This is a genomic window from Gulosibacter sp. 10 (assembly GCF_900163695.1).
Classification (GTDB): domain Bacteria; phylum Actinomycetota; class Actinomycetes; order Actinomycetales; family Microbacteriaceae; genus Gulosibacter.
Genome location: NZ_FUIC01000035.1, coordinates 1 through 56071 on the forward strand (window position 1 = coordinate 1; position 56071 = coordinate 56071).

General features: G+C 69.8%; 52 protein-coding genes and 1 riboswitch. Of the genes, 27 read left to right on the forward strand and 25 right to left on the reverse strand.

The window, feature by feature from the left end; translation table 11 throughout:
- Window positions 1-130: 130 nt before the first annotated feature.
- The 3 genes from FM112_RS12540 to FM112_RS12550 all read right to left on the reverse strand — a co-directional run bounded on the left by FM112_RS12540 (window position 131) and on the right by FM112_RS12550 (window position 2857).
- Complete coding sequence (locus FM112_RS12540; protein WP_087008081.1) at window positions 131-1051, reverse strand: ABC transporter permease; 921 nt, start codon at window positions 1049-1051, stop codon at window positions 131-133.
- A 3-nt stretch (window positions 1052-1054) separates the two neighbouring features.
- A complete protein-coding gene (locus FM112_RS12545; RefSeq protein ID WP_087008083.1) occupies window positions 1055-2068 on the reverse strand; it encodes an ABC transporter substrate-binding protein in 1014 nt (337 codons plus the stop codon).
- Window positions 2069-2137: 69 nt separating this feature from the next.
- Window positions 2138-2857, reverse strand: a complete 720-nt coding sequence (locus FM112_RS12550) for an ABC transporter ATP-binding protein (protein ID WP_254910486.1) — start codon at window positions 2855-2857, stop codon at window positions 2138-2140.
- 183 nt (window positions 2858-3040) lie between these two features.
- Between FM112_RS12550 and FM112_RS12555 the strand changes: the two genes are divergently transcribed.
- On the forward strand, window positions 3041-3829 hold the full coding sequence (locus FM112_RS12555; protein ID WP_087008088.1) for an IclR family transcriptional regulator: 789 nt from the start codon (window positions 3041-3043) through the stop codon (window positions 3827-3829).
- Window positions 3830-3938: 109 nt separating this feature from the next.
- Here FM112_RS12555 and FM112_RS12560 read toward each other — a convergent pair whose 3' ends face one another.
- The 3 genes from FM112_RS12560 to FM112_RS12570 are packed head-to-tail and all read right to left on the reverse strand — an operon-like array spanning window position 3939 to window position 8836.
- A complete protein-coding gene (locus FM112_RS12560) occupies window positions 3939-5537 on the reverse strand; it encodes a hydantoinase B/oxoprolinase family protein (RefSeq protein ID WP_087008090.1) in 1599 nt (532 codons plus the stop codon).
- A complete protein-coding gene (locus FM112_RS12565; RefSeq protein WP_087008092.1) occupies window positions 5534-7549 on the reverse strand; it encodes a hydantoinase/oxoprolinase family protein in 2016 nt (671 codons plus the stop codon). Before FM112_RS12565 ends, FM112_RS12560 begins: the two co-directional genes overlap by 4 nt.
- 9 nt (window positions 7550-7558) lie before the next feature.
- Window positions 7559-8836 carry an MFS transporter gene (locus FM112_RS12570; RefSeq protein ID WP_087008094.1) on the reverse strand — a complete coding sequence of 426 codons (1278 nt, stop codon included), beginning with the start codon at window positions 8834-8836 and terminating at the stop codon, window positions 7559-7561.
- A 124-nt stretch (window positions 8837-8960) separates the two neighbouring features.
- On the opposite strand from FM112_RS12570, the gene FM112_RS12575 reads away from it, so the two are divergent.
- Entirely contained in the window at window positions 8961-9680 is a 720-nt protein-coding gene (locus tag FM112_RS12575; RefSeq protein WP_087008096.1) for a GntR family transcriptional regulator, read from the forward strand.
- A 6-nt stretch (window positions 9681-9686) separates the two neighbouring features.
- Here FM112_RS12575 and FM112_RS12580 read toward each other — a convergent pair whose 3' ends face one another.
- Window positions 9687-10568, reverse strand: coding sequence for a LysR family transcriptional regulator (locus FM112_RS12580; RefSeq protein WP_087008098.1), 882 nt, complete (start codon window positions 10566-10568; stop codon window positions 9687-9689).
- A gap of 103 nt (window positions 10569-10671) precedes the next feature.
- Between FM112_RS12580 and FM112_RS12585 the strand changes: the two genes are divergently transcribed.
- Genes FM112_RS12585 through FM112_RS12595 form a run of 3 tightly spaced genes read left to right on the forward strand, consistent with a single transcriptional unit; the run spans window position 10672 to window position 13617 of the window.
- A complete protein-coding gene (locus tag FM112_RS12585; RefSeq protein ID WP_087008100.1) occupies window positions 10672-11826 on the forward strand; it encodes an FAD-dependent oxidoreductase in 1155 nt (384 codons plus the stop codon).
- The gene (locus FM112_RS12590; RefSeq protein WP_087008102.1) at window positions 11823-13067 is read left to right on the forward strand and encodes an allantoate amidohydrolase; all 1245 of its coding nucleotides are present in this window, start codon (window positions 11823-11825) and stop codon (window positions 13065-13067) included. Before FM112_RS12585 ends, FM112_RS12590 begins: the two co-directional genes overlap by 4 nt.
- A 13-nt stretch (window positions 13068-13080) precedes the next feature.
- On the forward strand, window positions 13081-13617 hold the full coding sequence (locus tag FM112_RS12595; RefSeq protein ID WP_176386817.1) for a HutD family protein: 537 nt from the start codon (window positions 13081-13083) through the stop codon (window positions 13615-13617).
- Window positions 13618-13750: 133 nt separating this feature from the next.
- Here the strand turns inward: FM112_RS12595 and FM112_RS12600 are convergent, their stop codons facing one another.
- On the reverse strand, window positions 13751-14662 hold the full coding sequence (locus tag FM112_RS12600) for a proline dehydrogenase family protein (protein WP_087008107.1): 912 nt from the start codon (window positions 14660-14662) through the stop codon (window positions 13751-13753).
- Between the two features lie 414 nt (window positions 14663-15076).
- Between FM112_RS12600 and FM112_RS12605 the strand changes: the two genes are divergently transcribed.
- The 6 genes from FM112_RS12605 to FM112_RS12630 all read left to right on the forward strand — a co-directional run bounded on the left by FM112_RS12605 (window position 15077) and on the right by FM112_RS12630 (window position 20346).
- Entirely contained in the window at window positions 15077-15901 is an 825-nt protein-coding gene (locus FM112_RS12605) for an amino acid ABC transporter ATP-binding protein (RefSeq protein WP_087008109.1), read from the forward strand.
- On the forward strand, window positions 15898-16536 hold the full coding sequence (locus tag FM112_RS12610) for an amino acid ABC transporter permease (protein ID WP_087008111.1): 639 nt from the start codon (window positions 15898-15900) through the stop codon (window positions 16534-16536). Before FM112_RS12605 ends, FM112_RS12610 begins: the two co-directional genes overlap by 4 nt.
- 1 nt (window position 16537) lies before the next feature.
- On the forward strand, window positions 16538-17182 hold the full coding sequence (locus tag FM112_RS12615) for an amino acid ABC transporter permease (protein ID WP_087008113.1): 645 nt from the start codon (window positions 16538-16540) through the stop codon (window positions 17180-17182).
- Window positions 17183-17204: 22 nt separating this feature from the next.
- Window positions 17205-18125, forward strand: coding sequence for an ABC transporter substrate-binding protein (locus tag FM112_RS12620; protein ID WP_176386818.1), 921 nt, complete (start codon window positions 17205-17207; stop codon window positions 18123-18125).
- A 100-nt stretch (window positions 18126-18225) separates the two neighbouring features.
- A complete protein-coding gene (locus FM112_RS12625; RefSeq protein WP_087008118.1) occupies window positions 18226-19200 on the forward strand; it encodes an Ldh family oxidoreductase in 975 nt (324 codons plus the stop codon).
- Between the two features lie 36 nt (window positions 19201-19236).
- Window positions 19237-20346: a proline racemase family protein gene (locus FM112_RS12630; protein WP_087008120.1), complete on the forward strand. Its 1110-nt coding sequence runs from the start codon at window positions 19237-19239 to the stop codon at window positions 20344-20346.
- A 67-nt stretch (window positions 20347-20413) separates the two neighbouring features.
- On the opposite strand, the gene FM112_RS12635 is transcribed toward FM112_RS12630, so the two are convergent.
- Complete coding sequence (locus tag FM112_RS12635; protein ID WP_087008123.1) at window positions 20414-21754, reverse strand: MFS transporter; 1341 nt, start codon at window positions 21752-21754, stop codon at window positions 20414-20416.
- A 479-nt stretch (window positions 21755-22233) separates the two neighbouring features.
- On the opposite strand from FM112_RS12635, the gene FM112_RS12640 reads away from it, so the two are divergent.
- The 4 genes from FM112_RS12640 (at window position 22234) to FM112_RS12655 (ending at window position 27776) form a co-directional block, all read left to right on the forward strand.
- On the forward strand, window positions 22234-22914 hold the full coding sequence (locus FM112_RS12640; protein ID WP_087008125.1) for a GntR family transcriptional regulator: 681 nt from the start codon (window positions 22234-22236) through the stop codon (window positions 22912-22914).
- A gap of 251 nt (window positions 22915-23165) precedes the next feature.
- Entirely contained in the window at window positions 23166-24818 is a 1653-nt protein-coding gene (gene pruA, locus FM112_RS12645) for an L-glutamate gamma-semialdehyde dehydrogenase (protein ID WP_217874556.1), read from the forward strand.
- Between the two features lie 200 nt (window positions 24819-25018).
- A complete protein-coding gene (locus tag FM112_RS12650; RefSeq protein ID WP_087008129.1) occupies window positions 25019-26317 on the forward strand; it encodes an NAD(P)/FAD-dependent oxidoreductase in 1299 nt (432 codons plus the stop codon).
- Window positions 26318-26462: 145 nt separating this feature from the next.
- Window positions 26463-27776: an anaerobic C4-dicarboxylate transporter gene (locus tag FM112_RS12655; RefSeq protein WP_087008131.1), complete on the forward strand. Its 1314-nt coding sequence runs from the start codon at window positions 26463-26465 to the stop codon at window positions 27774-27776.
- Window positions 27777-27802: 26 nt separating this feature from the next.
- Here the strand turns inward: FM112_RS12655 and FM112_RS12660 are convergent, their stop codons facing one another.
- The 9 genes from FM112_RS12660 to FM112_RS12700 form a co-directional block, all read right to left on the reverse strand.
- Entirely contained in the window at window positions 27803-30679 is a 2877-nt protein-coding gene (locus FM112_RS12660) for an FAD-binding and (Fe-S)-binding domain-containing protein (RefSeq protein ID WP_087008133.1), read from the reverse strand.
- A gap of 571 nt (window positions 30680-31250) precedes the next feature.
- Window positions 31251-32630 (reverse strand): D-arabinono-1,4-lactone oxidase, encoded by a 1380-nt coding sequence (locus FM112_RS12665; protein WP_087008135.1) that lies wholly within the window; start codon window positions 32628-32630, stop codon window positions 31251-31253.
- Entirely contained in the window at window positions 32627-32941 is a 315-nt protein-coding gene (locus tag FM112_RS12670; RefSeq protein ID WP_087008137.1) for a chorismate mutase, read from the reverse strand. Before FM112_RS12670 ends, FM112_RS12665 begins: the two co-directional genes overlap by 4 nt.
- Window positions 32942-32982: 41 nt before the next feature.
- On the reverse strand, window positions 32983-33696 hold the full coding sequence (gene deoC, locus FM112_RS12675; protein ID WP_087008140.1) for a deoxyribose-phosphate aldolase: 714 nt from the start codon (window positions 33694-33696) through the stop codon (window positions 32983-32985).
- A 52-nt stretch (window positions 33697-33748) separates the two neighbouring features.
- Entirely contained in the window at window positions 33749-34363 is a 615-nt protein-coding gene (locus tag FM112_RS12680; protein ID WP_176386819.1) for a GNAT family N-acetyltransferase, read from the reverse strand.
- On the reverse strand, window positions 34360-35163 hold the full coding sequence (locus FM112_RS12685; protein WP_087008144.1) for a PfkB family carbohydrate kinase: 804 nt from the start codon (window positions 35161-35163) through the stop codon (window positions 34360-34362). The genes FM112_RS12680 and FM112_RS12685 overlap by 4 nt, the downstream gene beginning before the upstream one ends.
- A gap of 174 nt (window positions 35164-35337) precedes the next feature.
- Window positions 35338-36891, reverse strand: a complete 1554-nt coding sequence (locus tag FM112_RS12690; protein ID WP_087008147.1) for a tripartite tricarboxylate transporter permease — start codon at window positions 36889-36891, stop codon at window positions 35338-35340.
- The gene (locus FM112_RS12695) at window positions 36891-37529 is read right to left on the reverse strand and encodes a tripartite tricarboxylate transporter TctB family protein (protein ID WP_176386820.1); all 639 of its coding nucleotides are present in this window, start codon (window positions 37527-37529) and stop codon (window positions 36891-36893) included. The genes FM112_RS12690 and FM112_RS12695 overlap by 1 nt, the downstream gene beginning before the upstream one ends.
- Window positions 37526-38506 carry a tripartite tricarboxylate transporter substrate binding protein gene (locus FM112_RS12700; protein WP_087008151.1) on the reverse strand — a complete coding sequence of 327 codons (981 nt, stop codon included), beginning with the start codon at window positions 38504-38506 and terminating at the stop codon, window positions 37526-37528. The genes FM112_RS12695 and FM112_RS12700 overlap by 4 nt, the downstream gene beginning before the upstream one ends.
- Before the next feature lie 172 nt (window positions 38507-38678).
- Here FM112_RS12700 and FM112_RS12705 point away from each other — a divergent pair, with 172 nt between their 5' ends.
- The 3 genes from FM112_RS12705 to FM112_RS12715 all read left to right on the forward strand — a co-directional run bounded on the left by FM112_RS12705 (window position 38679) and on the right by FM112_RS12715 (window position 42196).
- Window positions 38679-40304, forward strand: a complete 1626-nt coding sequence (locus FM112_RS12705; RefSeq protein ID WP_087008153.1) for an ATP-binding protein — start codon at window positions 38679-38681, stop codon at window positions 40302-40304.
- Window positions 40301-40999 (forward strand): response regulator, encoded by a 699-nt coding sequence (locus tag FM112_RS12710; RefSeq protein ID WP_087008156.1) that lies wholly within the window; start codon window positions 40301-40303, stop codon window positions 40997-40999. The genes FM112_RS12705 and FM112_RS12710 overlap by 4 nt, the downstream gene beginning before the upstream one ends.
- A gap of 264 nt (window positions 41000-41263) precedes the next feature.
- A complete protein-coding gene (locus tag FM112_RS12715) occupies window positions 41264-42196 on the forward strand; it encodes an ATP-binding protein (protein ID WP_254910487.1) in 933 nt (310 codons plus the stop codon).
- A 24-nt stretch (window positions 42197-42220) separates the two neighbouring features.
- On the opposite strand, the gene FM112_RS12720 is transcribed toward FM112_RS12715, so the two are convergent.
- Window positions 42221-43510, reverse strand: a complete 1290-nt coding sequence (locus FM112_RS12720; RefSeq protein ID WP_087008159.1) for an adenylosuccinate synthase — start codon at window positions 43508-43510, stop codon at window positions 42221-42223.
- A gap of 155 nt (window positions 43511-43665) precedes the next feature.
- Between FM112_RS12720 and FM112_RS12725 the strand changes: the two genes are divergently transcribed.
- Both FM112_RS12725 and FM112_RS12730 read left to right on the forward strand, forming a co-directional pair.
- The gene (locus tag FM112_RS12725) at window positions 43666-44733 is read left to right on the forward strand and encodes a sensor histidine kinase (protein WP_140400683.1); all 1068 of its coding nucleotides are present in this window, start codon (window positions 43666-43668) and stop codon (window positions 44731-44733) included.
- On the forward strand, window positions 44730-45323 hold the full coding sequence (locus FM112_RS12730; RefSeq protein ID WP_087008164.1) for a response regulator transcription factor: 594 nt from the start codon (window positions 44730-44732) through the stop codon (window positions 45321-45323). Before FM112_RS12725 ends, FM112_RS12730 begins: the two co-directional genes overlap by 4 nt.
- Window positions 45324-45391: 68 nt before the next feature.
- Here the strand turns inward: FM112_RS12730 and FM112_RS12735 are convergent, their stop codons facing one another.
- On the reverse strand, window positions 45392-45901 hold the full coding sequence (locus tag FM112_RS12735; protein ID WP_087008166.1) for a hypothetical protein: 510 nt from the start codon (window positions 45899-45901) through the stop codon (window positions 45392-45394).
- 407 nt (window positions 45902-46308) lie between these two features.
- Here FM112_RS12735 and FM112_RS12740 point away from each other — a divergent pair, with 407 nt between their 5' ends.
- Window positions 46309-46719, forward strand: a complete 411-nt coding sequence (locus FM112_RS12740) for a hypothetical protein (RefSeq protein WP_087008169.1) — start codon at window positions 46309-46311, stop codon at window positions 46717-46719.
- A 387-nt stretch (window positions 46720-47106) separates the two neighbouring features.
- On the opposite strand, the gene FM112_RS12745 is transcribed toward FM112_RS12740, so the two are convergent.
- Entirely contained in the window at window positions 47107-47538 is a 432-nt protein-coding gene (locus FM112_RS12745) for a DUF3151 domain-containing protein (RefSeq protein ID WP_087008171.1), read from the reverse strand.
- Between the two features lie 42 nt (window positions 47539-47580).
- Window positions 47581-47710, forward strand: a riboswitch (FMN riboswitch).
- Between the two features lie 87 nt (window positions 47711-47797).
- On the opposite strand from FM112_RS12745, the gene FM112_RS12750 reads away from it, so the two are divergent.
- From FM112_RS12750 to FM112_RS12765, 4 genes are all read left to right on the forward strand, one after another.
- The gene (locus tag FM112_RS12750) at window positions 47798-48583 is read left to right on the forward strand and encodes an ABC transporter permease (RefSeq protein ID WP_087008173.1); all 786 of its coding nucleotides are present in this window, start codon (window positions 47798-47800) and stop codon (window positions 48581-48583) included.
- A complete protein-coding gene (locus tag FM112_RS12755) occupies window positions 48580-49566 on the forward strand; it encodes an ABC transporter substrate-binding protein (RefSeq protein ID WP_087008175.1) in 987 nt (328 codons plus the stop codon). The genes FM112_RS12750 and FM112_RS12755 overlap by 4 nt, the downstream gene beginning before the upstream one ends.
- Window positions 49567-49575: 9 nt before the next feature.
- On the forward strand, window positions 49576-50241 hold the full coding sequence (locus tag FM112_RS12760) for a homing endonuclease associated repeat-containing protein (RefSeq protein ID WP_087008178.1): 666 nt from the start codon (window positions 49576-49578) through the stop codon (window positions 50239-50241).
- A 263-nt stretch (window positions 50242-50504) separates the two neighbouring features.
- Window positions 50505-51146 (forward strand): TrmH family RNA methyltransferase, encoded by a 642-nt coding sequence (locus FM112_RS12765; RefSeq protein WP_087008180.1) that lies wholly within the window; start codon window positions 50505-50507, stop codon window positions 51144-51146.
- 44 nt (window positions 51147-51190) lie between these two features.
- Here FM112_RS12765 and FM112_RS12770 read toward each other — a convergent pair whose 3' ends face one another.
- The 3 genes from FM112_RS12770 to pyrE are packed head-to-tail and all read right to left on the reverse strand — an operon-like array spanning window position 51191 to window position 53124.
- Window positions 51191-52063, reverse strand: a complete 873-nt coding sequence (locus FM112_RS12770; protein ID WP_254910488.1) for a site-specific DNA-methyltransferase — start codon at window positions 52061-52063, stop codon at window positions 51191-51193.
- Window positions 52064-52071: 8 nt separating this feature from the next.
- Entirely contained in the window at window positions 52072-52563 is a 492-nt protein-coding gene (locus tag FM112_RS12775; protein ID WP_087008185.1) for a septum formation family protein, read from the reverse strand.
- Window positions 52564-52569: 6 nt separating this feature from the next.
- Window positions 52570-53124, reverse strand: coding sequence for an orotate phosphoribosyltransferase (gene pyrE / locus FM112_RS12780; protein ID WP_087008188.1), 555 nt, complete (start codon window positions 53122-53124; stop codon window positions 52570-52572).
- Window positions 53125-53165: 41 nt separating this feature from the next.
- Between pyrE and FM112_RS12785 the strand changes: the two genes are divergently transcribed.
- Window positions 53166-54002, forward strand: a complete 837-nt coding sequence (locus FM112_RS12785; protein ID WP_087008190.1) for an exodeoxyribonuclease III — start codon at window positions 53166-53168, stop codon at window positions 54000-54002.
- An 11-nt stretch (window positions 54003-54013) separates the two neighbouring features.
- Here the strand turns inward: FM112_RS12785 and FM112_RS12790 are convergent, their stop codons facing one another.
- A complete protein-coding gene (locus FM112_RS12790) occupies window positions 54014-55387 on the reverse strand; it encodes a serine hydrolase (protein WP_176386822.1) in 1374 nt (457 codons plus the stop codon).
- A gap of 80 nt (window positions 55388-55467) precedes the next feature.
- Between FM112_RS12790 and FM112_RS12795 the strand changes: the two genes are divergently transcribed.
- Window positions 55468-56046 carry a nitroreductase family protein gene (locus FM112_RS12795; RefSeq protein WP_087008195.1) on the forward strand — a complete coding sequence of 193 codons (579 nt, stop codon included), beginning with the start codon at window positions 55468-55470 and terminating at the stop codon, window positions 56044-56046.
- Window positions 56047-56071: the final 25 nt, after the last annotated feature.

Genomic DNA, 56071 nt, shown 5'->3' on the forward strand with positions numbered 1-56071 from the left:
TCTGCTCGAAGCCGGCGGTTTCAGACCTCGACTACACCCTCGTTCGTGAAGAGCCAAGTATCCCTTCCAGTCCACTGCTAGATTTCGCATGCTTGTCCTTGTTCGTTCGTGGAATTCTGAGTGGCGACGGCTACGCCCGCGCCGCGGATTCGACCCAGCGCAGCGGCCGCTTGAAGAGCAGCGCGAGGATGCGGTCGCTGAGGAAGCCGAGCGCGCCGAGGCTGATCATGCAGGCCACGACGTAGTCGAAGCGGAACTGGTTGTAGGCGTCGATGAGCACGTAGCCGAGTCCCGACCGCGCGCCGAGGATCTCGGCCACCACGACCGTCGTCCAGGCGAGGGCGAGCCCCACCCGCATGCCGGTCGCGATGCTCGGCAGCGTCGCGGGCAGCGTCACCTTGACGAGCATCTGCCACTTGTTGGCGCCGAGCATCGCCGCGGCCCGCAGCAGCCGCCCCTCGGCGGACATCGCTCCGGCGAGCGTGTTCACGTACACGGGGAAGAACGTGGCGAGCGCGGTGAGGAAGATCGCGGGCGCGTTGCCGATGCCGAAGAAGATCAGCGCGAGCGGGATCCACGCGGTGATGGAGATCGGGCGGAGCGCGTCGATCATCGGGTTCGCCAGCTGCCGGATCACCTTCGAGTAGCCCGAGAGCAGGCCGAGGACCACGCCGAGCGCCGAGCCGATGAGGTAGCCGGAGAGGATGCGCTGGGACGAGTCGAACAGCGCCGTGACCCAGTCGCCCGAGTAGGGCGCCGAGCTCTCCGCCGTGGCGAAGATGAAGTCGCCGAGCGCCGCGACGGATGCGGTGAAGCTGGGGAACAGGCCGTCGGCGATCATGCGCTGGCTGCCCGTGTACTGCCAGATCGCGATGACGATCAGCGGCAGGATCAGGGGGAGGACGAAGGGCTGCACCGCCCTCCAGAACGATCCCTTCCTCGGCCTGCGCCGGGGCTGGTCCGACTCGACCGCGATCGAGCGGGTGGCCTCGCCGATGCCGCCGGTGGGGCCCGCCCCCTCGCCGGTGGGCTTCTTGACTGCTGCGCTCATCGGCTACTCCTCCTTCCCGAGCTCTTCCGGCGATTGCCCGGTGGCCTCGGAGAGGAAGTCGTAGTTCATCTTCTCGAGCAGGACATCGCTGACGTCCTCCGAGACGGTGCCGTACTCCGCCATGGCCGCGGCCATCTCGGCGTGCGTGCTCTGCTCCATGCGGTACCAGGGCACATCGTTCTCGATCGCCTCGAGCAGCAGGTCCTCCTCACCCGACTGGTACTTCAGCGCGGTCTCGACCCAGACGTCCTTGTCCTCGAACGTGTTCGTCTTCTCGACGAACGCGTCGACGACGGCCTGCACGGCCTCGGGGTTCTCCTCGATGATCTCGTCGGTCGCGAAGATGTCGGTGGGCACGCTCGCCCACTCGGTGAGCTCGGCGTTCATGTCCTCGGGGGCGTCCGCGATCCCCTGGCTCACGGCCTGGGCGGTGTAGGGCTGATAGGTCACGGCGGTGTCGATGTCGCCGTTGCGGAACGCGAGGAGGAGATCCGCGGATGCCTGCAGGGTGGTCACCTGCGTGTCGGTCTCCATGTCGATGTCGTTCTTCGCGAGGGCGATGTTGAAGATCAGCTCATCGGTCGAGCCGCGGATGACTCCGAGGTTGGCTCCCTCGAGATCGTCCCAGCTGTCGATGCCGGAGTCCTTGGCGACGAGCAGCTGCGATCGCCCGGGGGACAGACCCGCGACCATCGATACCGGCAGCTCGGGGTTCTCCGCGAGGCCCGCGGCCATGACGTTCATGCCCATCGAGGCCATGTCGATCTCGCCGCTGCGCAGCGCCACGAACACGTCGGCGGATGACTTGAAGGGGACCATCTCGACGTTGACGTCGGAGCCGGCCTCGGCCATCGCCTCGGCGGTGTCCGACCAGGCCGCCCAGTACAGCGCCGGCACGGTGCCGATCTTGATCGTCTCGCCCGAGCCGCCTCCCGGCGAAGCGCTGCACCCCGTGAGTGCGAGGACCGCCGTCGCCGCGATCGCCGTGACGGCGGTGACCAGTTTCTTGAGTTTCATGATGCTCTCCAGAGTTCTGCTGCGCCCGACGGGCCGACTGCGATGTCGGCGCGTCGAGGCGCGAAGGGGTTAGGGGGTCTTGAGGCCTTCGGCCTTCTCGGATTCGCTGTGGAGCTCCTCCATGAGGTGCTTGCGCATCTCGATGAACTGCGGCTCGTCGGTGACGTCGAACGAGCGCGGCCGCGGAAGGTCGACCTCGACGACCTCCTTGACCCGGCCGGGGCTGGCCGACATGACGACGACCCGGTCGCCGAGCAGGAGCGCCTCGTTGATGTCGTGGGTCACGAAGATCACCGTCTTGCGGTCGCGCTCCCACAGCTCGAGCAGGAGCTCCTGCATGAGGATGCGGGTCTGGGCGTCCAGCGCGCCGAACGGCTCGTCCATGAGCAGCACGGAGGGGTCGTTGATGAGCGTGCGGGCCAGCCCGACGCGCTGCCGCATGCCGCCCGACAGCTCGAGCGGGAGGTGCTGCTCGAACCCCTGCAGGCCGACCCGCTCGATCATCTCGCGAGCCCGATCCCGGAGCTTCGCGGATTTGCGCTCGCGCAGCAGCGGGCCGAACATCGCGTTCTCCTCGACGCTCAGCCACGGGAAGATGTTCGCGTCCTGGAACACCACCCCGCGGTCGGGGTTGGGGCCCTTGACCGGCTTGCCGCCGACGAGCATGGTGCCGCTGGTCGGCTGGAGGAAGCCGGCGACGACGTTCAGCGCGGTGGATTTGCCGCAGCCGCTGGGGCCCAGCAGGCAGACGAACTCCTGGTCCTTCACGCGCAGGTTCAGATCGCTCACCGCACGTCGAGGAGCCTGCCCCCTCGGTCCGGGGAACTCGACGCTCATGTCCTCAAATAGCACTTCAGGCATGCAAACTCCATCGTTCGACATTACCGAATCATGTTCGGCTCAAAGGAATGATAACGAGGTCCACCACCGCCAAGTCAACCCTCTGTGCGGAATTGCGTTATTCTGTTCGGTATGAACGAATCCGAGTCGTCGAAGGGCGCATCCCGCCCTTCGCAGGTGCAAAGCGTCGCGCGAGCGCTGACGATCGTGGAGATGCTCGGCAGCACCCGGTTCCCCGGCGGTGTCAGCCTCGCGCAGGTCGCCCAGGAGCTCGACGTCTCGAAGAGCACCGCGCACGCGCTGCTGCAGACGCTCAAGCAGTTCGGCTTCGTGACGCGGGTGCTCCCCGGCCCCCGATATCTGCTGGGCATGGCGCTCATGCGGCTCGGCGAGCAGGTCAAGCGGCGCATGCCCATCACCGAGGCCGCGCAGCCGCACCTCGAGTCCCTGGCCGCCGCCACCGGCTGCACCGCGCGCCTGGTCGTGGCCGACAACGGCTATCCGCTCTACGTCTCGCGCGTCGAGGGCGAGGGCGCCGTGCAGTTCACCGCCCAGGTGGGGCGGCGGGAGCGGCCGCACTCCACGGGCGTCGGCAAGATCATCCTCGCCTCGATGAGCGACGAGGACGTCATGGCGCTCATGCGCCGGCGGGGCATGGAGCGGATCACCCCGCACACCATCACCGACCCGGAGTCCCTGCTCCGCGAGCTCGAGCACATCCGCGAGGTGGGCTACGCCCTCGACCGCGGCGAGGAGGCGGAGGGCATCATGTGCGTGGCGGCCGGGCTCACCGATCCGTCGGGGCACTGCGTCGGGGCCATCAGCATCTCCGGCCTCTCGATCCGCATGAACGAGGACCGGATCGAGGAGCTGTCGGGCCTCGTCCGGGATCACGCGCGGCGCCTCTCCGACGACCTCTGAGGCATCCGACGGACGGCGCTCGCCGCCGCAAGCACGCCGCCGGGAACCCCGCGACCTGCGCACCATCCGTGCAGATCGCGGGGTTCCCGGCGGAGTCGCGGGCGTCGCCCTACTCGCGCGCCCCGTATCCGCCGCCGCCGGCGGTCTGGATGCGCACGCCCTCGCCGCCGCGCAGCTCGAAGCGGCTCATCGCCTCGAGCTCGTGCGAGCCGGACTCGTCGAAGCGGTGCACCGCGGCGGGCGTCCCCGGCTCTCCGCCGTCGAGGCCCCACGGCCCCGAGGCCACTCTCGAGGTGGCCGCGACCACCGTCGCGGCGCCGCCGGTGAGCGTGAGCGTCCGTCGCAGCCCGTCGCCGCCGCAGTGCCGCCCCCGCCCACCGGTGCCGCGGGCGATCTCGTACCCCTCGACGCGCAGCGGGTACTCGCGCTCGATCACCTCGCACGGGGTGTTGCGCGTGTTGGTCATGTGGGTGTGCACCGCCGAGGCGCCGTCGAGGTCGGGCATCGCGCCCTGGCCCCCGCCGTAGGTCTCCACGTACGAGTAGTACTCGCCGGTGCGGTGGTGCCTGCCGCCGATCGTGACGATGCTCATGCTGCCGCTCGAGGCCGCGGGCACGGTGCGCTCGGTGAACTGCTCGAACGCGCCGAACAGGGCGTCGACGATGCGCTGCGCGGTCTGCGTGTTGCCGTTGGCCACCGGCGCGGGGAACTCGGCGGAGATGAGGCTGCCGGGCCGGGTGCGCACCGTGATGGGGGCCATCAGCCCGGCGTTGGAGGGCAGGCTCGGGTCGGCGAGCACCTTCACGGCGTACGCGACGGCGGCCTCGGCCACCGCGTAGGAGCAGTTCACGGCGCCGCGCGCCTGGTCGTCGGTCTCCGTGAAGTCGACGTGCAGCTCGTCGCCCGCGACGCGCACCTCGGCCGCGATGCGGATGTCCTCGGGCTCGACCCCGTTGTGCTCGAGGATGTCCACGAACACGCCCGTGCCGTCCGGCAGGCGCTCGATCGCGGCCCGGGTGCGCCGCTCCGTGTACTCGACGAGCGCGTCGCAGGAGCGCCTGAACCCGTCTGCGCCCCATTCCTCGAGCAGCTCGCGGATGCGCCGCTCGCCGAGCCGGTTCGCCGCGACCTGCGCCATGAGGTCGCCGCGGGTCTTCTCGGCGGTGCGGATGTTCGTGAGCACGATCGAGAGCACCTCGTCCTGGATCTCGCCCCGGCTGAACAGGCGCAGGGGCGGGATGCGGATGCCCTCCTGGAAGACCTCGGTGGAGTGGGCGCCCATGGAGCCGGGGGTCATGCCGCCGACGTCCACGTGGTGGGCCATGTTGGCGACGAGCGCGACGAGCGCGTCCTCGGCGAAGATCGGCGTGATGACGCAGATGTCGGGCAGGTGGGAGCCGCCGAGGTAGGGGTTGTTCGTCATGAGCACGTCGCCGGGGCGCAGCCGGTCGGCCCCGTACCGGCGCAGCGCCTTGCCGATCATCGTGGGCATGAGCCCGAGGTGCAGCGGGATGTGCTCGGCCTGCGAGATGAGCTCGCCGTCGGGGCTGTAGAGCCCCGCGGAGCAGTCGCGGCGGTCCTTGATGTTCGGGGAGTAGGCGGTGCGGATGAGGGCCATCCCCACCTCCTCGGAGATCGACTCGAGCCGGTTGCGGGCGATCTCGATCTCGACGGGGTTGAGGGTTGCGGTGGTCGTGTCCTGGGTCATTGCTCGCTCTTCTCGACGAGGTGGAGGAACCCGAACTCGTCGGAGCTGCACTCCTGGTCCGGCCCCACGTAGGTGGTCGTGTCGAATTGGTTGATGATCAGCGGTCCGCGCAGCGCGATGCCGGGCGCGAAGTCCGCGCGCTCGTAGACGGGCGTCTCGGTCCACGCGCCGTCGATGTACACGCGGCGCACCTCCCCCGGCTCGGGGTCGTGCTCGCGCACGCCCGGGTCGCGGGCCACGGCGCCCTCGGCGCTGCCGTGCCGCGCGACCAGGCGCGCGACGACGATCTCCATGCGCGCGTCGGCGTCGCTGAAGCCGTAGCGCTCGGCGTGCGCGGCGTCGAAGATCGCCCGCTGCGCCTCCCAGTCCTCGGCGTAGGGGATGGTGAGCTCGTAGCTCTGCCCGGCGTAGCGCGCGTCGACGAAGCGGGCGTAGTCGGGCTCGCGCCCGTCCATGGCCTCGAGCGCCTGCTCGACGAGCTCCTCGTAGGCCGCCGCGATCGTGCCGTACGCCTCCGGCCCGGCCACGTCGAGGGGCGAGGAGAAGTCGTGGCGCTCGGGCGCATCGAGCATGCCCACGGCGGAGGCGATGCCCGGCATCGGCGGGATCACCGCCGACTTCATCCCGAGCTCCCGCAGCAGGTCGCTGCCGTGCAGCGGCCCCGCGCCGCCGAAGGCGATGAGGTCGCAGGCGCGGACGTCGACGCCGCGCTCGACGCTGACCTTGCGCACGCCGCGGGCCATCGTCGCGGTGATCACCTTGATGATGCCCTCGGCGGTGTCCTCGGCGCTGAGCCCGAGCTGCTCGCCCCAGGCCGCCATCTTCGCGCGAGCCGCGTCGACGTCGAGCGCGAAGCGGCCGCCGAGCAGGCTCGTCCCGAGGCGTCCGACCACCGCGTGCGCGTCGGTCACGGTGAGGTCGGCGCCGCCGCGGCCGTACGCGATGGGGCCGGGCACGGCCCCCGCGCTCTGCGGCCCCACCCGGAGCCCGCCGCCGGAGTCGAGCCACGCGATGGAGCCGCCGCCCGCGCCGATCGTGTGCACGTCCACCGAGGGCAGGCGCAGCGGCAGCTCGTCGACCTCGCCGGCCATGGTCTCGTCGGGCTCGCCGCCGCGGATGAGCGCGATATCGGTGCTGGTGCCGCCGATGTCGAAGCTCACGGCCTTGTCGAGACCGAGGTGGTCGGCCCACATCGCCGCGCCGACCACGCCGCCGGCGAGTCCGGAGAGCACGGTGCGGGCGCTCTGCTCGGCCGCGCGCCCGGGGCTGAGCAGCCCGCCGTTCGACTGCATGATCCACAGCGGCGCGGGGATGCCCTCCTCGCCGATCCGGCGCGCGAGCCGCCCCACGTAGCCCGAGATCCTGGGCTGCACGTAGGCGTTGATCGTGCCGGTGGAGGTGCGCTCGTACTCGCGCATCTCGGGCGAGATCGACGCGGCGCTGAACACGACGGGGGCGATGCCGAGCTCCTGCAGCTCGGCCGCGACGCGCAGCTCGTGCTCCGGGTTCGCGTAGGCGTTGAGGAAGGAGACGACGAGCACGTCGAGCTCCATCGCGCGGAGCTCCTCCGCGACGTCCCGCAGTTCCCGCTCGTCGATCGGCCGGATCTCCTCCCCCTCGGCGGAGAGCCGCTCGGAGAGCTCCGCGATGCGCTCGGCGGGCACGAGCGGCGCCGAGCGCCGCCGGTGCTGGTCGTAGAGCGAGGGGCGGGCCTGGTGGCCGATCTCGAGCAGATCCCGGAATCCGGCGGTCGTGAGCAGGCCGACGCGGGCGCCGGTGCGGGTGATGACGGTGTTGGTCGCGACGGTGGTGCCGTGGACGAATCGCGAGACGCCCTCGATCTCGACCCCCATCTCGGCCACGGCCCCGGTGATGCCGTCGATGACGGCCTGGTCGGGCGAGTCGGGGGTGGACGGCACCTTCCAGACGAACAGGCTGCCGTCCTCGCGGCGCACCGCGACGTCGGTGAAGGTGCCGCCGGTGTCGACGGCGGCGTGGAGTGCTTCGGTCATGGTCGCTCCTCAGTGCTTCTTGCCCGACGCCGGCGTCCGGATGGCGCTGGTGTCGAGGATGTCGATGTTCTTGGTCTCGGGCAGCATCGCCAGGGCGAAGCAGCCGATCACGGCGCCGATGATGGCGATCATCATGATCGAGTTGCCCCAGCCGATGGAGGCCGCGGCGATGCCCACCGTGAGCGGCCCGAAGGCGGCGATGCCGCGGCCGAAGTTGTAGGCGAAGGCCTGCCCGGTCGCCCGGATGCGGGTGGGGAACAGCTCGGAGAGGTAGGCCCCGGTGCCGCCCGCCTGGCCCGAGGCGAAGAAGCCGAGCAGGAAGATGATCGGGATGCCGAACTCGGGGCTCGCCGCGGGGGTGAGCACGAAGAGCGAGACGCTGCCGGCCGAGCCCACGAAGAACAGGAGGAAGGTGAGCCTGCGACCGATCCAGTCCAGCGCGAATCCTGCGGACAGGTAGCCGATGAACGAGCCGACGATCGCCACCCAGGTGTAGGCCGCGGTGTCGACGATGCTGAGCCCGCGCTCGTCCCGCAGGAACGTCGGCAGGAACACGAACACCGAGTAGTAGATGGCCTGCACGCCCACGCCGAGCACCGTGGCGAACACGGTGCGCTTGACCTGCCCGGCGGCGAAGAGCTCGCGCATGCTGGGCTTGGCGGCCTCCTGGATCTCCGCGACGCGCTCGACGTCCTTGGTCGTGCGGCGGATGACGAAGGCGAAGACGGCGGGCAGGATGCCGACGAGGAAGAGATAGCGCCAGGCGATCTCCGCGGGCGCGATCGAGAAGATCACGAGGTAGGCGACGGTCGACAGGGCCCAGCCGATCGCGTAGCAGCTCTGCACGAAGGCGAGCGCCTTGCCGCGCTTGGCCGGTTTGGCGTACTCGGCGACGAGCGCGGCGCCGACCGCCCACTCGCCGCCGAAGGTGAGGCCCTCGAGGATGCGCCAGATCATGAACTGGGCGCCGTCCTGCGCGGTGGCGGTGAGGGCGGTGAAGATGCTGTAGCCGAGGATCACCCACGTCAGCACCCGCACGCGCCCGAACCGGTCGGCCAGGTAGCCGAACAGCACGCCGCCGACGGCGGAGGCGACGATGCTGATCGCCGTCACCCACCCGGACATGCCGCTCGACATGCCCAGCACGGGCATCGCGGCGGTGAGCGCGAAGCCGTACATCGTCCAGGTGAAGCCGTCGAGGCCCCATCCGATTCCCGCGGCCCCGACGGCTTTGCGCCGGTTGCCGCGCTCTTCTCTGGTCTCCTCGACCTCGATCGCGCTCGTCATGAGCACACCTCCTTGTGTTGCATACGAGTGGAATACACAGTAGGCGCGGATCGGGATTCCCACAAGCGGATTCGGTAGATTGGCCGCGGACCCCGTCGAGAACCCAGGCAGCAGGAGGCCCGCCATGGCGGCACGCGACCGCAGCGCGCGCGATACCGCGTACCTCGCCCTCCGCTCGCAGATCATGACGATGCGGGTGGCGCCGGGAGAGAAGGTCAACGAGGTCGAGCTCGCCAAGGGCATCGGCGCCTCCCGCACCCCCGTCCGCGAGGCGCTCAGCCAGCTCGCGGCCGAGGGGCTCATCGTCATGGGCCGAGGCGGCGGCTACTACGTCGCCGGTATCGACATCGCGGAGTGCCGCAGCCTCTTCGAGGCCCTCCTGCTCGTCGCCCGCTCGACCGCCCGGCTGCTCATCGCGAACGCCCCCGACGAGAAGCTCCACCTGCTGCACGAGGCGACCGAGCGCTTCGACGAGGCCGTCGAGGCGTTCGACCCCGCGCTGATCTCGCAGCGCAACTACGAGCTGCACACGCTCGAATGCCGCCTCGGCGGCAACTCCTACATCACGATGCTCGGCGAGCGCGTGCACTCGCACGCCCAGCGGCTCGCGTTCATGAGCTTCAGCGCCGCCGGCAAGTTCGGCCACCCGGACCTGTCGACCTACTACGGCTCGGTCTGCGACGACCACTGGGACCAGCTGCAGGCCATCGAGCGCCGCGACCTCGAGACCGCCGAGCGCATCGCGGTGCGGCACGTGCAGCTCTTCCGGAGCCGGGTCATCGACTACTTCAGCACCGACGCCCTCGCGGACATCGACCTGGGCGGCTTCCCGACGGGCGGATAGCCCGCCCTACTCGTCGCGGAGCGCCTCGCGGGAGCACTCCACGAACGCCCGCACCGCGGCGCCCGGGCGCTCGCCGTGCACGACGAACAGCTCGGAGACGGGCCGCCCCTCGATGGGGCGGGTGACGACGCCCGGCATCTGGATGCGACGGATCGACTCGGGCACGAGCGAGACCCCGACGCCCGCGGCCACGAGCCCCATCACGGTCTCCTGATGGATGGCCTGCTGCACGACGCGGGGCGGATGCGCCAGCCCCTCGAACACCTCCATGAGCCGGGACACGTAGCCGGGCATGCGCCGGTAGGGGAAGAGCACCAGCGGCTCCCCGATGAGGTCGCCCGGGGACACCTCGTCCCGCTGCGCGAGGGGATGCTCCGAGGGCAGCACCGCGATCAGCTCCTCCTCCGACACGCGGGAGAGGCGCACGCCGGGCACGCCGCCCGGGTCGCGCAGGAAGCCGATGTCCAGGTCGCCCTCGAGCAGCGCATCCACCTGCTCCCCGCTCGTGAGCGGCTGGATGTCGAGCCGCACCGCCGGGAAGCGCGCCGAGAACGCGCGCAGCGCGTTGGGCAGCACCGAGTAGCTCGCCGAGCTGACGTAGCCGATCCTCAACCGCCCCCTCGTGCCCGCCGAGACCTCGGCGACCTCGGCCACGGCCGCGTCGAGATCCTCGAGCACCTCGGCCGCCCGGCTGCGGAACGCCTCCCCCTCCGGCGTGAGCGAGACCCGCCGCGTGGTGCGCTCGAAGAGCGCGACGCCGAGCTCCTGCTCGAGCTGCCGGATCGCGACCGTGAGGGGCGGCTGCGAGACGCGCAGGCGCTGCGCCGCGCGGCCGAAGTGCAGCTCCTGCGCGACCGCGAGGAAGTATTCGAGATGCCTCAGCTCCATGATTATTAGCGTAGACGGAATAATCATTCCAGGAACGATATTGGACACAAATAGTTCCGAGTGGCGTAATGGTGACAACCGCTTCACTACCGAAGGAACACTCGTGGAAACCTCCAAATACGTCGTCATCGGAGCCGGCCTCATGGGCGCAGCCACCGCCTGGCAGCTCGCCGACGCAGGGCACGAGGTCACGCTGCTCGAGCGCGATCTCCCCGCCAACGACGAGGGCAGCTCGCACGGCTCGGCCCGCATCTTCCGCTTCCCCTATCCCGAGCACCAGCACGTCTACGCACACCTCGTCAAGGAATCGGTCGCCTATTGGGAGGAGCTCTCCCGCCGCAGCAACCGGGAGCTCATCACGCGTTTCGGCTCGGTGGACTTCGGCGACGTGCGCAACCCCCGCGGCCTGGCCGCCGTGCTCGACTCCGAGGGCATCGAATACGAGCTGCTCGACGCCGACGAGGCGCGCAGCCGCTGGCCCCAGTTCGCATTCGACACCGACGTGCTCTGGCAGCCCGACGGCGGGGTCATCGATGCCCACAACACCGTCTACTCGATGATCGACCTCGCGATCCAGTCCGGAGCGCAGCTCCGCACCCGATGGGAGGCCGCCGACATCACCCGCACCGCCACCGGCTTCCTCATCACGGCGAAGGACGGCCGTCGGATCCGGGCCGAAGAGATCGTCGTCGCCGTCGGCGGCTGGATCCCCAAGCTCCTGAGCCGCCTCTCGCTCCCCCAGCGCTTCCTCGACGCGATGCCGGGGATCCAGGTACGGCAGGAGCAGGCCTACCACTTCCCGTATGCCGACTACGCCGAGCCCGACCGCGCGATCTGGCCCACCTTCATCCACAAGCACGGATTGTGGGAGGCGTACGGGCTGCCGGGCGGCCGAGACGCCGATTTCCGGGGGCAGAAGCTCGCGCAGTTCAACGGCGGTCCGGTACTTGCCTCTGCCGAGGACCAGGACGGCCGCATCGATCCGGCGAACCGCGAACGCGTGGTCGAGTACGTCCGGGAGTACCTGCCGGGGCTCGTGCCCGAGCCGTACGCCGAGACCACGTGCCTGTTCACGAATGCCCCCCACGAGGACTTCGTGCTCGACCGGGTCGATGGCGTCACCGTGGTGTCGCCCTGCTCGGGCCACGGCGGCAAGTTCGCGCCGCTCATCGGCGCACTTGCGGCGGGCCTCGCGACCGGCACCGGCACGGTGCCCGACAAGTTCCGGGTGCTCGCACAGCAGGAGCTCGCCCGATGACCGCCCCCGATATCGGTTCCCGGGCCACGGTCTCCGGGCTGCTGCGCGATATCGCGCATCTCGGCGTGGATAGCAGGCGCGGCGGGTACAGCCGGCCCGTGTACTCCACGGCGGAGCTCGATCTGCGCGGCTGGTTCATCGCCGAGGTCGAGCGGCGCGGCCTGACGGTCGAGACCGACCGCAACGGCGCCCTGTGGGCGTGGTGGGATCTGCCGAGCGGCGACCGCTCGGATGCGCTGATCACCGGCAGCCACCTCGACTCCGTGCCGGGCGGCGGCCAGTTCGACGGCCCGCTCGGCGTCGCCTCGGCGCTCGTCGCGCTCGACGAGCTGCGCCGCCGAGACCTGCCCCGCGAGCGCGCGCTCGCGCTGGTCGTCTTCCCCGAGGAGGAGGGCTCGCGCTTCGGCGTCGCCTGCCTCGGGTCGCGGCTCATGGCCGGGGCCATCGCACCCGACGCCGCCCGAGCGCTCAAGGATCCCGAGGGCAACACGTTCGCCGACGTCGCGAAGGCGAACGGGCTCGACCCGGAGGGCATCGGCCCCGAGCCCGAGCTGCTCGCCTCCCTCGGCGCGTTCGTCGAGCTGCACGTCGAGCAGGGTCTCGGCCTCATCGACCTCGGTCGGCCCATCGCGATCGGCGGCGCCATCCTCGGCCACGGGCGCTGGCGCATCTCCCTCTACGGCCAGGGCAACCACGCCGGCACGACGCTCATGGCGGACAGGCGGGATCCGATGATCGCCGCCGCTCGGGCGGTCGTGGCGATCCGCGACGCCGCGAAGCGCCGCCCGAACGCCCGCGCCACGGTCGGGCGCCTGCAGCCCGTGCCGGGCGGGACGAACGTGATCGCCTCGCGGGTGGACTTCTGGATCGACGTCCGCCACCCCGACGACGCCGTCACCGCCGACCTGGTCGAGGAGATCCGGCGCACGGCGGAGCTCATCGCCGCCGAGGAGGACTGCACGATGGAGTTCCGCGAGGAGTCGCTGAGCCCCACCGTGAGCTTCGACGCCGGGCTGTCGGCGCAGCTGGGCCGGTCGCTGCCGGGCGCGCCGGTGCTCGACACGGGCGCCGGCCACGACGCGGGCGTGCTCGCGGCGAAGCTGCCCTCGGCGATGCTGTTCGTGCGCAACCCGAACGGCGTCTCGCACTCCCCCGAGGAGTACGTGGAGGACGCGGATGCGGAGATCGGCGCCGCCGCGCTCGCCGACGCGCTCGCCGACCTGCTCGCGGGCGAGCGCTGAGGAGCGGATGGACATGTCATTGCTGCTTCGCCGATATTCGTCGACGGCGCCCGAGCCGTGGGGCAACGGCGCGGGGGCCACGACCGAGCTCGTCTCCTTCGAGGATTCCGCCAAGCTCAGCCCGTCCAGCGCGAAACCCTGGCGCCTGAGCGTCGCGCGCCTGCAACAACCCACCCCGTTCTCCGCCCTCTCGAACGTACGGCGCACATTCATGCCGATCGGCGGCAACACGGTGATGCTCACGATCAACGGCATCACCCATGTCGTACCCGAGACGCAGACCATCGACTTCCAGGGCGATGACCGGGTGAGCCTGTCCCACCTGGGAGCGCCGTGCTTCGCCGTCAACCTCATGGTCAAGCAGAACGCCCCGGGGCGCACGCCGATGCTCGTATTCACCGACGAGCCGCACGACCGCGCTATCGCCGCGGTGGCCCTGGCGAACGGATCGGGGTTCACCAGATTCGATCTCGTCAACCCTGCGCTGCTCCGCTCGGGCGCGAAGCGAAGCGGCCCGAACAGGTGGGCCGCGGTGCAGCTTCCGGGGTGAGCGCGCGGCGCCGGTCGATTCGCCCCGCCCGCGGATCCACCGGCGCCTACCGCTTCGTCGCACCATCATGCCGGGAATCGGCCGAGCCGCACGCTTTCCGTGCGGCTCGGCCGATTCCCGGCATGATGTTGGGCTACCCGGCGAAGAGCGAGCGGATGACCAGGATGAGGTTGGACGGCTTCTCGGCCATGCGGCGCATGAGGTAGGCGTACCAGTCGGTGCCGTAGGGAAGGTACACGCGGATGCGGTACCCCTCGTCGGCGAGTTTCTGCTGCACGTCGCGGCGCACGCCGTAGAGCATCTGGAACTCGTAGTCCTTGCGGTCGACGCCGAGCCGCACCGCGGTCTTCTTCACGAAGTCGATGCAGCGGTCGTCGTGCGTCCCGAAGGCGGGATCGGGCAGGTTCGCGAGCGCCCATTCCGAGAGGTAGAGATACTGCTCGGTGACGTCCGGGTGGTGCTTGAGCGCGACTCCCGGGTCCTCGAGGAACGCGCCCTTCACCAGGCGGATGCGCGGCTTCGGGTCGTCGAAGGACTCGAGGTCGTGCGGGGTCCGGCGGATCATGGCCTGGATCGCGACGCGGGTGGCCGGATAGTCGGCGAGCACCCGGCGATAGGCGTCGAGCGTGTCGCGGCCGACGGAGCTGTGCTCCATGTCGATCTCGAGCACCACCCCCGCGTCGCCGGCCGCCTCGGCGAGCACGTCGAGATGCTTCGCGCACGCCTCCGGGTCGAGGCCGATGCCGAGCTGCGTGAGCTTGACCGAGAGCGTGTTACCGGGGCAGTGCTCCGCGATCGCCCGCACGGCGTCCAGATAGCCCTCGAGCGCCGCGTCCGCCTCCTCGAGCCGCTCCACGGTCTCGCCGAGCAGGTCGAAGCTGACGTCGATGTTCCGCTCGTTCATGCGCTTCGTCGCCCGTACCGCCGACTCGAGGGTCGTGCCCGCGACGAAGCGCTGCACGAGCCTCTTCGTCCGCTTGTTCGTGCTGACGATCTTTTCCAGGCGCTTGCTGTCCGCAGCGAGCAGGAGGAGTCGCTTGATCATCCGTGGGACCTCCGGTCGATAGGGCACGTCGGCGTGCCGATCAGTGTTGGGATGGCGGAACCGCGCCGTCTTCGCGAGACGGGCGGCTCGGGGTCTGCCCGGTCGCCGACGGCGCGTCGGGATCAGGTGCTGGGCTGCGACTGCGGCCGGCGGCAATGCCGTTCCCCACTCCCCCAGAACCTCGGCCGGGACCGGCCTCGTGGGAGCGCCGGTGTGGTCAGCCTAAAGTGTGATCACATATCTCGCAAGCATTCGGCAACCCCGAATCCATCCGGGATGCACTTGACCGATATGTGATCACATGTCACAGTTGTGGCGGGATGAGAGTTCCCGCCGACGCACAACAGCGTGCGTCTCCGTGGAGAGGCACAAGGATGTCGCTCCTCCACGCATCGCCCACAGAAAGATCATGTGATGACGAACACCACCGATCCCAGTTCGAAGAAGAATCAAGAGGCGTTGTTCACGCGGCCCACGTCGATCAACCCCGACGCTCCACAGGTGGAGCTCCGAGATATCCGCAAGGACTTCCACGGCACCACGGTGCTGCACGAGACCTCCATCGAGATCAAGCAGGGGGAGGTGATCGCGTTCATCGGCCCCAGCGGCGCCGGCAAGAGCACCCTGCTCCGGTGCGTCAACTACCTCGAGACCCCCTCCGCGGGCGAGATCCTGCTCGGCGGCGAACCCGTGGTGGCCGTCGCCGACAAGCCGACCCGAGCCGAGCTCAACGCCCTGCGCCGCGAGGTGGGCATGGTGTTCCAGTCCTTCAACCTCTTCCCGCACCTGAGCGTGCTGCGCAATGTATCGCTGCCCCAGGAACGCGTGCTCGGCCGCTCCAAAGCGGAGGCCGATGCCCGTTCGATGGAGCTGCTCTCGCGCGTGGGCATGGAGCACAAGGCGGCCGCACGCCCTACGAACTGCTCCGGCGGCCAGCAGCAGCGCATCGCGATCGCCCGCGCCCTCGCGCTCGAGCCGAGCGTCATGCTCTTCGACGAGCCCACCTCGGCACTCGACCCCGAGCTCGGCGCGGAGGTGCTCAAGGTCATGCAGGAGCTCGCGAAGAGCGGCATGACCATGCTCGTCGTGACTCACGAGATGTCCTTCGCGCGGCGGATCTCCGACCGCACCGTGTTCATGGCCGAGGGACGCATCGTCGAGCAGGGGCCTCCCGAGCAGCTCTTCGGCGATCCGCAGCACGAGCGCACCCGCCGCTTCCTCGAAGTGGTCGACCGATGAGCGAGATCTTCGGCTTCCTCTTCACGGGGCTCGTCACCACGGTCGTCATCACCCTGTCGGCGTTCCTCGTCGGCGCGATCCTCGGCGTGCCCATCGCGCTCGCGCGGCTCTCGAAGTTCGCGGTGCTGCGCTGGCTCGGCACGACGTACGTCGAGATCGCCCGCGGCATCCCGCCGATCGCCTGGATGCTCATCTTCTACTTCGGCCTGAGCCGGTTCGTCCAGATGCCGCCGCTCCTGGCGGCCTGCGTCGCGCTCGGCATCGTGGCGGCCGCCTACATGGCCGAGTACTACCGCGCCGGCATCCGTTCGGTGGCGAAGGGGCAGTGGGAGGCCGCGCAGGCCCTCGGACTCGGCGGCAACGACACCTTCTGGCGCATCATCGCGCCGCAGGGCGTGGGCGTCGCCCTCCCACCCTCCGCGACGTTCCTCATCGGCCTGCTCAAGGATTCGGCGGTCGCCTCAGTCATCGGCGTCGCAGATATCGCCTTTCAGGCCCTCGTACTCACGCAGCAGGGCAACCCCGGCCTGCCGATCTTCCTCTCCGCAGGCCTCGTCTATCTGCTCCTCGGCATCCCGCTCGCGATTCTCGCGCGCACCGTAGAGCAGGCCATCCGATCACGAATTGCGGTGTGACATGGAAGACATCATCACCAACTGGATGCCCCAGCTTCTCAGCGGCTTCGGGGTCACGCTCGCCGTCACCGGCCTGTCCCTCCTGTTCGGCCTGCCGCTCGGCATCGTCTTCGCCTTCGGGATGCTGAACAAGATCAAGGTCGTGCAGTACCTCTTCATCGGCATCGTCGAATTCGGACGCGGGGTGCCCCTGCTCGTGCTCCTCTACCTGATCTACTTCGGCTTCCCCACCGTCGGGGTCGTGTGGAGTTCCTTCGTCGTCGCGGTGGTGGCGATCACCTTCAACACCGCCGCCTACACGAGCGAGATCTTCAGGGCCGGCATCCTCAACGTGCCCCGAGGACATATCGAGGCCGCCCACGCACTCGGACTGAGCAGCGGAGACGAGCGACGATTCGTCGTCCTGCCCCAGGCGATCCGTCTCGTCATCGGCCCGATCGTCGCCTACAGCATCATCATCTTCCAGGGCACGAGCCTCGGCTACGCGATCTCGCTGCCGGAGGTGCTGAACCAGGCCTACCAGATCGGTTCGGTCAACTTCCAATATCTCGCGGTCTTCACCATCGCGGGCCTCATGTACGCGGTGGTCTCGATCATCGTGTCCCGACTCGTCCATGTCATCGAAACCAAGACAGCGCTGTCTTAGTGCGCAAGGAAAAGGAAACACCATGAAGAAGAAGTCCCTATTCGCCATCGGCGCCGCTGCCACGCTGCTCGTGCTCTCCGGCTGCTCCGGCAACGGCTCCTCCTCCGTCGAGATCGCCGAGGACTGCGTTCCCATCGTCGAGGGCGTCTCCACGGTCAGCGAAGGCGAGCTGACCGCCGCCATCGCAGAATACCCGCCGTACGTCTCCCTCGCAGGCGGCGAGCTGCAGGGCGTCGATGGAGAGCTGATCAAGCGCATCTCGCAGGAGCTGTGCCTCCAGCCGAATGCGAACACCCAGACCACCACGGCCATCTACGAATCCGTGAAGAACGGCACCGTCGACCTCACCTCGGGCAACCACTACCTGAATGAGGAGCGCCAACGCGTCTACGAAGTCAGCGATCCCGTCTATTACGACCAGATGGTCGTCGTGAGCGAGGACGGCCTCAGCAGCATCGAGGAGCTCGAGGGACTTACGGTGGGCACCACGCAAGGCTATCTGTGGGTGGGAGACTTCCAGAACGCGCTCGGCACGAACAACGTGCAGCTCTACGGGTCGGAGGACGCGACCTACCAGGACGTACGCAACGGTCGCATCGAAGCCGGCATCTTCACGCACGGCGCCGCGCAGCAGCTGCTCGAATCGAACAACGATACGACGCTGAAGATCGAGCCGTTCGAGCCGACCGAACTGGTCGAGGCATCGGTCGATAATCCGACTTCCGTCGTCCTCATCACCAAGGGCAATACCGAACTGCTCGAAGCGGTGAACGCCGTGCTCGCAGAGATGCGGGCGGACGGATCGCTCGCACAGGCGCTCGAAGACAACGGCTTCGACCCCGCCGCCGCGGACATCGAAGTCGACGACGCTGGCTCCGCCCCGGATGAGAACGGTTCGGAGCCGGAAGAGACCGCCGCAGAGGAAACCGACGACGAACAGTAGCCATTCTTCGACGAATTCGGAGGTCTCGTCATCGTAAGCCGGTGGCGAGACCTCCTATTCGCCGGGGTCCGCCCACTCGCGAACAGTATTGAAAGGTCTCATGAGCACCATCCCCATTCACCAACTGCACGAAGCCTGTCGGCGTGCGCTCCTCGCGCTCGACGTCGACGAACGCTCGGCAAGCGCGCTCGCGCATGCGACCGTCGAAGCCGAACGAGTCGGAAATTCCGCTGTCGGCCTGGCTCATCTCTTCGATTACCTGGACGGGTTCCGCACCGGACGGATCGACCGACGGCCTCGAGTGGTCGTCGAGTCTCCCGCGCCGACGATGATCACTGCCGATGCCGGCGGCGGAATCGCGCAATACGCATTCGGTCGAGCCCTCCCGGATCTCCTTCACCGGACTCGCGAATACGGGATGGCCGCCCTTTGGATCCGGAACTCCTTCACCGTCGGCGAACTCGGCTACTACCCGAGAACGCTCGCTAACGAAGGCCTGATCGCGGTCGCCATGGCGAACAGTCCCGCGCTCATGTCCATCGGCGGTTCCTCGAGTCGGATCCTGGGCACCAACCCGATCGCGTACGGCTACCCGCAGCCGGGGAGACTGCCGCTCGTGATCGATCAGGCGTCTTCGGCGACAGCATTCGTCAATATCCGAAAGGCCGCAGAGCGGCAGGAGAGCATTCCCCGCGGCTGGGCCCTCGACCACGACGGCCGGCCCACCGAAGATGCAGCAGCTGCGGTCGACGGGGCGCTTCTCCCCTTCGGCAGTCACCGAGGCGGGAATATCGCCCTGCTCATCGAACTCCTCGCGACGCTGGCCGGCGGCTCGTTCTCGATCGGTGCCCCACCCTTCGATTCCGGTTCGGAGGGGCCCGGTATCGGCGCCTTCCTGCTCGCCCTCGACCCGACCCGCCTCGGTTCCGGGGATCGAGCCCAACGCTGGCTCCAGCGCATCACCGCCGAGCACGGGGTGCGGCTCCCGGCGCTCGAGCTCGAGACGCTCCCCGACCAGGTCGATGTCGACGACGAACTCGTCGATCGGCTCAACCGCTATGCCAACCCCGATTAGCTTCATCTCCATTCTTCAGCTCTGAAAGGACCCCCGATGTCGTTCAAACGGATGATTCACGCCGTCGACACCCACTCCGGCGAACCCATGCGAGTCATCACCGGCGGTGTGCCCCACATACCGGGCGATAGCGTGTACGAGCAGATGCGCTGGCTCGAGCAGCACGACGATGGGCTCCGGAAGCTCATGCTTCGCGAACCGCGCGGCTTCCCGCCGCTGTGCTGCAACCTCGTGGTCCCTCCGAAACATCCCGATGCAGACGCCGGGTTCATCATCATGGAACAGGTCGAGTACCCGGTCATGAGCGGGGGGAACACCATCTCGGTGGCGACGGTCCTGCTGGAGACCGGCATGCTCCCCATGCAGGAGCCGGTGACCGAGATCACGCTGGAGTCGCCCGCCGGCCTCATAGGGGTCAGAGCGCGCTGCGAGAACGGCCGTGTCACCGCCGCTACCTTCACGAACGTGCCGGCTTTCGCCGCCTACCTCGATGCCGTCATCGAAGTACCCGAGCTCGGCAAGGTCACGGTCGATGTCGCCTGGGGCGGCATGTTCTACGTGATCGCGGATCTCGAGCAGTTCCCGGGTCTCGAACTCGTTCCCGACCGCGGCAAGGAGATCACCCGTCTTTCGACCATGATCCTGGGCGCGGCGCAGCAGCAGCTGCCGGTGTCCCATCCCGACTACCCGGGGATCGGGATCACCATCGCGCAACTCTCGGGGCCTTCGACGACTGAAGGAGTCCATCGGCGCAACGCTGTCACGCTCGCAAGCGCGCCGATCGATCTCGAAGACCCGTCGACCTGGGTGGGCGGCCTCGACCGTTGCGCCTGCGGCACCGGTACGAGTGCCAAGATGGCGGTGCTGCACGCCAAGGGACTGCTGCCCCTGCATCAGCCCTACCATCACGAAGGCATCACGGGCGTGGTCTACACCGGGGAGCTCGTCGGAGAGACGAAGATCGGCGACTTCCCCGCCGTGGTGCCCGAGGTGACCGGTACGTCGTGGATCACCGCGTACAGCCAGTACGTGCTCCAGCACGACGATCCATTCCCCGAAGGGTTCACGCTGGGAGACATCTGGGCGCCGCAGGGCGAATCCGATCTCGGCTTGGACGTCGACCTGGCCGATATCAAGCCGGTCTGATCGGGACTCGGCGAAGAAAAGGGCCGGAACGCAGATCCTGCGTTCCGGCCCACCTTCGTGGAGCACTTCAGTGGGTGAGGATCGCCCCGGTGTCCGTGAGATTCATACCCTTGGTCTCAGGAGCGAGCCACTGCGAGACGAGCGCACCGACGAAGGTCAGGGCCGCCGCGAACAGGATGGTGACGTTCGGGCCGAATGCCTCGATTGACACCGGCATCAGAAAGGTGCCCGCCGCCGCACCGAATCGGCTGACCATGGTCGCAAAGCCGGTTCCGAGGCCGCGGATCTCCGTGGGGAAGAGTTCGCCGGGGTACACCCCGGTCAACGTGTTGTAGCCCGCGTTGAAGAACATATACGCCAGGAAGCAGGTCAGCACGACCCACGAGGGCGCACCCGACCACACGCCGAGCACGAGGAGCAGCACGAGGCAGAGCCACTGCGGCGGTACCGTGAGCATGCGACGGCCGAGCTTGTCGATCAGCAGGACGGTGGCGATGACTCCTGCCGTCGCAAGGGCGTTGAGCAGCACCCCGCTCGCCAGACCATCGCTCAGGCCGTAGCCCTCGAGCACCGTGGCCGCAAAGGTCGCCAGCGCGAAGTACGGGGTCACGGCGCAGAGCCAGAACACCGATGTGAAGACCGTGGCGCGCCAGTTCTGCCGAGAGAAGAGCATACCGAAATTGCCCTGTTTCTCCGGGGCATCGCTGCGCTGCATATCGTGGACGCCCTCATCATCGAGATATTTGTTCGCGACACGTATCGCTTCTTCCCGGCGCCCCTTGCTCCAAAGCCATCGAGGCGACTCGGGAAGGCCGAGACGGGCGATGAACAGGATTACCGCGAGGACGGTGCTCGACCCGAGGATCACCTGCCAGCTCAACCCCGTGTAGGTGACGAGGAGGTAGCCGACGAGAAAGGCGACCATGAATCCGGTGTAGAACGCCACCAGGCCGAGGCCCATCAAGCGGCCGCGCAGCTTCGCCGGCGAGAACTCCGACATCAGGGGCCATCCGACGGAGTACTCGACGCCGATCGCGATGCCCATGATGAATCGGATGATGACGAGGAAGGCGAAGTCGTGCACGAAGAACTGCAGCACCGATGCTCCGACGAACAGCCCCATGTCGATCATGAAGAGCGGTTTGCGACCGAACCTGTCCCCGAGCCAACCTCCTATCGGAGACCCGACAAGGATGCCGACGAGTGAAGCCGCACCGATGAGTCCGTATTCGGCGGCGCCCAGGTCGAGGACCTCGCTGATGCGAGGACCTGCAGCGCCGATGATGCCCATGATGTATCCGTCGAGGAGCATCCCCCCGATCATGACTGCAGTCAGTCGAATGAGAAAGCGGCGCTTGAACGACGATATCGGCGTCTTGCTTCCCGAAGTTCTTGAGTTGAGGGTCATGAATGATCCGTTCAATCGGGAGCACGAGTGAACGAATGAAATGAACCGAGCATGCCTCCCCTGCTCGCCACAATGCCAGCAGAGTTCCAGTAAGGCACTTGGGAGACTATCGCAGCCGCGACATGCCTGCAAGCAATCCCATCGGCGGCTCCGTCGATGGTTCGATAGTTTGCGCAATCTGTGATCACATATTACAGTTATGGCGCCAGTAGTCATGGAGTCACGACGCTCGATCGATTGACTGGACCGAGTAATCGTGGGCGAACGCTTCCAGTCGCGAGCCCGCGCAGGATTTAACGATCCATCCGGCGGGGAGGTACAGCATGCACCTCCCCGCCTTCTTCGTCCGCAAGACGGGAACGACGCGGCACCGAACTCGATGCATCGCGCGAGCGGCCCTCCCCTTCCGCACAGGCACTAAGATGAATCAGCCGCAGGACGCGAGCGACCAGAGTGCGTCCTGCAGAGGGGGAACGTCTATGGAGCCGGCCGAGAACGCCGTCATCGTCCCGCAACTACTCGCGGACCAGGTGTACCAGTACGTCGAGCGACGGATCCTGGACGGCTCGCTGCCCGCCGGCACCCCGCTGCGCGTGCGCGATGTCGCGAAGATGGTCGGCACGAGCGTCATGCCCGTGCGCGAGGCCATCCGCCGGCTCGAGGAGAACGGGCTGGCCGAGCGCACGCCGCACAAGGGCGCCACGGTCAAGACGTTCACGGGCCACGAGCTCATCGACATCTACGACGTCCGCACCGTGCTCGAGGTCGAGGCGACCCGGCGCGGCGCGCCGCAGGTCGACGCGGCCGGGATCGCCCGGGCCGAGGCGGCGCTCGACCGGATGCAGCGCGCCGTGGCCGAGGGCGACGTCAACGCCGCGCTGGACGAGGACGAGATCGTGCTGCGCACCGTCTACGGCGCCGCCGGGAACGCCGTGCTGCTCGACACCATCGAGTCGCTGTGGCTCCGCTGCCGCCCCTACAAGGTCATCGGTGCGAGCGAGGCGATCTCGCAGCACGACAACTCCCTCTGGGAGCCCCAGCCGCTCCTCGTCGAGGCGGTCCGACGACACGATTTCGACGAGGCGATCACGATCACGGAGAACTCCCTCGCCGCGGCCCGGAGACGGCTCGAGACGAAGCTCGAGACCACCGAGGAGTAGTCGCCCTCCCCAAGCCGTCGCCTGCGTGCCGATCGCGCGCAGGCGGCGGCTTTTTCGCGCCCGGATGCGCCCGGATGACGGACGACTTCGTCGCACGCATTGTGTGATTTGTGATTACATCCTAGGGTGGAGGCGTCGGCGCGAATCCCGACCGCGGTCCCGGGCACATCGAGGTGCGAACCACCACGAGATCCCCCGTCCGGCACCGCCGACCACGACGACATCAGCCCGGCACATCGAAGGAGATGGAATTGACTACTCAACGCACAAGCGTGGCCGCCAACCCGCGCATCCCCGCCCCGAAGAACGAGCCCGCGCGGGAGTTCCGCCCCGGGTCTCCCGAGGCGGAGTCGGTGCTGCGGGAGATCGACCGCCTGAACAACGAGGTGCGCGAGATCACGCACGTCATCGGTGGCGAGCGCATCGGCGGCGACGACACGAAGAACATCGTCGCGCCCCACGACCACCAGCACGTCTACGCGACCATCCCGAACGTCACCGACGAGATCATCGACAAGGCGATCCAGGCGGCGCTGGATGCACAGTACGACTGGAGCCGGACCCCGTGGTGGGAGCGCGCCGCGATCTTCCAGCGGGTGGGGGAGCTGGCGGCGGGCAAGTACCGCGACGAGCTCGTGGCGACCACGATGATCGGCCAGTCGAAGACCTTCCACCAGGCCGAGATCGACGCGGCCTGCGAGGTCACCGACTTCATGCGCTACAACACCTACCTGGCCTCGCAGATCTACGCCGATCAGCCGCCCTCGCTCACCGGCGACATCAACACGATCGACCAGCGGCCGCTCGAGGGCTTCGTCCTGGCGCTCACGCCCTTCAACTTCACCGCCATCACCGCGAACCTCCCCTCGACCCCCGCGCTCATGGGCAACACCGTCGTGTGGAAGACCTCCGAGAAGGCCGCCCTCGCCAGCGAGGTGCTCTACCGGCTGTTCGAAGAGGCCGGCGTCCCCCCGGGCGTCATCAACCTGGTCCACGGATCCGGACGGCACATCTCCGAGCGCGCCCTCGCGCATCCCGACTTCGCGGGCTTCACGTTCACCGGCTCCACCGAGGTGTTCCGCGGACTGTGGAAGCAGGCCGCGCAGAACATCGACGCGTACAAGTCGTTCCCCCGCATCGTCGGCGAGACCGGCGGCAAGAACGCCGTCGTCGCGCACCCCACCGCCGACCCGGATGCCGTCCGTGTAGCGCTCATCCGCGCCGGCTTCGAGTACCAGGGGCAGAAGTGCTCGGCCGCGTCGCGCGCCTACATCGCGCGCTCGGTCTGGGATGCGATCAAGGACGAGCTCGTCGAAACCGTGCGCGGCCTCCCCGTCGGCGACCCGACCAAGCACGAGACCTACGTGAGCGCCGTCATCGACGAGGCCTCGCTGCGCAAGCTCGAGAACGCGTTCGAGCGCGCCGCCGAGCTCGACAGCCACACGCTCCTGGCCGGCGGCAAGGTGCACGACGAGACGGGCTGGTTCGTGGAGCCGACCATCTACGAATCCACCGACCCGACCGCGTTCACCTTCAAGGAGGAGTTCTTCGGTCCGCTGCTCGCGGTCTACGTGTACGAGGACGACGAATTCGAGGACGTGCTGCCGCTGGTCGACTCCACGAGCGAATACGCGCTCACCCTGTCGATCTTCGGCTCCGACCGGGCCGCGATCTCGCACGCCCTCGACGTCCTCCGCAACACCGCCGGCATGACGTACATCAACGACAAGCCCAGCGGCGCGCTCATGGGCCAGGTCTCGTTCGGCGGCGGACGCGCATCCGGCACCAACGACAAGACCGGCTCGCGGCTCGCGCTGCAGCGCTGGGTCAACGGCCGGTTCATCAAGGAGTCCCTCGATCCCGCGACGGATTGGACCTACCCCTACCTGAACCTGGACGCCTGACACCCGACCGGGAGCGGCGACGGCACCTCAACCGTCGCCGCTCCCCATCCCGCCTCGACACTCCCGATTGAAGACGACGATGTTTTCCCGACGACCCGGCACCGGCCCATCCGCCGCTGCCGCCCCTCACGAATGCGACTCGCGCTGCCCGTACTGCAACGGGCCCGAGACCGACTGAGCCGACACGAAGAAGTGACCCCATGCCCAGAATCGCGATCATCGGCGCCGGCGCGGCAGGTCTCGCCGCCGCATACCGGCTCCGCAGCCTCGACGCGGAGCTGACCGTCTACGACAAAGCCGAGCACATCGGCGGCCGCACCCTCAGCCTCGGGGTCGGCGGCCTGGAATCCAACACCGGCGCGCTGTTCGTCTACCGCAACACGCCCGCGGACCGCCTGCGCGCAGAGCTCGGCATCGACGCCTCGCCCTTCCTGCCGGGAACGTGGGGCGTCCACATCAACGGCGAGACCGTCGTGACCGCAGCGCCCGATACGCTCGCGGAACGGCTCCCGATCGCGCCCCGGGCCAAGGCCGAGCTCTCGGCCTTCCTCCTCGAGGCGATCCAGGAATACCGCGGCTACTCCGATGTCGAGGAGGCCTCCGAGCTCGCGGAGGAGCGCTTCGGACCGCGCCTCGCCGCGCTGCACCCGGATGCGGCGAGCATCATCCGCAGCGCCGTGCACGGCGGCAGCGTCGCCGACCCGGACCTGCTCTCGGCGAAGTACGCGCTGCGCTACTTCGCGAGCTACCTCGCCCACGACCGCGAGAACCGTCTCTACACGCGGGGCGGCATGCAGCAGATCCCCGAGGCCCTCGCCGCCGCGCTCGAACCGGGCGCCGTGCGGCTCGGCCGCGAGGTCGTGGAGGTCTCGGACCGGGGCGGGTCGGAGGGCTGCGAGCTGCGCTTCGCGGACGGCGGCGTCGAATCCGCCGACCGCGTGATCCTCGCCGTCCCCGCGCCCGTCGTGCCGGAGCTCGTGCGCGGGCTCCCGCCCGAGAAGCTCGATGCGCTGGAGCAGGTGGACATGCCCGGCTCGACGACGTTCTGCATCACCGCCGATATCGAAGGGCTGCCCGCCATCGCGGAGTGGTCGTTCCTCGCGACGGTCGGCACCCGGTTCGACGCGATCATCAACCCGCAGCCCTGGTCGGCCGATTCGGACGAGCCGGCTCCCTCGGCCGCGCAGTTCGTCTGCTACGGCAACTCCCACGGATACGACCCGGGCGTCGAGGGCAGCGAGGCCGCGCTGCAGGCGTGGGAGGAGGACTTCCTCCGGGTCGCGCCCGAGCTCCGCGGCCGCATCCTCGGCCGCCACCTGCAGTCCTGGGAGCACTGCTTCGCGATCCTCACGCCGGAGCGCACCCGCGTGATCGACCGGCTGCGCGCCCCGGTCGGGGCGATCCACTTCGCCGGCGACTACACCTCGGAGACCGCGGGCACGCACGGCGCCTACGCCGAGGGCGAGCGGGCGGCTGCGGAGGTCCGGCAGGCGCGCTGACAACCGTCCCGGGAGGCCGCAGGCAGGAGCCGAGGCGCTCCCGGCCCTGCCGCTCAGGAACGTCGGGCGCGCACCGGGGCACAATGCTTCTTGGCGGACCTCCAGCACGACGGCATGCGCGGGCGCCTCCGGCGAAGGAGTGGAGATGGAAGCGTTCCGCCTGATCGGCGAGTCGATAGTCGTGCTCGCCGCGATCCTGTTCGGGGTCCGCACCGGAGGCGTCGCGATCGGCCTGTGGGGCGGCGTCGGCGCCACGGTGCTGGTGTTCGGCTTCGGCGAGGCTCTCGGCTCGCCGCCCATCGACGCGCTGCTGATCATCATCGCCGTGATCCTCGCGACCTCCACGCTCGAGGCGTCCGGCGGCATCGCGTGGATGGTCTCCGTCGCCGCCCGCATGATCGTCCGCCGTCCGCGCGCGGTGACCCTCGTCGCCCCGCTGGTCTCGCTGCTGTTCTCGATCGGCGCGGGCACCTCGAACATCCTGTTCTCGCTGCTGCCGGTCATCCAGGAGGTCTCGGTCCGCGCCGGGGTGCGCCCCTCGAAGCCCATCAGCGTCTCGGTGGTGGCCACGAGCATCGCCCTCGCCTGCTCGCCGGTATCGGCCGCGATGGCGGCGATGATCGCGATCATGGACGAGCGCGGGGACGGCTGGAGCATCCTCCAGCTCCTCGCCATCACCATCCCCGCGGCGGTGATCGGCGTGATCGTCACCGCGCTCCTGGTCGGCCGCTTCGGCGGGGCGGATCCGGACCGTGCCGACGGCGCCGACCGGATCGACCTCGACTCGCTCGCCACGGTGACGTCGGCGACGACGCGGCGGGGACGGGCCACGGCGCTCGTCTACCTGGGCGGCGTCCTGCTCATCATCGTCTTCGGGCTCTTCGAGCCGCTCCGCCCGGTGGACACGACGGGCGAGGTCGTCGGCGTGGCGACGATGATCCAGCTCATCATGCTCGTGGCCGCGACGCTCATCGTGCTCATCGGCCGCCCCGAGATCTCGAGCATCCCGTCGACCGCGATCTTCCGCGGCGGGATGGTGGCGGCGATCGCCTTCTTCGGACTCGCGTGGATGATCGACACCTACCTCTCGGCGCACGCCGACACGGTCGAGGCGGGACTGGCCTCGTGGGTGGCCGAGTGGCCGTGGGCGATGACCATCGCGGTCTTCCTCGTGGCGGTGCTCACGACCAGCCAGTCGACGGCGACGCGGATGATCGTCCCGATCGCGCTCGCCGCCGGGCTCCCCATCGGCCTCGTCGCGGGCCTGTGGGTGGGCGCGCTCGGCGGCATCTACCTGCTGCCCACCAACGGGCTGCAGATCGCGGCCGCGTCCTTCGACACGACGGGCAGCACGAAGCTCGGCCGGCGGCTCTACGACCACTCGTTCTTCGTGCCGTCGCTGCTCATCACCGCGGCCACCAGCCTCGCCGGCGCGGGCATCGGCGCGCTGGTGGCCTGAGGGCGCCCGCTACGCCCGCCCCCGCGCTACCCGGCGCGCTTCGGGTCCAGAGCCACCGCGAGGTGCTCGGTCGCGCGCAGGGGCTCGATCTGCGAGACCTGCATGGAGCAGCTGAAGCCGTCGGTCAGGACGATCGCGTGCTCGCCGCCGGCCGCGAGCGCCGGCTTGATCGAGTGCTCTGCCACCTTCATCGAGACGTCGAAGTGCTCGCTCTCGAAGCCGAAGTTGCCCGCCACGCCGCAGCACGAGGACGACTCGGAGACCTTGGGCACGCCCCAGTTCTTCAGCACCCGCCGCTGCGCGACCGGCCCGAAGGCCGCGTGCTCGTGGCAGTGGGTCTGCACCACGGCGGATTCGGGGGCGGGCGCCGCGGGGCGCCAGCCCTTCGACATGGCCGAGTCCACGGCGACGGCGAAGGACTGCACGCGGGCCGCGACCCGCTTGGCCGCCTCCCCGGCGACGAGCTTGGGCCCGTCGTCCTTGATCGCCGCGGCGCAGCTCGGCTCGAGCACCACGATCTTGCGGTCGGTGCCGTCGTCGAGCTTCTCGACGAGGTTGCCGAGCCGCTTCGCCGCCGCGTCGCGCTGGCCGGTGGAGATCCAGGTGAGGCCGCAGCACGCGTCCGCGGTGCAGCCCACCGTCTGCCCCGACTCGCGCAGCACGCGCGCGGCCGCGGGGATGACGTGGGGCCGGAACGCCTTCGTGAAGCTGTCGGCGAAGATGAGCGCCTCGCCGTGCTCGTCGAATCCGGCCTCGCGCACCTGCTTCTTCAGCTCGCGGTGCGGCTTGAACGCGGGCAGGCGGCGCCGCCCGCTGACCCCGAGCCTGTCGCCGATCCAGCGCAGCGGCTTGAGCTTGGCGCCGAGGTTCGCGAGGGCGGGCACGCGGGTGATGATCGGCAGCCAGCGCGGCAGCCAGCCGATCGTGTAGTGCGTGAACGGCCGCAGCCTGCCGCGGTAGTGGTCCTGGATGAGCTCGGACTTCGCCTCCGCCATGTCGACCCCGGTGGGGCAGTCGGTCGAGCAGGCCTTGCACGAGAGGCAGAGGTCGAGCGCGTCGCGCACCTCCGGCTCGCTCCAGCCGCCCGAGGCGGTGCCCTTGCTGCGCGCGAGCTCCTGCAGCACGCGCGCGCGGCCGCGGGTGGAGTCCTTCTCGTCCTTCGTGGCCCGGTAGCTCGGGCACATGAAGTTGCCGGCGGTGGAGCGGCAGCGGCCGACGCCGATGCACGCGTGCGAGTTGCCGACGTACGGGCCGAGCGCGTGGCCGTTCGGCGACTCGAGCAGCACCGGCGCGGGCGTGCCCGCGAGCGCGAGGTGCTCGTCGTAGGCGTCCGCGTCGACCATGATGCCCGGGTTGAGCAGCCCCTTCGGGTCCCAGATCCGCTTGAACGTGGAGAACAGGCCCATCATCTCGGGCGAGTACATCACCCCGAGCAGCGAGCTGCGCGCGCGGCCGTCGCCGTGCTCGCCCGAGAGCGAGCCGCCGTGGGCGGCGACGAGCTCGGCCGCGTCCTTCATGTACGCGTCGAACTGTGCGAGGCCCTGCTCGGTGCGCAGGTCGAAGTCGAGGCGCATGTGCACGCAGCCGGCGCCGAAGTGCCCGTACATCGCGGTCGTCAGGCCGTGGCGCTCGATGAGCGGCAGCAGCTCGGCGAGGTAGTCGGCGAGCTTCTCGGGCGCGACGGCGGAGTCCTCCCAGCCGGGCCAGGTCTGCACGCCGTCGATGCGCTTGGAGGAGAGGCCGGCGCCGTCCTCGCGGATGCGCCAGACCTTCGCGCGCTCGACCGGGTCGGTCACGACCACGTGGTCGCGGATGCCGCCCTGCTCGCGCAGCCGCTCGACGAGCGCCTCGCACTGGGCCCCGGCCGCCTCGATCGTGTCGTCGGAGATCTCGATGATCACGTACGCCTTGCCCTCGGGCAGGGTGTCGACGGTCTCGGGGCCGCGGCGGTGGCGCATGATGTCGACGATGGCCGCGTCGAGCCCCTCGATGGCGCTCGGCCTGGCCTCGAGGATGGTGGTCACGTCGCGGGCGGATTCGACCGTGGAGTCGTAGCCGACGCACAGCAGCGCGGTGGCCTTGGGCCGCGGCACGAGGCCGACCCGGGCGCGGAGGACGATGGCGCAGGTGCCCTCGCTGCCGGCCAGCACGCGGGCCAGGTCGAAGCCGTTCTCGGGCAGCAGGTGGCCGAGGTGGTAGCCCGAGACCTGCCGCGGCATGGTCTGGAGCTCGAGGCGGAGGGCCTCGAGATGGTCGTCGGCCAGCGTCTTCAGCTCGTCGTTGAGCGTGATGGCGCGCGCCTCGGAGTGCGTATCGCCCTCCGCGACCGCGCGCACCCCGCCCTTGCCCGCGATGAGGTGGGCGCCGTCGATCGTGACGAGCTCGACCTCGTGCACGTGGTGCGACATGCGGCCGTAGGCGACGGAGTGGTTGCCGCAGGCGTCGTTGCCGATGGAGCCGCCGATGGTCGCGCGCGAGACCGAGGACGGGTCGGGGGCGAAGGTGAGCTCGCCGCCGGTGAGCTTCTCGACGCGGCTGCGGAGCTGGCTGAGCACGACGCCGGCGTCCACCCACACCGACTTGGAGTCGAGGTCGATCTCGTCCACGACGTTGAGATAGCGCGACATGTCGACGATCACGCCCTCGCCGACGGCGTTGCCGGCCATGGAGGTGCCGCCGCCGCGCAGGGTGACCGGGGTGCCGGCCTCGTCGCAGGCGGCGAGGGTCTTGATCACTTCGGCGCGGGTGCGGGGGAACACGACGCCTTCGGGGCGCACCCGATAGTTGGATGCGTCGTAGGAGTACTCCTGCAGGCGGCGGTTGGTGGTGTCGACCTCGACCCCCGCCGCGGCCAGACGGTTCAGAACCGGAGCAGCGCTCGCACGGTCTTGTATAGCAGTCATACAGTCCAATCTCCTGCAGGCCGGACGCTCCGGGACAGCAGTCCAGCGCATCGAACGACGCCTCTGTCGTCTACTGATTACGTAGCGTAGCGGCGGCGGGGCCGCCGACCCGGTGAACGCACCCAGTCGGAACCCCTGCCCTCATATGTTAGAACAAATCGGCAGCGGCGACGACCGTGGGCGCAGGGCGGCCCAAAGCGCCGGCCGACCGCTTCCCTGCTCGCCGGTCCGGCGCCTCCGAGCCCGGTTCGCCTCACCTGTCGGCCGCCCGGCTGCTGTTCCGGATGCGAATAGACCGCACATCGCCATATCCGGGTTCTGCACGCCATACGCATCCGGAACAGCAGCCCCGCCCGAGACCGCGCCACCGCCCGCAGCAGGCCGCCCGGAGAGGACACCTCTCCCCCAGCAGGCCGCCACTCCCGGAATGGGGCGAATAGGCTCCCGGAAAGGGACGAATAGCCGTCGCGAACCGCTATCCGCGCTGCGAACGCCATCCACCCCGATGTCGCCGCCCCCAGCGCACACCGCCGGACCATCGCGCCCGGAAACCGGCAGGGGCAGAAGCGCCCTACTCCCCCAGCGACCGCTCCAGGTAGGGGTTGCCGAAGACCCGCTGCGGGTCGAGGCGGTCGCGCAGCTCGACGAACTCGTCGAAGCGCGGGTACGCCTCGCGCAGCTCCTCGGCGCGGAGCGTGTGCAGCATGCCCCAGTGCGGTCGTCCGCCGGCGGCGCGCAGCACCTCCTCGACCGTCTCGAAGAACTCCTCGTGCGCCTCGCGCACGTAGCGGTGCACCGCGATGTACGTCGTGTCCCGGCCGTAGGCGGGCGAGAGCGGCACATCATCCGCGGCGGCGGTGCGCACCTCGATGGGGAACGAGACCCGGAGCCGACGCTCCTCCAGCCGCCTGCGGATCTCGCGCACGACCTCGGGGCCGTCCTCGAAGGGCACGCCGTACTCGAGCGCGTGGAAACGGATGCGCCGCTGCGCGCCGAACATTCCGTGCGAGTCCTCGACGTAGTGCCGCGGGCCGGTGAGGCTCGCGGTGAACTGCGAGAGCCGGGACACCATGCCGGGCGCGATCTCGCCGAGCGATTTCGCGAGCCCGCGCGTCCAGTACTGCACGAGCTCCTCGTCCATGAGCTTGACCGCGTTGCGGGAGGTCAGCCCCTCGGGCTCCTCGCCCTCCGCGAGCCGCCGGTGCGAGCGCACGAGCGCCTGCTCCGAGTGCGGGAACCAGTAGAACGCGAAGTAGTCGGCCGCCCGTGCGCGGTCGGCGAAGGTGTCGAGCACGTCGTCCACCGGCCCGGTGGACTCGTCGACGAGCACCCGGAAGGAGGGGACGCACTGGATGCCCACCTCGAGGATCACGCCGAGGGCGCCGAGGCCGAGCCGCGCGTGCTCGAAGATGTCGGAGTGCGTGCGCTCGTCGCACAGCACCACCTGGCCGTCGGCGAGGACCATGCGCAGCGACTTCACCATCGCGGAGAGCCCCGAGTAGCCCAGGCCGGTGCCGTGCGTGCCCGTGGAGATGGCGCCCGCGATCGTGGGCGCCACGACGTCGCCCTGGTTCTCGAGCGTCAGGCCGTGCTCGCGCAGCAGCTCCTGCACCTCGTGCATCCGCGTCCCCGCGCGGAACGTCGCGACGTTCGTCTCGGGGTTCACCGAGACGAGGCCGCGGTAGTCGTCGAAGTGCAGGCGCAGCCCCTCGGTGGCCGCGACGTCGTTGAACGAGTGCCCGGCGCCCACCGACTTGACCCGCAGGCCCGAGCCGCCCGCCCCGATCACGAGCGACCGCACGGCGGTCTCGCTCGTGGGGCCGGCGGTCAGCTGCGCCGTCTCGGTGACCCCGCCGGACCAGTTGCGCCAGGTGTTGGCACGGCGCTTGGGCAGCGAGGTCGCGCCCCGCTGCCGCTTCTTCGCCGACTTCTCCCCCTGGGCATCCGTCATTCGGCGATCGCGCTCCCCCGCTGCTCGGCGATGCGCTGGTGGTGGTGGATGACCTCCGCGATCACGAAGTTCAGGAACTTCTCCGCGAACTCGGGGTCGAGCTGCGCGTCGTGCGCGAGCGCGCGCAGCCGCGCGACCTGGCGCTTCTCGCGCTCCGGGTCCGCCGCCGGCAGGTCGTGCTCGGCCTTGAGCCTCCCCACCTCCTGCGTGAGCCGGAACCGCTCGGCGAGGATGTGCACGACCGAGGCGTCGAGGTTGTCGATCGATCGGCGAATCTCGCCCAGTCTCGTGAGGGCGTCCTGCTGCGTCATATGTTCGAGCCTATCCAAACTCCGTCGTGCCGAGACGCGTCCTACGCCTCGGGCGCCTCCTCGAGCACCTGCTTGCCGGAGGACATGCCGAGGCGGGTCGCGCCCGCCTCGATCATGGCCATCGCGTCCGCGTAGGTGCGCACGCCGCCCGATGCCTTGACTCCGAGCGCGTCACCCACGGTCCTGCGCATGAGCGCGACGGCCTCGACGGTCGCGCCGCCGGCCTTGTGGAAACCGGTGGAGGTCTTCACGAAGTCGGCGCCGGCCGCCGCCGAGGCCTCGCAGGCCTGCACGATCTCCTCGTCGGTGAGGGCGGCGGATTCGATGATCACCTTGAGCACGGTCGGCGCGGGCGCGGCGCGGCGCACGGCGCGGATGTCCTGCTCGACGAGCTCGGGCTGCCCCGCCTTGAGCTGGCCGATGTCGATGACCATGTCGATCTCGGTGGCGCCGTCGGTCACGGCGCGGGCCGCCTCGGTGGCCTTGATGCTCGAGTGGTGCTTGCCCGAGGGGAAGCCGACGACGGTCGCGACCTGCGGGGCGCCCTCGGGGATCTCCGCGGGCTCGGCGTCGGGGTCCAGGCCGGTCCAGGCGGCGCCGACCGGCAGCATGTTCGGCGAGACGCACACCGCGTACGCGCCCATCTCGGCGGCCTCGGCGTAGAGCGCGCGAACGTCGTCGTTCGTGGCGTCGGTGGCGAGGAGCGTGTGGTCGATGTACTTCGCGAGTTCTGCGCGGGTGAGTTTGAGGCTCATGGTCGGTCCTTGCTGTCTGGGCGGCCGTAGCGGGCCGGGCGGGGATGGATGGTTACGGGATGCGAGCGTCGAGGCCGGCGCGGACGTCGGGCCACTCCTGCTCGAGGATGGAGAACTGGACGGAGGTGCGCCACGAGCCGTCGGCGCGCAGGCGGTCCTCGCGCAGCCGGCCGTCCTCGTGCGCCCCGAGCCGGCGCACCGCGGCCTGCGAGCGCTCGTTGCGCTCGTCCACCTCGAAGACGACGCGGTGGAACCCTCGCGAGAACGCGGCCTCGAGCAGGGTGCGCTTCACGTCGGGGTTGAGGCCGCGGCCCCACGCGTCGGGGTCGTAGGCGGTGTAGCCGATCATGATGCTGCGGCGCTCGGCGCTGCGGGCGTAGAGCGAGGTCGTGCCGAGCGCCTCGCCGGTGCGCGAGCGGACGAGGTAGCTGCGGCCCGCGTCCGGGCCGGGCGCGTATCCGCTGAGCCAGTCGGCGAACGCGCGGTCGGTGCCGGGCAGCCCGGCGGGGCCCCCGCCGAATCCGCCCGCGAACACCTCGGGCTTGCGCAGCACCTGCGCGAGTTCGAGCGCGCCCGCGCCGTCGAGCGGCTCGAGGACGACGTGCCGTCCTTCGAGTCGTTCGCGCTGCCCGGGCAGCGTCGGCGCGGCGGCGCGCTCGGAGGTCACGCGGCGCGCCCCTGCCAGACCACGTCGAAGGGGGTGTTGCCGGCCATCGCGCGGCCGATGCCCGCGGTCACGAACTCCTTGGCGTGCTCGACGGCGGTGTGCAGGTCCTGGCCGAGCGCGAGCCCCGCGGAGATGCCCGTCGCGAGGGTGTCGCCCGCGCCCGAGACCCGGTGCTCGCCCACCTTGGGGCGCGAGAACTCGACCAGCTCGGTGCCGTCCCACAGCACGTCCACCGCGTGGTCGCCGGGGGTGTCCACGCCGCCCTTGACGAGCACCGCGCCGGGGCCGTGCTCGGCGATGCGCTTGGCGGCCTCGCCGAAGTCGGAGACGGACTCGAGCGAGTCGATGCCCGAGAGGATCTGCGCCTCGACCTTGTTCGGCGTGAGGACGTCCGCGAGCGGCAGCACCTCGGTGCGCAGCGCGGTGTCGATGTCGAGCGCGGCGCCGGGCTCCTGTCCCTTGCAGATCAGCACCGGGTCGAGCACGACGTTGGGGAGCTTCGCCTCGGTGAGGATGTCGCGCACCGCCTCGATGGTGGGCACGGCGCCGAGCATGCCGATCTTCACGGATGCGGGGCTCCAGTCGGCGAGCGTCGCCTCGGCCTGGTCGCGGATGACCTGCGCGTCCACCGGCACGAAGCGGTGGTTCCAGCCGTCCTTCGGGTCGAAGGAGACGATGCAGGTGAGCGTGCAGGCGCCGTAGACCCCGAGCTGCTGCAGCGTGCGGAGGTCGGCCTGGCAGCCGGCCCCGCCGGTGGCCTCGGAGCCGGCGATGACGTAGGTGACTGGGGGTGTGGTCATGGAGCGTCCTCGTGTCTCGGCGGCCGACGCTGGCTTCGCCGACCCGCTGGACCTCAACTGTACCGCCGCGGGGCCCACCGGGCCCACGCCGCCGCGCCAGCCTCGGCGACGGATCGCGCGGCCGGAAAGCGAGGGGGCGCCCGGCGGTCGCCGGACGCCCCGTCGCGCGCATCGCTATCCCGCGTCGACGTCCACCGGGACGCGCACGGCCCGGGTCTGCGCATCCAGCTTGGCCCGGCGGCGGTGGCGGAGGTGCTGCACCGCCGAGATCACGAGCGCCGCGGCAAGCACGATGTAGAGGCCGATCGTGAACGGCGAGCCCCACAGCACCGACACGTCGCCCTCCGACACCGCGAGCGCGCGGCGCAGCTCGGTCTCGGCGAGCGGGCCGAGCACGACGGCGATCATCACGGGGGCGAGCGGCACCCGGTAGCGGCGCATCACGAGGCCGAGCAGGCCGATCGCGAACAGCGCCCACAGGTCGGCCATCGACGAGCCCACCGCGTACACGCCGAGCACGGCGAGGACGGTGATGCCGGCGTAGAGGTAGTGGTTCGGCACGCTGAGCAGCCGCGCCCACAGCCCCGCGAGCGACATGTTCAGGATGAGCAGCACCACGAGCCCGATGAACAGCGACGCGAGCAGCGTCCACACCAGGTCGGCGTTGTTCGTGAGCAGGAGCGGGCCGGGCTGGAGGCCGTACTGCTGGAACGCGGCGAGCATGATCGCCGCGGTCGAGGAGACCGGCAGGCCGAGCGCGAGCAGCGTGCCCATCGCCGTTCCCGTGGTCGAGTTGCCGGCCGCCTCGGGCGCCGCGAGGCCGCGCAGCGATCCGGTGGTGCCGAAGCTCTTGTCGCCGCGGCGCTTCGCGAGCGACTTCTCGGTGCCGTACGCGAGGAAGGTGGGCACCTCGGAGCCGCCGGCCGGCACGATGCCGAACGGGAGGCCGAACGCGGTGCCGCGCAGCCAGGCGGGGAGCGCGTACTTGAACTCCTTGCGGCTCAGCAGCGCGCGGCGCTGCTGGATCGGCTTGACCGCGGCGCTGCGGCCGACCTTGGATGCCTGATCGAACACCTCGCCGAGGGCCAGCAGGCCCACGGTGATCACGACGATCGAGAACCCGTCGAGCAGCTCCGGCGCGCCGAACGTGTAGCGCTCGGTGCCGGAGGGGCCGTCGATGCCGATGAGGGTGAGCGCGAGGCCGATGCCAAGGGCGAGCAGTCCCTTGATCACCGACTCCGACACGACCGAGGAGACCGCGAGGAACGCGAACACCGCGAGCGCGAAGTACTCGGCGGGGCCGAACATCGTCGCGAGGTTCATCAGCACGGGCATCATGAACACGGTGAGCAGCGTCGCGAGCAGGCCGCCGATGAAGGCGCCGATCGCGGCCGTCGCGAGCGCCTGCCCGGCCCGGCCATGCTTCGCGAGCCGGTGGCCCTCGAAGGTGGACGCGATGGCGGAGGACTGGCCCGGGGTGTTGAGCAGGATCGCCGCGGTCGAGTCGCCGAACATGCCGCCGAAGTAGATGCCGGCGAACATGATGAACGCCGCGGTGGGGTCGAGCGAGAACGTGACGGGCAGCAGCAGCGCCACCGCCATGGAGGAGCCGAGGCCGGGCAGCACGCCGACCGCGGTGCCCATGATGGCGCCGAGCAGCACCCAGAGCATGTTGATGGGGGTGATCGCCGCGGCGAACCCCTGCATGAGCAGTTCGAGCTGTTCCATTAGAAGATCTCCCCGATGAAGCCGGCGGGCAGCGTGAGGCCCAGCAGGCCGCTGAACACGAGCTGCACGATCGAGCCGATGAGCAGCCCGATGCCGAGGTTGAACCAGATGCGCTTGGAGCCGAACCCGTAGGTGGAGGCGGCGAACAGCAGCGCGCTCGAGAGGATCCAGCCGAGCGGCGGCAGCAGCAGGATGAATCCGAGCACGGCGCCGACGTTGATGCCGGCGGCCTTCCAGTTCATCGAGTGCGGCGTCTCATCGTCCTCCGCCGCCGCCTCGGCCTCCTCCTCGACGCGGCCCTGATGGGCCTCGAGGTCGATCACCTGGGTGTTCGCGTGCGACACGTCGGTGAGCATCTCGCGGGAGACGTCGGGGCGCAGCGCCGTCGGCTCCTCGACCCGCTTCCGCGGGATGATCGAGCGGATGAGCAGATAGCCGCTCACCACGGTGAGCAGGCCGCCGATGAGGACGGGGAAGAACTGCGGCCCGGGCACCTGCTGGCCGCGCACCTCCATGGCGGCCGCGCCGACGAACAGCACGGTCGCGATGGCGAGGCCGATGGCGGCGATGAGGACGTCGCCCCACTTGATCGTGCGGGGGCGGGAGCCGGTGCGTTCGGGGGCGGTGGTCGTGCTCACAGTCCCAGCTCCTCGACGATCGCGTCCACTTCCGCCTGTTGATCGACGATGAACCTCTCGTACTCGTCGCCGACCGCGAACGTATCCGTCCAATCGTTGCGGTCGAGCGCCTCCGCCCATCCCTCCGACTCGGCCAGCTCGGTGACGATGTCGACGAGCTCCTGCCGCTCCGCGTCGGTGATGCCGGGCGGCGCCACGAATCCGCGCCAGTTGGTCATCTGCACGTCGTAGCCGGCGTCGAGAAGCGTGGGCGCGTCGATGCCCTCCACCGGCTGGGGCGCGGAGATCGCGAGCAGCCGCAGCTGGCCGGCCTCGATCTGGGCGGAGACCTCGTTGTAGCCGGACATGCCCGCCGTGGTCGTGTGCGAGAGCATCGCGCTCAGCGCGTCGCCGCCGCCGGAGTAGGCGATGTAGTTCGCGTCGGCGGGATCGAGGCCGATCTCCTGCGCGAGCATCACCGTCGCGAGGTGGTCGATCGAGCCGAGCGAGCCGCCGGCGATGGAGGTGCCGGTCGGATCGGCCTGCCACGCCTCCACGAAGTCCTCGAGGGTGTGGATGTTGCTGTCGGCCGGCACGACGAGGGCCGCGTAGTCGTCCGCGAGGCGGGCGATGGGGGTCACGTCGGCGAGCGATTCGGCGGGCTTGGACACCGCGATGCCGCCGATCATCACGCCACCGGTGACCATGAGGTAGTCCTCCTGGCCCTCCGCCTGCACGAACTGCGAGAGCCCGATCGTGCCGCCGGCGCCGGGGACGTTGACGACCTGCACGTTCGCGACGATCCCCTCGCTGCGCAGCGTCTGCTGCGAGGTGCGGGCGAAGGTGTCCCAGCCGCCGCCGGGCGCGGCCGGCGCCATGATCGTGATCTTCGAGCGCACCGTCGAGTTGGAGGCGGTGGAGATCGCGTCGCCGAAGGCGAACACCGCCACGACGACCACCACCACCCCGAAGACGAGATTGCGGATGACTGTACTCATATGAACTCCGTTGTCCGAGAAACATCAGCGCGGAGCCCGGGGCTCCACGCAGCACGACGCTACGCACGGGCGGGGTCGCGCCGCCGGTTTCGAGAACTAATGATGATTTCGGTCATTTCGGTCATGAGCGGGTGTGGGAGACTCGGACCCTTCCCCTCGACGAGGAGGCCGATTGACCCGCACCCGCACCCCGAGACCGCTGCAGGGCGCCCTGTTCGCGGTCGAGATGGCGATCGTCGTGACCGTCGTCGCGCTCGTCGCCGTCGTCGGCGTCGCCCGCACCGTCGCGGCCACGGAGCGCGCGGCCGAGCAGCGCATGTACGGCCAGGCGCTCACCCTGAGCCACCTGCCCGTCGTCATCGACGCGCTGCAGGGCGAGGACCCGCACGCCCAGATCCAGCCCATCGTCGACGCCGCCGTGAGCGCGGGGGACTTCCGCTACATCACCGTGGTCGACATGGAGGGCCTGCGCGTGGCGCACGTGGACCCGGCGGCGGTGGGCGAGCCCGTCTCGAGCGACCACTCCGCGATCCGCGAAGGGGCCGAGTTCCGGGGCGTCGAGGAGGGGACGCAGGGCGTCACCTATCGCGTCAAGGTGCCGATCCGCGCCGAGTCGGGCGAGGTCGTCGGCACGCTGTCGGTCGGCACGCTCGTGAGCGAGCTCCGCGCCGAGGCGCTCGCGCAGAGCCTGCCGCTGGCCCTCGCCTCCCTGCTCGCGATCCTCGCGGGCGGGGTGCTCGCGTGGTTCGTCACGAAGTGGCTGCGGCGCAAGCTCTACGGCGTCGAGCCCGATCAGCTCGTGCGCCTGCTGCAGGCGCACCGCGCGGTGATGGAGAGCACGGAGGAGGGCGTCATCGCCACCGACGATCGCGACCGCATCCAGCTCGTCAACGCCGAGGCCGCGCGGATGCTCGGGGATGCGCGGGCGGAGCGGCTCGAGGGCGAGGACCTCTCCGCGCTGCCGGAGGAGCTCGCGGAGCTGCTCGACGCCGAGCCGGTGCCGGGCGAGCTGCGCCTCGTGCATCTGCCGGGCGGCGCCGTGTACGCGCAGGCGCGGACGACGAGCGCCGACGACCGCACGATCGGCCGGATGCTCTCGCTGCGCGACCGCTCGCAGCTCGACGACGCGATCGCCCGGCTCGAGGCGCAGCGGGAGAAGGCGCGGCTGCTGCGCATCGAGACGCACGAGTTCGAGAACCGCAAGCACGTGCTCTCGGGGCTGCTCGAGCTCGGCGAGTACGAGGAGGCGCGCGCCTACCTCGAGGCCCAGCCGGCCGAGGAGGCGGCGGAGGCGGCCTCGCGGCTCGGCCTGGATGCGGTGGGCCCGCCGCTGCTCGCCGCCCTCGTCTCGGCGCACGCCACCGCGGCGGCGCGGGACCGCGTGGCCATCGAGCTCGGCGAGGAGTGCGACGTGCCCGCCTCGCTGCGCGTCGACTCCGACGACCTCCTCGTCGTCGCCAACCTCATCACGAACGCCGTGGAGGCCACGGGCTTCGGCGGCACGGTGCGGGTGACGCTGGCGGTAGAGCCGGGGAGCGACGTGCTCGAGGCGGTCGTCGAGGACGACGGCCCGGGGCTGCCGGGCTCCCCCGCCGATCTCACCACCGGCGGCATCACCACGAAGACCGAGGACGCCGAGCGCCACGGCATCGGCCTGTTCTCGGTGCAGGAGGTCGTCACGGCCCGCGGCGGCTCCCTCCGGTTCGGCGAGTCCCCGCTGGGCGGAGCGCGGGTCGAGGTCGACCTGCCGCGCGCCCGCGCCGAGCGGCCCCAGGACGAGCGAGGAGCGACCCCGTGACCGACATCCGCACCCTCATCGTCGACGACGACTTCGCCGTGGGCAGGCTCCACGGCACCTTCCTCGAGCAGCTGCCGCGGTTCGCGCTCGTCGGCAGCGAGCTCACCGCCTCCACCGCGCTCGGGCGCATCCGGCGGGGCGAGGTCGACCTCGTGCTGCTCGACCTCTACCTCCCCGACCTCAGCGGGGTGGATCTGCTGCGCCGCATCCGCTCCGACTCGAGCCCCGATGTGGACGTGCTCATGGTGAGCGCGGCGCACGAGACCGAGCTGGTCGAGCAGGCGATCGCGCTCGGCGTCGTCGACTTCCTGCTCAAGCCGTTCACGCGCGACGCCTTCAACGCGCGGCTGCACGCCTACGCCTCGTGGGCGCAGCAGCGCCGGCGCCTGCGCGAGATCGGCCAGGTGAGCCAGACGCAGATCGACGCGCTGCTGACCCGCGGCGCGCATCCCGTCGTCCGGGCCGCGCCGAAGGGCGTGAGCCGCGCCACCCGCGAGCGGGTGGTCGCCGCGCTCGAGCGATCGCCCGCCGCCGTCACCGCGAACGAGCTGGCCGAGTCGACCGGGCTCTCGCGGGTGACCGCGCGCCGCTACCTCGAGCTGCTCGTGCACGAGGGGCTCGTCGAGATGCAGCCCCGCTACGGCGAATCCGGACGGCCGCAGCACGAGTACCGCTGGGCCGGCCATCGCGACTGAGCCGCCGCGCCATCCTGCCCGAATCCGGCGCCTCCCTGCAGATGCACGAAGCGCATAAGGTACACCAAGTACACAGAGGTTCACAGGAGAGGTGATGAGCACTCAACCGCAGAATCCCTTTCGGCCCTCCGCCGGCGCCGAACCCCGCAACTGATCGACCGTGCAGGGCTGCTGGACGAATTCATCTATGGGCTCAGTCTCGGTTCCGGAGCTCCGGGCCTCCTGACCATTTTCACCGGAGCCAGGGGTATCGGGAAGACCGTCATGCTGGGCGAAGCGGAAGATGCCGCACGGTCCAAGGGCTGGGTGGCGATATCAGAGACTGCCACGCGGGGCTTTCTCGGCCGGATCGGTGAATCCATGCGCATAACGGCCGAGGAGCTGGGGGATGGTCCGCCGAGTCGCAAGATCACCGGGATCAGTGCAGGCGGGTTCTCCATCACCACCCAGCTGCCACCTGCGCAGCAGGCGGGCTGGCGTCGAACCGGCGAACACCTGCTGGACCTGTTGGGCGAACGGGAAACGGGCCTGTTGATCACCCTTGACGAGATACACGGAGCGGACCGCGACGAACTGGCGCAGCTTGCCGCCTCTGTCCAGCATTTCATCCGCGACGGCCTGCCCATAGCCCTCGTATTCGCAGGACTTCCCGCAGCCGTGTCGGATTTGCTCAACGAAGGCGTCGCCACTTTTCTGCGCCGTGCGGATCGGATAGACCTGCATACTGCAGCAATCGATGAGGTGGAGGCCTCATACCGCCAGACATTCGCCGCGCTTGCCCACCCGATCGATGCCCGGCTCGTCAGGCGCGCTGCGGAGTCGACCGGAGGCTACCCGTTTCTCATCCAACTGGTCGGATACCACGTCTGGCAACTGGCCGAGGCAACAACTGATTCGCCGCTTCGCGCAGCCGATCTCGAGGCCGCGCTCTCAGCCGCGCACAGACGCAATACCCGCCTTGTCATCGATGCGGCGCTGTCCACCGCGTCGCAGAAGGATCTCGACTTCCTCCGCGCCATGGCGCAGGACGACCTACCCGCATCGACCGCGGATATCGGCCGTCGTCTCGGAGACCGGAAGAACACCATCGGCAACTACCGCGCCAGACTCATCGATGCCGGTCTGGTTCAGCCGGCCGGGCACGGCCTGCTCGAATTCGCGATTCCGGGGCTACGCGAGCATCTCCGTCGAATGTGACACACCTGCGTCGGCGGTCGCCCGCTAGTCGCCGAGCAGGTTGTGCAGCTCGATGATGTCGTCGCGCTTGGGGCCGGTGCCGATGGCCGAGATTCGGGCGCCCGAGAGCTCCTCGATCGCCTTGACGTAGTCCTGGGCGTTCTTCGGCAGCTCCGAGAACTCGCGGATGCCGGAGATGTCCTCCTGCCAGCCCGGGAACTCCTCGTAGACGGGCTTGGCGTGGTGGAAGTCGGACTGCGACATGGGCATCTCGTCGTGGCGCACGCCGTTCACCTCGTAGGCGACGCAGACGGGGATGGTCTCGAAGGTCGAGAGCACGTCGAGCTTGGTCATCACGAGGTCGGTGAAGCCGTTGATGCGGCTCGCGAAGCGCGCGACCACCGAGTCGAACCAGCCGGTGCGGCGCGGGCGGCCGGTGGTGGTGCCGAACTCGCCGCCGCGCTGGCGGAGCTTCTCGCCGTACTCGTCGTCGAGCTCGGTCGGGAACGGGCCCGAGCCGACGCGGGTGATGTAGGCCTTCTGGATGCCGACGAGGCGGTCGATCGCGCGCGTCGAGACGCCCGATCCGGTCGCCACGCCGCCCGCGGTGGCCGAGGAGGAGGTGACGTAGGGGTAGGTGCCGTGGTCGATGTCGAGCATCGTGGCCTGGCCGGCCTCGAAGACGACGGTCTTGCCCGCGTCCAGCGCCTGGTGCAGCTCGAGCGCGGTGTCGCCCACCATCGGGCGCACGCGGTCGGCGAAGGCGAGCAGGCTGTCGGCGATCTCGTCGACCGAGAACGCGCGGCGGTTGTAGGTCTTGACGAGCAGCTCGTTCTTCTGCACGAGCGCGCCCTCGATCTTCTGCCGCAGGATGCCCTCGTCGAAGAGGTCCTGCATGCGGATGCCGACGCGGCTCATCTTGTCGGAGTAGGTGGGGCCGATGCCGCGGCCCGTGGTGCCGATGCGGCGCTTGCCGAGGAATCGCTCGGTGACCTGGTCGAGGGCGCGGTTGTACTCGGGGATGACGTGCGCGTTGCCCGAGATCCGCAGCTTCGACACGTCGATGCCGCGGGCCTCGAGGTGCTCGAGCTCCTCGAACAGCACGTTGAGGTCGACGACCACGCCGTTGCCGATCACCGGGGTGACGCCCGGGGAGAGGATGCCCGAGGGCAGCAGGTGCAGCGCGTACTTCTCATCACCGATCACGACGGTGTGGCCGGCGTTGTTGCCGCCGTTGAACTTGACCACGTAGTCGATGCGGTTGCCGAGGAGGTCGGTCGCCTTACCCTTCCCCTCGTCGCCCCACTGGGTGCCGATGATTGCTACGCCTGGCATGACTCAACTCATTCCCTCTATTCGCGCGCCGATGACGGCGCAGGTGCACTGCCACTGTACTGGGTGCGCTCCCGCCCGGGCCCGAGCCCGGCCGGAGCGGCGAATGGCCCGATCGGGGCATTGCCGCAACGCGTCCGCGGGTGCAAGCTGAACACGTGCCACCGACATCCGCAGAACTCGAACGGCTCGCGGCCGATGTGCTCGCGAACATCCTCACGGCCCTGCAGCGGAGCGGCAGCTCACTCGTGCACGAGGGATCGCTCGCGGTGGGGATCGAGTCGCAGGTGCGCTCGATCCTCGCCGAGACGCTGACGCTGCTGGGCGTCGAGGCGTCCGAGCTCATGGCGTTCCCCGCGCAGGAGGCCGGGTTCGAGTCGAAGGGATCGGTGCTCGCGCAGCGGGACTACAACCCGGCCGAGCCGCTGGCGGTGGGCGAGATGGTGTTCGACCTCGCCCTGCCGAGGCTCGTCGGCCTGCTCGGCCGGCAGGATGCGGCGCGCATCGCGCAGGTGCTCCACCGGGCGATCTGGCGGCGCTTCCCGCCCGCCGCGCTCGGCTACGTCGAGGCGCTGCGGGTGCGGCTCATCGAGTCGGAGCGGGCGGCGAACGGGAGGCTCGCCCGCGAGCTGCACGACCGCATCGCGCACGGCATCCTCACCGGCCTGCAGCAGGTGGAGCTCGCACGGATGCGGGCCGACGGCGAGGAGCTCGCGTCGGCGGAGCGGATCCTGCGCGCGACGCTCGACGACACCCGCCGGCTCGCGCAGGACATGCGGCTCAGCACCGCCGGCCGCAGCCTCGACGAGGCGATCGAGGACTTCGTGCTGCGGGCGCAGGGCGAGGCGCCCGCGATCCGCTTCGCCGTGCTCGGGGAGCCGATGGCGCTCACCGAGAAGGTGACGGCGGAGGTGTTCGCGATCGTGCTCGAGGCCTGCCGGAACGCGCGCACGCACGCGAACGGCGCGACCGAGGTGGTGATCACGGCGGAGTGGACCGAGGACGATCTCGTCGTCTCGGTCGTGGACGACGGCGACGGCTCCGGCACCTCGTCGCCGGGCAGCGGCATGGGCATCGCCGGGATGCGCGAGCGCGCGGCCGGCATCCACGCGCGGCTGGAGGTGCGGGATGCGCTGCCCGGCACCGCCGTGGTGCTGACGCTGCCGCACTACCCGTTCTCGGAGCGCGGCGGCGCGGCCGGGTCCGCGGAGTCGGAGCCGCGATGATCCGCGTCTGCATCGCCGACGACCACGCGCTGTTCCGCGCGGGGATGGTGGCGCTGCTGGCGCGCGTGCCGGAGTTCGAGGTGGTGGGCGAGGCGGAGGACGGCGATATGGCGGTGCACGTCTCGCGCGATGCGGAGCCGGACGTGCTGCTGCTCGACGTGGAGATGCCCGGGCCGGCGGTGAGCTCGGTGATCTCGCGGGTCCTGCGGGCGAGCCCCGGCACGTCGATCGTGGTGGTGTCGATGCACGCCGACCGGCTGCTCGCGGATCGTCTGCGGGAGGCAGGCGCGGCGGATGTGGTGTCGAAGTCGGCGCCGAGCGCGACGCTCATCGAGGTGGTGCGGGCCGCGGCGGGGAGGAGCCCCCGCATCGCGGCGGCGGAGCCGCGGGGCGCCTCGGTGCTCACGCCGCGCGAGGCGGAGGTGCTGCACTATGTGGCGCTCGGCTGCACCAACCGGGATGTGGCCGGGCGGCTCTCCCTCTCGCCGGATACCGTGAAGCGGCACCTGTCGAACATCGGCCGCAAGCTCGGCACCGGCAACCGGCTCGAGAGCGTGCGCCGGGCTCGGCGCGAGGGGCTCATCTCGTGAGGTCGCGATCCTCCTGGGCGGTCGCGTCCGCTCTCGCGGGACAGCACTCGCCGGTGGCAGGGAGGTGATCAGCCCGGCACCGGCTCCCGAGCGAGAAGCTCCTCGAACTCCTCTTCCGTCAGCCATGAGCCGTCTTCGGGATCGACGCGATCTCGGCAGGCGCCCGGCCCGCCGAGCTCCTCGAGCCGTTCGCCCTCCGAAGAGAACACGCAGATGTGCCACAACCCGCTGTTGAACTCCAGCCCCGAATCGACTCCATCCTCGATTCGAGCGCCATGCACAAGCAGCAGGTCGACGACTACCGGAGGGAATCCGGCCCTGTCGCTGACGCGGTAGTGCTCTGTACCCGGATATTCCATGGCTAGTTGATACACGTGATAACGAAGGTCGAGCGGATTGCGCAACGGGGACAACATCACGGCTACGCCGCCCACCGCGACCGTGAGCAACAGGGCCACCAGCACCGCCGAAGTTGCGAGCAGCGAGCCCACGGGTTTGCCGCCGCGCGATACTCGATCGCCATCGGACGATTGCCCATCGTCGCCCATCCACGACTGGAGATCATCGATATCGCTCATCGCGCACCGCCCTCATCGCCCCGCGGGCCTTGCCACCGTTGACCGGCTTCCCAACAGACACTTCGACTACCCGTATTACGGGCTCGGATTCGCCTCGATCTATCGATCACGCGCCGCTTCCGGCAGCATCACGTCGCACACCTGAAGCGACTCACGATCGCAATAGGGCTCGATCTCCCCATTCGACCGTCAAACCAGTCTTGAACTTCAAATTATTCCACGCCGAATATTCCCCTTTTCATTCTCACCAATCCGCTCAAACAGGATCAGAATACAAGACTCCATTCTCATTGAATATCACCCGAATGGGCCATCCCGTCGAACAGAAGCCACGACGACACATAATTTCTTATAATGCCCCTTCGCGACTAGTCCTGTAATATTTCGAGCTTGAAAAAATCCTGGGCATGACAATACTGGCCGCCGTCGCGGTCGTAGCACTGGCAGGATGTTCCGCGGGGCCGGACCGGACAGAGGCGACCGCGCCTGCCGAATCCACCGAGTCGACGGTCGATTTCGCACTAACCGAGACCGAGGCCGCAGAGGCGTGCTCGGACGCGTACTTTGCCGAGCTCGAGGCCCTCTACGATCCCTCGAAGTACGAGGAGTACGAGGAGGTACTCATCGAAAGCGATCGGCAATACATCGAGTCGCAACGGACCAACTTTGGGTGGGACGCCCCGATCGTCACGTACATGGACGAAGCGATGCACCTCGAATTCGAGTACATCGCGGACGGGGACCCGGCGGGACCAATCACCGGCACGGCGACCGCCGACGGTCAGATCTCCCTCGGGAACCGCGAGGAGCAGCCCTAGCTTCTGCACCTCCTGTGCAGGTTCGAGAACTCTTCGTGCCCTCTGCCGGAGGCTCCCCGAACGGACCATCCACGCGCGACAGTCGGGTGCAACGCCGAGCACCGTCACGATCTTGGCGACGACTCGCCGCCCGAGTCCCGGCGATATCGCGATTCGCCGCCAAGTTCCATCGAGAAGAACCGGCAGCTACCAGGCGCAGCTTGAAGCCCCATGACCGCCGAGGAGTCAGAGCCGCCAACTTCGTAGGCTCCTACGGAAACTTGGCGGCAAGATGCCACTCGAACACGCAGCGGCCGGCAGACTGCCGCCAAGATTCGGCGGGCACCGACGGATTCGAACGAAGCGCGCCAGAGCCGCCAGGTTTCCTCCAGGCGGCGCCGGACGCCCCTACCCGTCGATCCGCTCGATCTCCGCGGCCGCCGAACGGTCCGAGTCCGCGAGCAGCGCGCCGAGGCGCTCGACCTCGTCCTGCTCGCCGATCGCCTCCGCGGCGCGGCGCAGCAGCCAGAAGCAGCGCAGCACTCCCTGGTTCGGCTCGTGGCTCCAGGGCACCGGCCCCTGCCCCTTCCACCCGGCGCGGCGCAGCGCGTCCAGGCCCCGGTGGTAGCCCACCCGGGCGAAGGCGTACGACTCGAGCACGCGCTCGTCGCGGAAGGCCTGCGCCGCGGCCTCGGCCCACGCGAGCGAGGATTTCGGATGTTTTGTGACGATGGCCGCGAGCGCCGCCTCCTCGCGCGGCAGATGGCTGAGATCGTCGAGAACCTCGGGCTCTTCGTCGAGTCGGGTTTCGGGGATGCCGAGCAGGTTGTTCGAAGTCATGGTGCCATTATGGCCGGGGATGTGTAGGATCGCCCTCGAGTACACGTGCTCCGGGGTCGGTGAAATTCCGAGCCGGCGGTGAAAGTCCGCGACCCGCCCGCCAGCGATGGCGGCGGCTGATCCGGTGGAATTCCGGGACCGACGGTCATAGTCCGGATGGGAGGCGCGCGTGCGTTCCGACGCATCCGTTCACGGACGTCGGGGCGCGTCGTCTTCCCTCGCACCCTCCCTCCGGAGCCAAACCGGATCGGAGTGACGAATGGGACGAAAGCGCCGCGCGATGCGATGGCCGCAGGTGGCCGCGCCCGTGCTGTTCGCCGCGGTCATCGTGCTCGTATGGCAGCTCGCCGTGGGCACCGGCGCGGTGAGCTCCGCGTTCCTCCCGGCACCCTCCGACCTCATCCGCCGCTTCTGGCTCGAGCTCACGCAGGGCCCGCTGCTCGACCACACCATCACGACGCTCGCCGCCGCGATCTACGGCACGGTGCTCGCGACCCTCGTGGCCGTACCCCTCGGCTACCTCATCGCCAAGGTGCGCTGGGTGGACCTCGCGATGACGCCGTACGTGACCGCGTCCCAGGCCATCCCCGCCGTCGCCGTGGCGCCGCTGCTCGCGCTCTGGATCGGCTACGGCCTGACGCCGATCGCGTTCCTCTGCGCCGTCGTCGCCTTCTTCCCCATGCTCATCACCACCGTGCTCGGCGTGCAGTCGCTGCCGCAGGACGTGCTCGAGGCGGCGAAGCTCGACGGCGCGAACGCGTGGCAGTCGCTGCGCTGGGTCGAGGCGCCGCTCGCGATGCCGAGCGTGCTCGCCGGCATCCGCGCCGGCGTCGCCCTCTCGGTCACCGGCGCCGTGGTCGGCGAATTCACGATGGGCGGCCAGGGCCTCGGCATGCTCCTCACCCTCTACCGCGACGCGAACGACACCGAGGGCATGTTCGCGACGCTCTTCACGCTCGCCTTCCTCGCGGTCGGCATGTTCACGCTGCTGCGCGTGCTGCAATCCGTCGTCGCCCGCGCCATCACCAAGGAGAAGAAACGATGAACAAGAGCTTCCGGATGCTGGCCGTCGGCGCGGCATCGACGCTGCTGCTCGCCGGCTGCGCAGGCGGCGGGGCCTCCGACCAGGACGCGCTGACCGTCGGCCTCACCTACACGCCCAACGTGCAGTTCGCCCCCTTCTACGTGGCCGAGGAGCTCGGCTACTTCGAGGATGCGGGGGTGGACGTCGAGCTGCGCCACCACGGCGAGAGCGAGGAGCTCTTCGGCGCCCTCAAGGCCGGCGACGAGGACCTCGTCTACGCGGGCGGCGACGAGATCGTGCAGGCCGTCTCGGCGGGCGTGCCCGTCACCTCGGTCGCGACCCTCTACAACACCTACCCCGCCGTGCTCATCGTCCCCGCCGACTCGGACATCGAGACCGCCGCGGACCTCGAGGGCCACTCGGTGGGCACTCCGGGCCCGTACGGCCAGACCTACTTCGCGCTGCTCGCCCTCTTCGACCAGACCGGCCTCACCGAGGAGGATGTCGACGTGCAGCACATCGGCTTCACGCAGCAGGCCGCGCTCACCTCCGGCAAGGTCGACGCGGTCATGGGCTTCTCGAACAACGATGCCGTGCAGTTCGCGGCGCAGGGCTTCGACGTGCGCGTGATCGAGGCCGTCGACCCGGAGGCGCCCACCCTGGTCGGCCCCGCGCTCGGCGCGGCCGAGGGGCTCGAGGACTCCCAGGTCACCGCCCTGCTCGGCGCCCTGCGCGAGGCGATCGCCTACATCGAGGAGCACCCCGAGGAGACCATCGAGATCTCGGCCGGCTACATCCCCACGCTCACCACGCAGGAGCAGAAGGACGCCGCGCTCGCCACCCTGGAGGCGACCATCCCGCTCATGGCCCCCGACGGCGACCTGCCGCTGCTCACCAACAACCCCGATGTGTGGGAGGCGATGCTCGAGTTCATGCCCCGGGCCGGGATCATCCCCGAGCCGGTGGCGGCCGAGGACGCCTACACGAACGAGCTGCTCCCCTAGGCTGGTCGCATGATCCCCGACGCCGAGCTGCTCGACGCCCTCCGCCGCTGGGCCCGGAGCGCCGACTCGTTCCGGCTCAGCGACTACGACGAGTGGGCGCGGGCGAACGATGCCGCGAGCCCGTCCACCCTCATCCTGCGCTTCGGCAGCTGGAGCGAGGCGATGCGCTCGGCGGGGCTCTCGGACAGGCTCACGACGTCGCGGCAGCAGCGGCAGGTGATCTCGGATGCGGAGATCTGGGCCTGCGTGGTCGCGTACCTGCGGGCCGACCGCGACCGCCGCTCCTACGCCGACCTCGGCGTGTGGCTGCGCGAATCCGGGCTGCCGAGCGCCGCGACCGTGCGCGCGAGGCTCGGCAGGTGGTCGGAGGTGCGGGACACCGCGCAGCGGGTGCTCGACTACGAGGGCGGGCTCGGCACCGGGGCCGAGCCCTGGCCGTTCGCCGACGAGGTGCTCTCGATCACGCCCGGCGCGGGGCCGCGGCGCGAGCTGACCGAGGATGCCTGCGCCGCCGCCCTGCACCGCACGGCCGTGGTGCTCGACGGGCCGCTCACCATGGCGGCCTACGACGCGGTGCGCGCTCCCGAGGAGCCGAGCTCGAGCGCGCTGCTGCGGCGGTTCGGGGGCTGGCGCGACGCGCTCAAGGCGACGGGGCTGGGCGACCGCACCCGCTGACGCCGCCGCTGCCGGGGCGCCCGGCCGCCGGGAACCCCGCTTCTGCCGGGGCCGGGAGGGGCCCGCTCCTGCCGCCGCCCGCCGGGTGCGCATTGTCTGCCCTGCCGCCCGGTGGTTCTGCCGGTGTGCCGCCGCGCGTCTCCCGCGGGGCTGCTGTTCCGGATGCGAATAGGCGGCACATCCGGATATCCGGGTTCTGCGCCCTATTCGCATCCGGAACGGCAGGCCGGGCCGAGCCCCGACGGATGGCTAGGCTTGGGCAGATGAGCGAAACGCACGAGCTGTCGACCCGCGGCGTCGGCCCCTGGGAGGGCGAGTGGCCCGAGGATCCCCGCTACGACCGGGAGCTGCTCGCGAACGGCGACACCCGCAACGTGATCGATCGCTTCCGGTACTGGACGATGGAGGCGATCATCGCCGACCTCGACGAGTCGCGGCATCCGTTCCACGTGGCCATCGAGAACTGGCAGCACGACATGAACATCGGCTCGATCGTGCGCTCGGCCAACGCGTTCGGCGCGAACACGGTGCACATCATCGGCCGCAAGCGCTGGAACAAGCGCGGCGCGATGGTCACCGACCGCTACCAGCACGTCGTGCACCACGAGACGGTGGAGGCGTTCGTGGCGTGGGCGCGCTCGGCGGCGCTGCCGATCATGGCGATCGACAACGTGCCAGGGTGCGTGCCCATCGAGGCGACCCCGCTGCCCGAGCGCTGCGTCTTCCTGTTCGGGCAGGAGGGTCCGGGGCTCACCGCGGAGGCCGTCGCCGCCGCCGAGCAGGTGATCGAGATCACGCAGTTCGGCTCGACCCGCTCGATCAACGCCTCCGCGGCGGCCGCGGTCACGATGCACGACTGGGTGCTCCAGCACGTCTACGGCCGCCGGCCCGCCGTGCGGGATTAGGCCGGGAGCCCGGCGAACCGCAACGGTGTCGAGCCGGGGCCGACCTAGGCCCGCCCGAACTCGACGTCGGAGCCGGCGAACCGGCGGCGCATGACCTCGATCGCGGCCTCGTTGCTGTCGATCAGCAGGAAGCGGCGGTCGAGCTGCAGCGCGGCCGCCCCGGTGGTGCCGCTGCCCGCGAAGAAGTCGAGCACGCGGTCGCCGGGCCGGCTGCTCGCGGCGATGATGCGGCGCAGGATGCCGAGCGGCTTCTGCGTGGGGTATCCGGTCTTCTCGCGCCCGTTCGGCGAGACGATCGTGTGCCACCACACGTCCGTGGGCAGCTTGCCCCGCGCGACCTTCTCGGGCGTCACGAGGCCCGGCGCCATGTAGGGCTCGCGGTCGACCTGCTCGGTGTCGAAGTGGTAGGCGCGCGGGTTCTTCACGTACACGAGGATCGTCTCGTGCTTCGACGGCCAGCGCTTCCTGGTGCGCCCGCCGTAGTCGTAGGCCCAGATGATCTCGTTGAGGAAGCACTCGCGCCCGAACAGCGCGTCCAGCAGCACCTTGGCGTAGTGCACCTCGCGGTAGTCGAGGTGCAGGTAGAGCGTGCCGGTGTCGTGCAGCAGGCGCCAGGCCTCGACGAGCCGCGGCTCGAGGAACTCCCAGTAGTCCTCGAAGGCGTCGTCGTAGGAGGTGACGCCCTCGCGCACCGTCTCGTAGGTCTGTCCCTTGAACCCGATGCGCCCGCCCTCGGCGGTGCGGACCGAGCGGGTGGTCTCGCGGCGCTGCGTGCGGCCGGTGTTGAACGGCGGGTCGAGGTAGATGAGCTGGAAGGATGCGTCGGGCAGCTCGCGCAGGATCGGCAGGTTGTCGCCGTGGATGACGGCGTTGCCGGGGCCCGCGCGCTCGGGGCCCGTCTGGACGGGTTGCTCCACGGCCACCCCTACGGCCGCAGCGAGCCGGTGAGCTCGGGGGCGACGGCGAAGCAGGAGTACGTCTCGAGGCCGGAGCCCCATTCCGCCTCGGATGCCGGCCAGCGCACCTGGATCTCGAGGCCCTCGATCCGCCCGGCCGCGTCGAGGTCGATCGCCTCGGGCGACTGGCATGCGAGCATCGCGCTGTCGCGGAGCGCCTCCTCGCCGGGCCAGGCCTCGACGTCGAGCACCGTGCTCACGGGCACGAGGGCGGTGAGCTCCGCGGCGTGCGGCTCCTCGCAGGACACGGGGTCGAAGTCGGCCTGCCAGGGCGATTCGAACTCGGCGAAGCAGTCGCCCGCCTCGAGCGCGGCGAGCGGATGCGCGCTCGGCCCGGTGGTCGCCGGGCTCAGCTCGCTCGGCGCGGAGGGCCGGCCGAAGGGCGCCCAGAACCATCCGATCGCGGCCGCGGCCACGACGACCGCGGCGCCGACGAGCGCCCACACCGCACCCCGCCGCATGACGGGCTAGACCGCTTCGAGGCCGAGGTCTTCGAGGCCGATCGCGTACCGGTACGGGTAGCCCGCGGCCTCGATGCGCTCGCCGGCGCCGGTGGCGCGGTCGACGATGGTGCAGACCGCGACGACCTCGGCGCCGACCTTCTCGAGCGCCTCGATGGCGGCGAGCGGCGAGCCGCCGGTGGTGGAGGTGTCCTCGAGCACGACGACGCGCTTGCCCGCCACGTCCGGGCCCTCGACCTGGCGGCCGCGGCCGTGGTCCTTGGGCTCCTTGCGCACGACGAACGCGTCCAGCTCGCGGTCGCGGGCGACGGCGCGGTGCATGACGGCGTTCGCGAGCGGGTCGGCGCCCATCGTGAGCCCGCCCACGGCGGCGACCGGCGCGAACTCGTCGACGAGCTCGAGCAGCACGTCGCCGATGAGCGGCGCGGCGCGGTGGTCGAGCGAGAGCTTGCGGAGATCGATGTAGTAGGAGGCCTTCTTGCCGCTGGTGAGCGTGAAGTCGCCGTGGAAGACGGCCTCGTCACGGATGAGCTGGATGAGTCGGGTACGCGCGTCGGTCACGAGTACCAGGGTAGTTGCTGGCGCGGGTTACGGTAGGAGCCATGCGCATCGCCACCTGGAACGTGAACTCCATCCGCACCCGCAAGGGCCGCGTCATCGACTTTCTGCAGAGCGCCGACATCGATGTGCTGGCGATGCAGGAGATCAAGTGCAAGCCCGAGCAGTTCCCGTACGAGGACTTCGAGGCGGCCGGGTACGAGGTGCTCGCGCACGGCGTGAACCAGTGGAACGGCGTGGCGTTCGCCTCGCGGCTGCCGATCGAGGACGCGGTCGAGGGCTTCGACGGCATGCCCGGCTTCGGCAAGCCGGGCGAGGACGGCGCGCTGCCCGCCGAGGCGCGCGCGCTGGGCGTGACCGTCGAAGGGGTGCGGCTCTGGTCGCTGTACGTGCCGAACGGGCGCGAGCTCGCGCATCCGCACTACGAGTACAAGCTGGAATGGCTCGAGGCGCTGCGCCGGTCGACGGCGGACTGGCGCGCCGAGCACCCCGACCGGCCGATCGCGCTCATGGGCGACTTCAACATCGCGCCCCTCGACATCGACGTGTGGGACACCGCCGTGTTCGAGGGCCGGACGCACGTCTCCGCCCCCGAGCGCCAGGCGTTCCAGGCCTTCCTCGACGACGGATTCGTGGACGTCGCCCGCGAGCTCGGCATCGAGGGCTACACGTACTGGGACTACCAGCAGCTGCGCTTCCCGCGGAACGAGGGGATGCGCATCGACTTCATCCTGGGCGACCCGGAGTTCTTCTCGCTCGTGAGCTCGGCCGAGATCGCGCGCGACGAGCGCAAGGGCGACGGCCCGAGCGACCACGTGCCGGTGATCGCCGAGCTCGACGCCGAGACCTCCCTCGACGACGATCTGCCGATGATCTTCTAGGCCGGCGCGCCTCAGCAGTCGCGGGCGAGCGCGATCTCCGAGAGCTCGTAGGCGATGTCGAGTCGCGGGTCGGCGCCGTAATCGGTGGGCGAGACGGTCCACGCGATCGTGACCTGGCGCATCCCGTCGGGGCTCGACATCGTCAGCGCGCGGTAGCCGAGGCCCGAGCCGAGGTGGCCGTACACGTGGTCGCCCTCCCCGATCTGCACGAGCTCGCCGTACTCGGTGTCGTGCACGCTGCCCGAGCCCTCCTCGGGCTCCTCGAGGCCGAAGACGGTGGCGCGCGGGGCGTCGTCCGGCTCCTCCCCCTCGGGCGCGTCCTGCTCCTCGGCCGCGTCCGCGCCCTCCGCGTCGCCCCCGGCGCCCTCCTCGCCCTCGCCCGGTTCCTCCCCCGGCGAGAGCTCGAGATACGCCGGGTCGCCGTCCGAGCACGTGTCGGTGCGCGACTGGACGCCCAGGCCGTAGCCCTCCGGCACGAGCACGAGCATCTCGCCGAGCAGTGGCGGCGGCAGCAGCTGGCCCGAGAGCAGCGCGCGCATGAAGGTGTTCACGTCCGACACCGTCGAGACCACCCCGCCGGCTCCCGACCACAGCGACGCGTCCTGCTCGGTGACGTCGATCGACAGCGGGCCCTCGATCACGTAGCCGGATGCGGCGTGCTCCCCCATGCCCGTGCCGGTGGGGATGCTCGTGTGCTCGAGCCCGAGCGGCTCGGCGATCCGCTCCGCCAGCTGCTCGGCCATGGTCGACCCGGTGAGCTCCTCGATGAGCATCGACAGCACGATGTAGTTCGTGTTCGAGTACTCGTACCCGGTGCCGGGGTCGAAGCTCCACTCCTGCGTGCGCGAGAGCTCCACGAGTTCCTCGTGCGAGATCGGGGTCACGATCTGCGCCGAGATCTCGGAGGGGTCGAGGGCGAGCGCGGGCACGTAGTCGGGCATGCCGGAGGTGTGGTTCAGCAGCTGCCGGATGGTCACGTCGCGGCCCTGCACCACGCCGGGCAGGTAGTCCTCGATCGGGTCGTCGAGCTCCGCCTCGCCCTCCGCCACGAGCTGCAGCAGGATGGTCGCGGTCATGGGCTTGGTGAGGCTCGCGATCCGCACGCTGTCGCCGGGGCGGGCGGGCAGCTCCGTGACGGTGGAGCGCACCCCCTCGGCCGAGGACCACACCTGGTCGCCGTCGCGCACCTCCACGAACACGGCCGGCGCGCCCGCGTCGACCATCTCGTCCATGAGCTCCCGGATGTCCGCGACCTCGAAGTCGGCGGCCTCCGTGGGGCGCAGGGGCAGCGCCGTGGGGCCGGGCTGCGGCCCGGCGACGCACCCGGACAGGAGCGCGGCGATCACGGCGACGAGGAGGAGATTTCGAATGTGACGCTTCTGCATGACTCTGGGAATAGTGCCACGCATCATTGAGTTGTAGGTGCACGGATCACAACTCCAGGAACTGACAGGAAGGTACCCCCGTGACGATCATCACCCAGCGGAACACCACGACGAGCCCCATCCACGAGCTGCTCGGCAATCGCTGGAGCCCCCGCGGGTTCGCGGCCGACCACGTCGTCGGCGAGGAGGAGCTCCGCTCGCTCATCGAGGCGGCCCGCTGGGCTCCCTCGGCCTTCAACAAGCAGCCCTGGGGCTTCATCGTCGGCCGCCGCGGCACCGAGACCTTCGGCAAGATCTTCGACTCGCTCGCCGAGTTCAACCAGCTGTGGAACCGCAACGTCTCGGCCCTCATCGTCACCCTCGCCCGCACCGAGATCGACGGCGAGCCCTTCGCCACCGCCCACTACGACCTGGGCCAGGCCGCCGCGCACCTCTCCTTCCAGGCCGAATCGCTCGGGCTCAACGTGCACCAGATGACCGGCTTCGACGCGGATGCGATCGCCGAGCGGTTCCCGCTGCCCGCCGGCTACCAGCCCTACACGGTCATCGCGGTCGGCGTGCACAGCACCGACGAGTCGATCCCCGAGAAGATCCGCGACCGCGACTCCGGCCCACGCGAGCGCCAGGGCGTCGACGACATCCTCCTCGGCTTCGAGTAGCCCCCCCCCCGGCACCGCGGCGGCC

Coding starts and splice junctions, on each gene's coding strand:
- FM112_RS12540 (WP_087008081.1), bottom strand. CDS start 1,051: ATGAGCGCAGCAGTCAAGAAGCCCACCGGCGAGGGGGCGGGCCCCACC.
- FM112_RS12545 (WP_087008083.1), bottom strand. CDS start 2,068: ATGAAACTCAAGAAACTGGTCACCGCCGTCACGGCGATCGCGGCGACG.
- FM112_RS12555 (WP_087008088.1), top strand. CDS start 3,041: ATGAACGAATCCGAGTCGTCGAAGGGCGCATCCCGCCCTTCGCAGGTG.
- FM112_RS12560 (WP_087008090.1), bottom strand. CDS start 5,537: ATGACCCAGGACACGACCACCGCAACCCTCAACCCCGTCGAGATCGAG.
- FM112_RS12565 (WP_087008092.1), bottom strand. CDS start 7,549: ATGACCGAAGCACTCCACGCCGCCGTCGACACCGGCGGCACCTTCACC.
- FM112_RS12570 (WP_087008094.1), bottom strand. CDS start 8,836: ATGACGAGCGCGATCGAGGTCGAGGAGACCAGAGAAGAGCGCGGCAAC.
- FM112_RS12575 (WP_087008096.1), top strand. CDS start 8,961: ATGGCGGCACGCGACCGCAGCGCGCGCGATACCGCGTACCTCGCCCTC.
- FM112_RS12580 (WP_087008098.1), bottom strand. CDS start 10,568: ATGGAGCTGAGGCATCTCGAATACTTCCTCGCGGTCGCGCAGGAGCTG.
- FM112_RS12590 (WP_087008102.1), top strand. CDS start 11,823: ATGACCGCCCCCGATATCGGTTCCCGGGCCACGGTCTCCGGGCTGCTG.
- FM112_RS12595 (WP_176386817.1), top strand. CDS start 13,081: ATGTCATTGCTGCTTCGCCGATATTCGTCGACGGCGCCCGAGCCGTGG.
- FM112_RS12600 (WP_087008107.1), bottom strand. CDS start 14,662: ATGATCAAGCGACTCCTCCTGCTCGCTGCGGACAGCAAGCGCCTGGAA.
- FM112_RS12605 (WP_087008109.1), top strand. CDS start 15,077: ATGACGAACACCACCGATCCCAGTTCGAAGAAGAATCAAGAGGCGTTG.
- FM112_RS12610 (WP_087008111.1), top strand. CDS start 15,898: ATGAGCGAGATCTTCGGCTTCCTCTTCACGGGGCTCGTCACCACGGTC.
- FM112_RS12615 (WP_087008113.1), top strand. CDS start 16,538: ATGGAAGACATCATCACCAACTGGATGCCCCAGCTTCTCAGCGGCTTC.
- FM112_RS12620 (WP_176386818.1), top strand. CDS start 17,205: ATGAAGAAGAAGTCCCTATTCGCCATCGGCGCCGCTGCCACGCTGCTC.
- FM112_RS12625 (WP_087008118.1), top strand. CDS start 18,226: ATGAGCACCATCCCCATTCACCAACTGCACGAAGCCTGTCGGCGTGCG.
- FM112_RS12630 (WP_087008120.1), top strand. CDS start 19,237: ATGTCGTTCAAACGGATGATTCACGCCGTCGACACCCACTCCGGCGAA.
- FM112_RS12635 (WP_087008123.1), bottom strand. CDS start 21,754: ATGACCCTCAACTCAAGAACTTCGGGAAGCAAGACGCCGATATCGTCG.
- FM112_RS12640 (WP_087008125.1), top strand. CDS start 22,234: ATGGAGCCGGCCGAGAACGCCGTCATCGTCCCGCAACTACTCGCGGAC.
- FM112_RS12650 (WP_087008129.1), top strand. CDS start 25,019: ATGCCCAGAATCGCGATCATCGGCGCCGGCGCGGCAGGTCTCGCCGCC.
- FM112_RS12655 (WP_087008131.1), top strand. CDS start 26,463: ATGGAAGCGTTCCGCCTGATCGGCGAGTCGATAGTCGTGCTCGCCGCG.
- FM112_RS12660 (WP_087008133.1), bottom strand. CDS start 30,679: ATGACTGCTATACAAGACCGTGCGAGCGCTGCTCCGGTTCTGAACCGT.
- FM112_RS12665 (WP_087008135.1), bottom strand. CDS start 32,630: ATGACGGATGCCCAGGGGGAGAAGTCGGCGAAGAAGCGGCAGCGGGGC.
- FM112_RS12670 (WP_087008137.1), bottom strand. CDS start 32,941: ATGACGCAGCAGGACGCCCTCACGAGACTGGGCGAGATTCGCCGATCG.
- deoC (WP_087008140.1), bottom strand. CDS start 33,696: ATGAGCCTCAAACTCACCCGCGCAGAACTCGCGAAGTACATCGACCAC.
- FM112_RS12685 (WP_087008144.1), bottom strand. CDS start 35,163: ATGACCACACCCCCAGTCACCTACGTCATCGCCGGCTCCGAGGCCACC.
- FM112_RS12690 (WP_087008147.1), bottom strand. CDS start 36,891: ATGGAACAGCTCGAACTGCTCATGCAGGGGTTCGCCGCGGCGATCACC.
- FM112_RS12700 (WP_087008151.1), bottom strand. CDS start 38,506: ATGAGTACAGTCATCCGCAATCTCGTCTTCGGGGTGGTGGTGGTCGTC.
- FM112_RS12715 (WP_254910487.1), top strand. CDS start 41,264: ATGCTGGGCGAAGCGGAAGATGCCGCACGGTCCAAGGGCTGGGTGGCG.
- FM112_RS12720 (WP_087008159.1), bottom strand. CDS start 43,510: ATGCCAGGCGTAGCAATCATCGGCACCCAGTGGGGCGACGAGGGGAAG.
- FM112_RS12730 (WP_087008164.1), top strand. CDS start 44,730: ATGATCCGCGTCTGCATCGCCGACGACCACGCGCTGTTCCGCGCGGGG.
- FM112_RS12735 (WP_087008166.1), bottom strand. CDS start 45,901: ATGAGCGATATCGATGATCTCCAGTCGTGGATGGGCGACGATGGGCAA.
- FM112_RS12740 (WP_087008169.1), top strand. CDS start 46,309: ATGACAATACTGGCCGCCGTCGCGGTCGTAGCACTGGCAGGATGTTCC.
- FM112_RS12745 (WP_087008171.1), bottom strand. CDS start 47,538: ATGACTTCGAACAACCTGCTCGGCATCCCCGAAACCCGACTCGACGAA.
- FM112_RS12750 (WP_087008173.1), top strand. CDS start 47,798: ATGGGACGAAAGCGCCGCGCGATGCGATGGCCGCAGGTGGCCGCGCCC.
- FM112_RS12755 (WP_087008175.1), top strand. CDS start 48,580: ATGAACAAGAGCTTCCGGATGCTGGCCGTCGGCGCGGCATCGACGCTG.
- FM112_RS12760 (WP_087008178.1), top strand. CDS start 49,576: ATGATCCCCGACGCCGAGCTGCTCGACGCCCTCCGCCGCTGGGCCCGG.
- FM112_RS12765 (WP_087008180.1), top strand. CDS start 50,505: ATGAGCGAAACGCACGAGCTGTCGACCCGCGGCGTCGGCCCCTGGGAG.
- FM112_RS12775 (WP_087008185.1), bottom strand. CDS start 52,563: ATGCGGCGGGGTGCGGTGTGGGCGCTCGTCGGCGCCGCGGTCGTCGTG.
- FM112_RS12785 (WP_087008190.1), top strand. CDS start 53,166: ATGCGCATCGCCACCTGGAACGTGAACTCCATCCGCACCCGCAAGGGC.
- FM112_RS12790 (WP_176386822.1), bottom strand. CDS start 55,387: ATGCAGAAGCGTCACATTCGAAATCTCCTCCTCGTCGCCGTGATCGCC.